This is a genomic window from uncultured Algibacter sp., assembly GCF_947495675.1.
Taxonomy (GTDB): Bacteria; Bacteroidota; Bacteroidia; order Flavobacteriales; family Flavobacteriaceae; genus Algibacter_B.
This window is the reverse complement of record NZ_CANLZX010000018.1, coordinates 1-57,671: the sequence shown is the minus strand read 5'-3', so window position 1 is coordinate 57,671 and position 57,671 is coordinate 1. Positions and strand designations below refer to the sequence as shown.

The 57,671-nt window shown below is 30.4% G+C and carries 59 protein-coding genes and 1 tRNA gene (1 of these 60 running past the window's edge); 20 read left to right on the top strand and 40 right to left on the bottom strand.

The window, feature by feature from the left end; genetic code table 11:
- Positions 1-46 carry the 5' portion of a hypothetical protein gene (locus tag Q0842_RS12860; protein ID WP_298498704.1) on the bottom strand. It extends 695 nt beyond the left edge of the window, so only the first 46 of its 741 coding nucleotides appear in the window; its start codon is at positions 44-46; its stop codon lies off the left edge, out of view.
- A gap of 981 nt (positions 47-1,027) precedes the next feature.
- Here Q0842_RS12860 and Q0842_RS12855 point away from each other — a divergent pair.
- Entirely contained in the window at positions 1,028-1,405 is a 378-nt protein-coding gene (locus Q0842_RS12855) for a Na(+)-translocating NADH-quinone reductase subunit F (RefSeq protein WP_298498702.1), read from the top strand.
- Positions 1,406-1,420: 15 nt separating this feature from the next.
- Positions 1,421-2,398: an FAD:protein FMN transferase gene (locus Q0842_RS12850; RefSeq protein WP_298498701.1), complete on the top strand. Its 978-nt coding sequence runs from the start codon at positions 1,421-1,423 to the stop codon at positions 2,396-2,398.
- 13 nt (positions 2,399-2,411) lie between these two features.
- Here Q0842_RS12850 and Q0842_RS12845 read toward each other — a convergent pair whose 3' ends face one another.
- From Q0842_RS12845 to map, 3 genes are read right to left on the bottom strand one after another with little or no spacing between them, the layout of a single operon-like run.
- On the bottom strand, positions 2,412-2,780 hold the full coding sequence (locus Q0842_RS12845) for a DUF423 domain-containing protein (RefSeq protein WP_298498699.1): 369 nt from the start codon (positions 2,778-2,780) through the stop codon (positions 2,412-2,414).
- A gap of 15 nt (positions 2,781-2,795) precedes the next feature.
- Positions 2,796-3,560 carry a class I SAM-dependent methyltransferase gene (locus tag Q0842_RS12840; protein WP_298498697.1) on the bottom strand — a complete coding sequence of 255 codons (765 nt, stop codon included), beginning with the start codon at positions 3,558-3,560 and terminating at the stop codon, positions 2,796-2,798.
- A gap of 1 nt (position 3,561) precedes the next feature.
- Complete coding sequence (gene map, locus Q0842_RS12835) at positions 3,562-4,380, bottom strand: type I methionyl aminopeptidase (protein ID WP_298498694.1); 819 nt, start codon at positions 4,378-4,380, stop codon at positions 3,562-3,564.
- 122 nt (positions 4,381-4,502) lie between these two features.
- On the opposite strand from map, the gene Q0842_RS12830 reads away from it, so the two are divergent.
- On the top strand, positions 4,503-5,768 hold the full coding sequence (locus Q0842_RS12830; RefSeq protein WP_298498691.1) for an acetyl-CoA hydrolase/transferase C-terminal domain-containing protein: 1,266 nt from the start codon (positions 4,503-4,505) through the stop codon (positions 5,766-5,768).
- Between the two features lie 7 nt (positions 5,769-5,775).
- Here the strand turns inward: Q0842_RS12830 and Q0842_RS12825 are convergent, their stop codons facing one another.
- Together Q0842_RS12825 and gpmI are read right to left on the bottom strand one after the other, a co-directional pair.
- Complete coding sequence (locus Q0842_RS12825) at positions 5,776-6,180, bottom strand: BT0820 family HAD-type phosphatase (RefSeq protein ID WP_298498688.1); 405 nt, start codon at positions 6,178-6,180, stop codon at positions 5,776-5,778.
- A gap of 53 nt (positions 6,181-6,233) precedes the next feature.
- Positions 6,234-7,748: a 2,3-bisphosphoglycerate-independent phosphoglycerate mutase gene (gene gpmI / locus Q0842_RS12820; RefSeq protein WP_298498685.1), complete on the bottom strand. Its 1,515-nt coding sequence runs from the start codon at positions 7,746-7,748 to the stop codon at positions 6,234-6,236.
- Positions 7,749-8,001: 253 nt separating this feature from the next.
- Between gpmI and Q0842_RS12815 the strand changes: the two genes are divergently transcribed.
- Entirely contained in the window at positions 8,002-8,400 is a 399-nt protein-coding gene (locus tag Q0842_RS12815; RefSeq protein WP_298498683.1) for an ankyrin repeat domain-containing protein, read from the top strand.
- A gap of 77 nt (positions 8,401-8,477) precedes the next feature.
- On the opposite strand, the gene Q0842_RS12810 is transcribed toward Q0842_RS12815, so the two are convergent.
- The gene (locus tag Q0842_RS12810; protein WP_298498681.1) at positions 8,478-9,245 is read right to left on the bottom strand and encodes a M48 family metalloprotease; all 768 of its coding nucleotides are present in this window, start codon (positions 9,243-9,245) and stop codon (positions 8,478-8,480) included.
- 93 nt (positions 9,246-9,338) lie between these two features.
- A complete protein-coding gene (locus Q0842_RS12805) occupies positions 9,339-9,689 on the bottom strand; it encodes a GNAT family N-acetyltransferase (protein WP_366941126.1) in 351 nt (116 codons plus the stop codon).
- A 173-nt stretch (positions 9,690-9,862) separates the two neighbouring features.
- Between Q0842_RS12805 and Q0842_RS12800 the strand changes: the two genes are divergently transcribed.
- On the top strand, positions 9,863-10,288 hold the full coding sequence (locus Q0842_RS12800; RefSeq protein ID WP_298498675.1) for a GNAT family N-acetyltransferase: 426 nt from the start codon (positions 9,863-9,865) through the stop codon (positions 10,286-10,288).
- A 47-nt stretch (positions 10,289-10,335) separates the two neighbouring features.
- Positions 10,336-10,408 (top strand) — tRNA-Gly (locus Q0842_RS12795).
- Positions 10,409-10,587: 179 nt separating this feature from the next.
- On the opposite strand, the gene pepE is transcribed toward Q0842_RS12795, so the two are convergent.
- Entirely contained in the window at positions 10,588-11,295 is a 708-nt protein-coding gene (pepE, locus tag Q0842_RS12790; protein ID WP_298498672.1) for a dipeptidase PepE, read from the bottom strand.
- A 109-nt stretch (positions 11,296-11,404) separates the two neighbouring features.
- Between pepE and Q0842_RS12785 the strand changes: the two genes are divergently transcribed.
- The 7 genes from Q0842_RS12785 (at position 11,405) to Q0842_RS12755 (ending at position 19,678) form a co-directional block, all read left to right on the top strand.
- The gene (locus tag Q0842_RS12785; RefSeq protein ID WP_298498669.1) at positions 11,405-12,199 is read left to right on the top strand and encodes a carboxypeptidase-like regulatory domain-containing protein; all 795 of its coding nucleotides are present in this window, start codon (positions 11,405-11,407) and stop codon (positions 12,197-12,199) included.
- A gap of 104 nt (positions 12,200-12,303) precedes the next feature.
- Entirely contained in the window at positions 12,304-13,101 is a 798-nt protein-coding gene (locus Q0842_RS12780; protein WP_298498666.1) for a carboxypeptidase-like regulatory domain-containing protein, read from the top strand.
- 2 nt (positions 13,102-13,103) lie between these two features.
- On the top strand, positions 13,104-13,904 hold the full coding sequence (locus Q0842_RS12775) for a hypothetical protein (protein ID WP_298498662.1): 801 nt from the start codon (positions 13,104-13,106) through the stop codon (positions 13,902-13,904).
- A 62-nt stretch (positions 13,905-13,966) separates the two neighbouring features.
- Positions 13,967-14,470 carry a DUF6702 family protein gene (locus Q0842_RS12770; protein ID WP_298498660.1) on the top strand — a complete coding sequence of 168 codons (504 nt, stop codon included), beginning with the start codon at positions 13,967-13,969 and terminating at the stop codon, positions 14,468-14,470.
- Positions 14,471-14,578: 108 nt separating this feature from the next.
- On the top strand, positions 14,579-16,837 hold the full coding sequence (locus tag Q0842_RS12765) for a M1 family metallopeptidase (protein ID WP_298498658.1): 2,259 nt from the start codon (positions 14,579-14,581) through the stop codon (positions 16,835-16,837).
- Positions 16,838-16,996: 159 nt separating this feature from the next.
- Positions 16,997-17,284, top strand: coding sequence for a twin-arginine translocase TatA/TatE family subunit (locus Q0842_RS12760; RefSeq protein WP_298498655.1), 288 nt, complete (start codon positions 16,997-16,999; stop codon positions 17,282-17,284).
- 126 nt (positions 17,285-17,410) lie between these two features.
- Positions 17,411-19,678: an ATP-binding protein gene (locus Q0842_RS12755; protein WP_298498653.1), complete on the top strand. Its 2,268-nt coding sequence runs from the start codon at positions 17,411-17,413 to the stop codon at positions 19,676-19,678.
- 15 nt (positions 19,679-19,693) lie between these two features.
- On the opposite strand, the gene Q0842_RS12750 is transcribed toward Q0842_RS12755, so the two are convergent.
- From Q0842_RS12750 to Q0842_RS12720, 7 genes are all read right to left on the bottom strand, one after another.
- Entirely contained in the window at positions 19,694-20,338 is a 645-nt protein-coding gene (locus Q0842_RS12750) for an O-methyltransferase (protein ID WP_298498651.1), read from the bottom strand.
- Positions 20,338-21,420, bottom strand: coding sequence for an amidohydrolase family protein (locus tag Q0842_RS12745; protein WP_298498649.1), 1,083 nt, complete (start codon positions 21,418-21,420; stop codon positions 20,338-20,340). Before Q0842_RS12745 ends, Q0842_RS12750 begins: the two co-directional genes overlap by 1 nt.
- A gap of 38 nt (positions 21,421-21,458) precedes the next feature.
- Positions 21,459-21,992 (bottom strand): 3-hydroxyanthranilate 3,4-dioxygenase, encoded by a 534-nt coding sequence (locus Q0842_RS12740; protein ID WP_298498647.1) that lies wholly within the window; start codon positions 21,990-21,992, stop codon positions 21,459-21,461.
- A gap of 221 nt (positions 21,993-22,213) precedes the next feature.
- The gene (locus tag Q0842_RS12735; RefSeq protein ID WP_298498645.1) at positions 22,214-22,996 is read right to left on the bottom strand and encodes an SDR family oxidoreductase; all 783 of its coding nucleotides are present in this window, start codon (positions 22,994-22,996) and stop codon (positions 22,214-22,216) included.
- A 113-nt stretch (positions 22,997-23,109) separates the two neighbouring features.
- The gene (locus Q0842_RS12730; protein ID WP_298498643.1) at positions 23,110-24,507 is read right to left on the bottom strand and encodes an NAD(P)/FAD-dependent oxidoreductase; all 1,398 of its coding nucleotides are present in this window, start codon (positions 24,505-24,507) and stop codon (positions 23,110-23,112) included.
- Positions 24,500-25,771 carry a kynureninase gene (gene kynU, locus Q0842_RS12725; RefSeq protein WP_298498641.1) on the bottom strand — a complete coding sequence of 424 codons (1,272 nt, stop codon included), beginning with the start codon at positions 25,769-25,771 and terminating at the stop codon, positions 24,500-24,502. Before kynU ends, Q0842_RS12730 begins: the two co-directional genes overlap by 8 nt.
- 215 nt (positions 25,772-25,986) lie before the next feature.
- Positions 25,987-26,634 carry a hypothetical protein gene (locus Q0842_RS12720; protein WP_298498638.1) on the bottom strand — a complete coding sequence of 216 codons (648 nt, stop codon included), beginning with the start codon at positions 26,632-26,634 and terminating at the stop codon, positions 25,987-25,989.
- Positions 26,635-26,667: 33 nt separating this feature from the next.
- Between Q0842_RS12720 and Q0842_RS12715 the strand changes: the two genes are divergently transcribed.
- On the top strand, positions 26,668-27,468 hold the full coding sequence (locus Q0842_RS12715) for a class I SAM-dependent methyltransferase (protein WP_298498636.1): 801 nt from the start codon (positions 26,668-26,670) through the stop codon (positions 27,466-27,468).
- Between the two features lie 156 nt (positions 27,469-27,624).
- On the opposite strand, the gene Q0842_RS12710 is transcribed toward Q0842_RS12715, so the two are convergent.
- The 4 genes from Q0842_RS12710 to Q0842_RS12695 all read right to left on the bottom strand — a co-directional run bounded on the left by Q0842_RS12710 (position 27,625) and on the right by Q0842_RS12695 (position 32,221).
- Positions 27,625-29,298, bottom strand: coding sequence for a hypothetical protein (locus tag Q0842_RS12710; RefSeq protein WP_298498630.1), 1,674 nt, complete (start codon positions 29,296-29,298; stop codon positions 27,625-27,627).
- Between the two features lie 172 nt (positions 29,299-29,470).
- A complete protein-coding gene (msrA, locus tag Q0842_RS12705) occupies positions 29,471-30,130 on the bottom strand; it encodes a peptide-methionine (S)-S-oxide reductase MsrA (RefSeq protein ID WP_298498628.1) in 660 nt (219 codons plus the stop codon).
- A 213-nt stretch (positions 30,131-30,343) separates the two neighbouring features.
- Complete coding sequence (locus tag Q0842_RS12700) at positions 30,344-31,123, bottom strand: C4-type zinc ribbon domain-containing protein (protein WP_298498626.1); 780 nt, start codon at positions 31,121-31,123, stop codon at positions 30,344-30,346.
- Between the two features lie 3 nt (positions 31,124-31,126).
- A complete protein-coding gene (locus Q0842_RS12695) occupies positions 31,127-32,221 on the bottom strand; it encodes a Nif3-like dinuclear metal center hexameric protein (RefSeq protein ID WP_298498624.1) in 1,095 nt (364 codons plus the stop codon).
- A 47-nt stretch (positions 32,222-32,268) separates the two neighbouring features.
- On the opposite strand from Q0842_RS12695, the gene lpxK reads away from it, so the two are divergent.
- Entirely contained in the window at positions 32,269-33,267 is a 999-nt protein-coding gene (gene lpxK / locus Q0842_RS12690) for a tetraacyldisaccharide 4'-kinase (protein ID WP_298498622.1), read from the top strand.
- Here lpxK and Q0842_RS12685 read toward each other — a convergent pair.
- From Q0842_RS12685 to Q0842_RS12660, 6 genes are all read right to left on the bottom strand, one after another.
- Positions 33,257-35,497, bottom strand: coding sequence for an ATP-binding protein (locus Q0842_RS12685; RefSeq protein ID WP_298498619.1), 2,241 nt, complete (start codon positions 35,495-35,497; stop codon positions 33,257-33,259). The two genes, lpxK and Q0842_RS12685, sit on opposite strands and share 11 nt — an antisense overlap.
- Positions 35,498-35,547: 50 nt before the next feature.
- Positions 35,548-36,543 (bottom strand): type I glyceraldehyde-3-phosphate dehydrogenase, encoded by a 996-nt coding sequence (gene gap / locus Q0842_RS12680; RefSeq protein ID WP_298498803.1) that lies wholly within the window; start codon positions 36,541-36,543, stop codon positions 35,548-35,550.
- A 2-nt stretch (positions 36,544-36,545) separates the two neighbouring features.
- Positions 36,546-37,424 (bottom strand): lipoyl synthase, encoded by an 879-nt coding sequence (gene lipA / locus Q0842_RS12675; RefSeq protein ID WP_298498616.1) that lies wholly within the window; start codon positions 37,422-37,424, stop codon positions 36,546-36,548.
- Positions 37,425-37,671: 247 nt separating this feature from the next.
- On the bottom strand, positions 37,672-38,217 hold the full coding sequence (locus Q0842_RS12670) for a sigma-70 family RNA polymerase sigma factor (RefSeq protein WP_298498614.1): 546 nt from the start codon (positions 38,215-38,217) through the stop codon (positions 37,672-37,674).
- Positions 38,208-39,320 (bottom strand): glycosyltransferase, encoded by a 1,113-nt coding sequence (locus tag Q0842_RS12665; RefSeq protein WP_298498612.1) that lies wholly within the window; start codon positions 39,318-39,320, stop codon positions 38,208-38,210. Before Q0842_RS12665 ends, Q0842_RS12670 begins: the two co-directional genes overlap by 10 nt.
- A 6-nt stretch (positions 39,321-39,326) precedes the next feature.
- Positions 39,327-39,530 carry a membrane or secreted protein gene (locus Q0842_RS12660; RefSeq protein WP_298498610.1) on the bottom strand — a complete coding sequence of 68 codons (204 nt, stop codon included), beginning with the start codon at positions 39,528-39,530 and terminating at the stop codon, positions 39,327-39,329.
- Positions 39,531-39,684: 154 nt separating this feature from the next.
- Here Q0842_RS12660 and aqpZ point away from each other — a divergent pair, with 154 nt between their 5' ends.
- Positions 39,685-40,371, top strand: coding sequence for an aquaporin Z (gene aqpZ, locus Q0842_RS12655; RefSeq protein WP_298498608.1), 687 nt, complete (start codon positions 39,685-39,687; stop codon positions 40,369-40,371).
- 88 nt (positions 40,372-40,459) lie between these two features.
- On the opposite strand, the gene Q0842_RS12650 is transcribed toward aqpZ, so the two are convergent.
- The 4 genes from Q0842_RS12650 to Q0842_RS12635 all read right to left on the bottom strand — a co-directional run bounded on the left by Q0842_RS12650 (position 40,460) and on the right by Q0842_RS12635 (position 44,061).
- A complete protein-coding gene (locus Q0842_RS12650; RefSeq protein WP_298498606.1) occupies positions 40,460-41,248 on the bottom strand; it encodes an anti-sigma factor in 789 nt (262 codons plus the stop codon).
- Positions 41,249-41,256: 8 nt separating this feature from the next.
- Positions 41,257-41,790 (bottom strand): RNA polymerase sigma factor, encoded by a 534-nt coding sequence (locus Q0842_RS12645; RefSeq protein WP_298498604.1) that lies wholly within the window; start codon positions 41,788-41,790, stop codon positions 41,257-41,259.
- 67 nt (positions 41,791-41,857) lie between these two features.
- Complete coding sequence (gene murB, locus Q0842_RS12640) at positions 41,858-42,871, bottom strand: UDP-N-acetylmuramate dehydrogenase (protein ID WP_298498602.1); 1,014 nt, start codon at positions 42,869-42,871, stop codon at positions 41,858-41,860.
- Entirely contained in the window at positions 42,871-44,061 is a 1,191-nt protein-coding gene (locus Q0842_RS12635; RefSeq protein WP_298498599.1) for a pyridoxal phosphate-dependent aminotransferase, read from the bottom strand. Before Q0842_RS12635 ends, murB begins: the two co-directional genes overlap by 1 nt.
- A 123-nt stretch (positions 44,062-44,184) precedes the next feature.
- Between Q0842_RS12635 and Q0842_RS12630 the strand changes: the two genes are divergently transcribed.
- Positions 44,185-45,510, top strand: a complete 1,326-nt coding sequence (locus Q0842_RS12630; RefSeq protein ID WP_298498595.1) for an aspartyl protease family protein — start codon at positions 44,185-44,187, stop codon at positions 45,508-45,510.
- Between the two features lie 50 nt (positions 45,511-45,560).
- Here the strand turns inward: Q0842_RS12630 and Q0842_RS12625 are convergent, their stop codons facing one another.
- A complete protein-coding gene (locus tag Q0842_RS12625) occupies positions 45,561-45,977 on the bottom strand; it encodes a DUF1573 domain-containing protein (protein ID WP_298498592.1) in 417 nt (138 codons plus the stop codon).
- 306 nt (positions 45,978-46,283) lie between these two features.
- On the opposite strand from Q0842_RS12625, the gene Q0842_RS12620 reads away from it, so the two are divergent.
- Positions 46,284-48,917 (top strand): valine--tRNA ligase, encoded by a 2,634-nt coding sequence (locus Q0842_RS12620; RefSeq protein WP_298498589.1) that lies wholly within the window; start codon positions 46,284-46,286, stop codon positions 48,915-48,917.
- 75 nt (positions 48,918-48,992) lie between these two features.
- On the opposite strand, the gene Q0842_RS12615 is transcribed toward Q0842_RS12620, so the two are convergent.
- The 7 genes from Q0842_RS12615 to rsfS form a co-directional block, all read right to left on the bottom strand.
- Positions 48,993-50,090 carry a hypothetical protein gene (locus Q0842_RS12615; RefSeq protein ID WP_298498586.1) on the bottom strand — a complete coding sequence of 366 codons (1,098 nt, stop codon included), beginning with the start codon at positions 50,088-50,090 and terminating at the stop codon, positions 48,993-48,995.
- A 66-nt stretch (positions 50,091-50,156) separates the two neighbouring features.
- Entirely contained in the window at positions 50,157-50,423 is a 267-nt protein-coding gene (locus Q0842_RS12610) for an acyl-CoA-binding protein (RefSeq protein ID WP_298498583.1), read from the bottom strand.
- Positions 50,416-51,072 carry a phosphatidylserine decarboxylase family protein gene (locus tag Q0842_RS12605; protein ID WP_298498580.1) on the bottom strand — a complete coding sequence of 219 codons (657 nt, stop codon included), beginning with the start codon at positions 51,070-51,072 and terminating at the stop codon, positions 50,416-50,418. The genes Q0842_RS12610 and Q0842_RS12605 overlap by 8 nt, the downstream gene beginning before the upstream one ends.
- The gene (locus Q0842_RS12600; RefSeq protein ID WP_298498577.1) at positions 51,062-51,883 is read right to left on the bottom strand and encodes a phosphatidate cytidylyltransferase; all 822 of its coding nucleotides are present in this window, start codon (positions 51,881-51,883) and stop codon (positions 51,062-51,064) included. Before Q0842_RS12600 ends, Q0842_RS12605 begins: the two co-directional genes overlap by 11 nt.
- Position 51,884: 1 nt before the next feature.
- Entirely contained in the window at positions 51,885-52,493 is a 609-nt protein-coding gene (locus Q0842_RS12595; protein WP_298498575.1) for an LUD domain-containing protein, read from the bottom strand.
- A gap of 119 nt (positions 52,494-52,612) precedes the next feature.
- The gene (gene ftsH, locus Q0842_RS12590; RefSeq protein ID WP_298498572.1) at positions 52,613-54,577 is read right to left on the bottom strand and encodes an ATP-dependent zinc metalloprotease FtsH; all 1,965 of its coding nucleotides are present in this window, start codon (positions 54,575-54,577) and stop codon (positions 52,613-52,615) included.
- Positions 54,578-54,586: 9 nt separating this feature from the next.
- Positions 54,587-54,958 (bottom strand): ribosome silencing factor, encoded by a 372-nt coding sequence (gene rsfS / locus Q0842_RS12585; protein ID WP_298498568.1) that lies wholly within the window; start codon positions 54,956-54,958, stop codon positions 54,587-54,589.
- A 93-nt stretch (positions 54,959-55,051) separates the two neighbouring features.
- Here rsfS and Q0842_RS12580 point away from each other — a divergent pair, with 93 nt between their 5' ends.
- Positions 55,052-55,783, top strand: coding sequence for a biotin--[acetyl-CoA-carboxylase] ligase (locus Q0842_RS12580; RefSeq protein ID WP_298498566.1), 732 nt, complete (start codon positions 55,052-55,054; stop codon positions 55,781-55,783).
- Here Q0842_RS12580 and Q0842_RS12575 read toward each other — a convergent pair.
- Entirely contained in the window at positions 55,780-56,175 is a 396-nt protein-coding gene (locus Q0842_RS12575) for an SRPBCC family protein (RefSeq protein WP_298498563.1), read from the bottom strand. The genes Q0842_RS12580 and Q0842_RS12575 overlap by 4 nt on opposite strands.
- An 82-nt stretch (positions 56,176-56,257) precedes the next feature.
- On the bottom strand, positions 56,258-56,902 hold the full coding sequence (gene pyrE / locus Q0842_RS12570) for an orotate phosphoribosyltransferase (RefSeq protein WP_298498560.1): 645 nt from the start codon (positions 56,900-56,902) through the stop codon (positions 56,258-56,260).
- 251 nt (positions 56,903-57,153) lie between these two features.
- Between pyrE and Q0842_RS12565 the strand changes: the two genes are divergently transcribed.
- Positions 57,154-57,671 (top strand): hypothetical protein (locus Q0842_RS12565; protein ID WP_298498557.1); only part of this gene is annotated, 518 nt, incomplete at its 3' end.

Below are 57,671 nucleotides of genomic sequence, written 5' to 3'. Positions count from 1 at the left end.
CTATAATTTCAAGTAACTCTTGTGATATTTTGTTATTATCTTTCAATCTTTGTATTATTTTAGGTCTAAATTAAAGCCCATAATTTTTCATAAACGATAATATTTAGTGAGAATTGTTAATTCTTCTAATTTCATCTTCAATAAAAGCTAATACCTTTAAATTAAAGATTCATAGTTTTTTAAAGACTTAGATGTTTAAACATATAGCTAACTGTTTATGTAATATTATTAAAATTCATGTCGTTCGTTTTATCATTTCTTTGATGTACTTTTTATTTATAACTGAACTTAAATAAAACATCTAGATAATTACATGTTTTATTAAACAACTATTTATAAGAACTAAGCGTTTCAACTTTTTTTAAAACCATCTATTTTAAAATATTGAGATTAATTGTTTTTTGTCAAAAAATAAGAGCTTTATTTGATTTTACAAGCCTAATGTATATTGAAAATTAATAGCTATAGGAAAGATACAATTATTTCATTATTAGCCAAATACTATACTGTTAAGTGGTTTATTTATCGTTAAACGCCTTTGTTTTATTTCTTCATTTTTGACTTTCATAAACATAACCTGAATTAGAATTAAAATATGTTTCTATAATTTCTTGTAGCCTTCGTTTAGATATTAATTTTAAACAGATGTATTTGGAGGTCTGTTTTTGCTTTGTACAGTTAAATTGAAATAATAGCAATTACCGGTTTGTATCCATTCTGGATTTATTTTATAGTTTATCAAATAGCGTAAAAATGCTTTATTAGTTTGTAAATATTTGTTTTTGGATTTTCAAAATATCGATTTTTATTTTGATTATTTTAAAAGTTAGTTTTATTCTTACTTATACTTTAATTTGTTTTTTTATTCTTTTATCTACAAGGAAAAATAGTGTTAAAATGAGTATTAAATAGGTGAAAAAGTCTTTATGATAAAAAGGATTTAACAGGTTATATGATTTATATATCATCTTATCGAAACAATTTTAAAATGTCATCATCTCATTAACTTTTATATTATTTTTATACTATGAGTAAGCCTTTAACAGATCAAGAATTACATAATCTAGCCATGAATCATGTTGGAAAAGATTTAGAGCAACGTGGTTTTGAATTTATTGCTATTAATAGTAAACTTAAAAAGCACCCGCAGTTTGTTTGTATGGATAAAAATAAGCAGTACTTTTTTGTTATAGTTCGAGCAGTAAAATTACCTGAAAACCCAAATAATTACGATGTTGTTTGGATGGAGTCTTTTAAAAGCCACGCAAGAGAAAATGATGCTAAAGTTTTATATGCAGGAGTTGGGATTGGTAGTGTTGATGGTGAAAGTAAGCCTATATATTTAAATCAAGATTATTTATTAGAGTATAATGGTATTCAAGTTTTAGAAACTAATTTAAATTGAAATTAAATATTTAAAATGAATAAATTTTTATTGGTATTAGTTTTAATATTAAATTTTTCTTGTAAGCAGAATACTGAAAACACTAAACTTAGTGGTGCTGTTTTTGGAACAAGTTATTCTATAATTTATGATTCAAACATAAATTATGAAAAACAAATAGATAGCTTGTTTTATATAATAAACAAATCTTTATCTACTTATCAAACAAATTCAGATATTTCAAAACTTAACAGAAATGAATCTTTTGAAGTTGATAACCACTTCATTAAGGTTTATGATACTTCAAAAGAAATTTTTGGACTTACAGAAGGTGCATTCGACCCAACTATTGGAAATGTAGTAAATGCCTGGAAATTTGGTGCAGAAAATACTATTGAAGTTGTTGATAGTTTAAAAATAGACAGTTTAATGCAATATGTTGGTAGTGATAAAACATATAGACATAATAACATTATAAGAAAATTAAACCCTAATGTGTATTTAGAATTTAATGCAATAGCTAAAGGGTATGCTGTAGATGTTGTTGGAGATTATTTAGAGTCTAATGGTGTAAATAATTATTTAGTAGAAATTGGAGGAGAAATACGAGTTAAAGGAATAAATTCTCATAAAATGAGTGACTGGAAAGTGGGAGTGGAAAAGCCAAATTTTGAAGGTGGTCAATCTATTTTAAAAGCTATATCTTTAAAAGATGAAGCCATGGCAACGTCAGGTACTTATAGAAAATTTAAGGTAGATGAAAACGGAAATCGTTACGCCCATATTATAGATACAGAGACAGGTTATCCAAGTAAAACAAATTTGTTAAGTGTATCTGTAATTGCAAAAGAATGTATGATTGCAGATGCTTATGCTACAGCTTTCAAAGCTATGGGTATTGAAAAAATTAAAAGTTTTTTAGAAATACATCCAGAGCTAAAAGCTTTTTTGATTTTTGAGAATGATAATAAAGCTTTAGAAACATTATCTCTTAATGGTTTTCCTGATGAGTAAATAGTTTATTATTTTAAAAAGAAGAGATAATTAATAATAGCCAGCCCATTACTAATAATAATCCTCCTATTGGTGTAATAGGTCCTAAAAAACGAAACTTTTTTCCTTTAGCATCAGACAGTACTAAACCATAAATACTAAAAGAAAACAATATAATACCCAAAGTAAAGCACCAATATATTGATTTTGTTGTGAAATCATTATTTATGCCTAAAACTAATAAAACTATGGCATGATACATTTGATATTTTACACCAGTTTCAAAACTTTTTAATTGATCATTGCTTAATATCTTCTTTAAAGCATGAGCACCAAATGCACCAAATATTACAGATAACATACCGAATAATGAAGCTGTTGCAATAATAGTTTGTTGTGTCATAAGAATAAATGTTTTTTATTTAAAAACTACTGGAATAATCTCGCCTTTAGCAAGGCAATATGCTTCTATTTCAGAGTTGGTAAGTTTTGTAGTATAATCCACTTCGCTAACTTTAAAACCAATTTTGCGTAATTTTTCAAAGTAGTCTAGACCGTAAATACGAACATGGTCATATTGTCCAAAAATTTTAGCTCGTTCTTTTTTATCAGTAATGCTATCGTCTTCAAATGTAACTGCTCTATTTAAATCTTGAGGGATTTGAAAAATTCCCATGCCACCAATCTTTAATACTCGATACAGTTCCTGCATTGCTTTTGTGTCATCTGGTATATGCTCTAATACATGATTACATAATATTATATCAAATTCATTTTCCTTAAATGGAAGGTTACATATATCTGCTTTTACATCTGCTAACGGCGAATTTAGATCTGTAGTAACATAATCTAAATTATCCATCTTTTTAAACCGTTTATAAAATGCTTGTTCAGGAGCAAAATGCAATACTTTTAATTTGGCAGAAAAGAAATTGGTTTCATTTTTTAGATACAACCAAAGTAACCTATGGCGCTCTAAACTAAGAGTTGATGGCGATAAAACATTGTTACGTTGTTTGCCATATCCGTAAGGTAAAAAGGTTTTAAAACCTTTTCCGTCAATAGGGTCAGTAAATTTATTTCCTTTTAGAAAAAAAGCCAAAACAGGACGAATAATATAGCTTAGCCTAATTAATAATGGTCTAGGGACTATATTGAGAATAGTTTTAAAAAGACGTTTCATTTTAAAGCACTAAAGCTTTTTGTCTGAATTCATCTTCCTCGTTACTCTCTATTCCTAATGCTTCATAAATATAAGCAAAGGTTGAAAGTAGTTCGGGTTTTCCATCAACCAAGGCTACATCATGTTCAAAATGTGCAGATGGTTTATTATCTTGAGTAGTTATTGTCCAACCATCTCTATGTTGTTTAATACGGTGTGTACCCATGTTAATCATAGGTTCAATGGCTACAACCATACCTTCTATAAATTTTTTACCTCTACCACGTTTACCGTAGTTTGGCATTTCTGGGTCTTCATGCATTTTACTACCTAATCCGTGGCCAACAAGTTCTCTTACAACACCATAGCCATGATCTTCACAGTATTTTTGTATTGCGTAACCAACATCTCCAACACGGTTATTTGCTTTAAACTCTCTAATGCCAACGTATAGAGACTCTTTAGTTACTTCTAGTAGTTTTTTAGTTTCAGGAGCAATTTCACCTACAGCAAAAGTATAAGCATGGTCTCCATAAAAACCGTTTTTAAGTGCACCACAATCAATTGAAATAATATCGCCTTCTACTAAAGGAATTTCATTAGGGATTCCGTGCACTACTTGAGAATTAGGACTCATACATAGGGTATTAGGAAAATCATAAAGGCCTAAAAACCCAGGAATTGCACCATGGTCTCTAACACATGTTTCGGCAATTTTATCTAATTCAAGTGTTGTAACACCAGGCTTTATTGCTTTAGCTAATTCACCTAAAGTTTTCGATACTATTAATGCACTTTCACGCATTAATTCAATTTCTTCTCTAGTTTTTACTTTAATCATGTTATAAAAAATATTGGCAAAGATACTCATTTTATAAATTAATTATTTATTGTCTTATATGACATTTGATAGTTTATTTATCCATTTAAATCTATAAATTTATTCGATAAAATAGTTTTAAAATGTATAAAAGTGTTAGTGCTCAAGAAGCTGTGAAAGTTATTAAAAATAACGATAGAGTTTATTTACAAGCAGCAGCAGCTGCACCCCAATTATTAATTAATGCTATGACCGAGAGGCATGAGGAGTTAAGAAATGTTGAGGTTTGTCATTTACATGTTGAAGGAGATGCGCCCTATGCTAATCCTAAATTTCGTGATAGTTTTCATGTAAATTCTTTCTTTATTGGAAATAACGTACGCCATACATTGGCCGCAGGCAATGGATCTTATACTCCAGTTTTTTTAAGTGAACTGCCACTACTTTTTAAAAGAAATATATTGCCTTTAGATGTTGCGTTAATTCATGTTTCTGTTCCAGATAGACATGGGTATTGTTCTTTAGGGGTTTCAGTTGAGGCAACTTTAGCTGCTATAGATAATGCAAAAATCGTAATTGCACAGGTAAATAAGCAAATGCCTAGAACTCATGGAGATGGTATTATTCATAATACTGAAATTGATTTGTTTGTTGAATGTAATGAAACAATACCAACACATATTTATGGCAAACCATCTGCGGTTGAAGACAAAATAGGAGGTTATATTGCAGATTTAATTGAAGATAGGAGTACATTGCAAATGGGGGTAGGTACTATTCCTAATGCCGTATTATCTCGACTTACAAATCATAAAAATTTAGGTTTACATACAGAAATGTTTTCTGATGGTGTTATTGATTTGATTCTTAGCGATGTTATTAATGGGAATTATAAAAATATAAATCCGGGTCGTGCTCTTACAACGTTTGTAATAGGTTCAAAACGTTTGTATGATTACATTGATGATAATCCATTTATTGAAATGCGTGCTTCAGATTATGTAAATGATGTATCAATTATTAAGCAGAATCCTAAAATGGTTGCAATTAATTCTGCAATTGAAGTTGATGTTACAGGCCAGGTTTGTGCAGATTCTTTAGGTTCAAAAATGTATTCGGGAGTTGGAGGTCAAATGGATTATATAAGAGGGGCATCATTAAGTGAAGGTGGTAAAGCTATAATTGCATTGCCTTCTATTACTAATAAAGGTGTGAGTAGAATTGTACCTTGCTTAAAACCTGGTGCAGGTGTAGTAACAACAAGATCTCATGTGCATTATGTAGTTACTGAATATGGTGTTGCTAATTTATACGGAAAAACAATTAAAGATAGGGTGAAAGCCTTAGTCAATATAGCACATCCTGATCATAGAGAATCTATTGATAAGGCTTATTTCGATTTAATTTAAAATTGTATTATCTAAAAAGTCCAAAAAATCCTTTTTTCTTTTCAGGAATTGGTGGTGTTGAATTTGTTAGCATTTGATAGACTTCTCCCCAACCTGGAAAACCACCTATATTTCTGTCGTCTATAAATAAATCGGCATTTATTTTTCTACTAATATCATTGGTGTATTCTTCTTCTGTAAAACTTTTATTTACTGCGTAAAAACGTATGCCATTGTCTTCACAAAACTTAACAGCCTCATCAAGTTTGGCTCCACATCTGTAAGTCCATAAAATTAAACGATGACCATCTTCTTGTAACTTTTTTAAAGTTTCAAAGGCAAACAAAATAGGTTTGCCTATTTTGGGGTAAGCATCTTCAACTATAGTACCATCAAAATCAACAGCAATAATGAGTGTATCGTTAAAATTCATTTAATTTTGGGCTTTTATACCGTATAAAGTTACACTTTTTATTCTAAAATTAATTAAACTAAAGGATGTTGAGTCATTGCTGCTGGTTGTTCAACATTCATAAGTTTTAATATAGTAGGTGCAACATCACCTAAAACACCATCTTTTATTTCCTTAAGTTCATTATCAATTAAAATAACAGGAACAGGGTTTGTTGTGTGTGCTGTATTTGGTGATCCGTCTGGATTTATCATCGTTTCACAGTTTCCGTGATCTGCTATTAGTAAAGTTGTATATCCATTATTTAGTCCTGTAGTTACAACATCTTTAACGCATGCATCAACTGCTTCACAAGCTTTTATTGCAGCCTCCATAACTCCAGTATGACCAACCATATCTCCGTTTGCGAAGTTTAAGCAAACAAAATCAACATCACCCTTTTCAAGTTCTGGTACTAGTGCGTCTTTTAATTCGAAGGCACTCATTTCTGGTTTTAGATCGTAGGTAGCTACTTTTGGTGAGTTTTTAAGAATACGAGATTCTCCTTTAAAAGGTTCTTCTTGCCCGCCAGAAAAGAAAAATGTAACATGTGGATATTTTTCAGTCTCAGCAATTCTAATTTGCTTTTTACCATGTTTAGCTAGTACTTCTCCAAGTGTTTCTGTAATATTGTCTTTATTAAAAATGACTTTAATGCCTTTAAAAGCATCACTATAATTTGTAATTGTTACATAGTATAAGTCAATTTTTTTGGTATTGTACTCCGGAAAGTCTTTTTGATTTAACATTTCGGTTAATTCGCGACCTCTATCTGTTCTAAAGTTAAAAAAGATAACAACATCATCCTTCTCTACTTTTGCTACTGGCTCATTATTACTATCTGTTACAATTAGTGGTTTAATAAACTCATCAGTTACATCATTATCATAATTAGCTTGGATATTTTGTGTTGGATTCGATGTTTTTGTACCAACGCCATTTGCAATAGCATCATAAGCTAGTTTTACACGCTCCCATCTATTATCTCTATCCATGGCATAGTAACGCCCTGTTATGGTTGCTATTTTTGTGTTTGTACCATCAATGTATTGTTCTAAATCTTCAACATAACTTTTTCCAGACTTAGGGTCTACGTCTCTACCATCTGTAAAAGCATGTACAAAAGAATTTACACCTGCTTTGTTTGCCGCATCAATAAATCCTTTTAAGTGATTTGTATGAGCATGCACACCACCATTACTTAATAATCCTAAAAAATGAACATTTTTATTGTTATCTGAAGCATATTTTAAAGCATCAACTAATACCTTTTCATCTTTTAAAGTATCTTTTTCAATAGCTAAATTAATTTTTGCTAAATCTTGATATACAATTCTTCCTGCACCTAAATTCATATGGCCAACTTCACTATTTCCCATTTGCCCTTCTGGTAAACCTACATGTAAACCATCGGTTCGTAATGTTGCAAAAGGATATTTTTTATACAAAGAATCTATGAATGGTGTATTGGCATGATCGATAGCAGAAACTTTAGGGTCTGGAGAGTTTCCCCAACCATCAAGAATCATTAAAATAACTTTTTTGTTCATTTTTTGTTAAAATTTTAAGACCAAACAAAGATAAGAAAGTAAGTTATAAAAGAGGTTAAAAAAACCTCTGAAAAGCCTTATTTTTTAAGGATTTGTGTAATGTTTGTTTAAGAAAACGATTTCGTTAATAATTTGTGAAATAAACGTTAAAAAAGCGTTATAACTAAATTTTTCTGTAACAAATTGAAATTTTTGTCGTCTCTTTAGTATATCAAAAAACATAAATCAATAAATCAAATTAAAATCTTTCATCATGAAAAAAACAATCATTATTTCCGCAATCGCATTATGCTTTTCAATTGTATCAGTAAATGCAACACCTGTAAACCAATCTGTTAACTACAAAGTAGAGGCTTTTTTTAAAGTAAATTCATTTTGTGTGTCAATCGCTAAAGGCGATATAGAAACAGTACAGAAACTAATTAGTAGAGGTGCCGATGTTAATGCCAAATCAAATGGAATGACTCCTGTAATGTATGCTGCAAAATTTAATAGAACAGATATTTTAAAACTTTTAATTGTACATGGTGCGAATTTAAAAGCTAAATCTGATAAAAAAATGACAGCTTTAAAATACGCAAAATTACATGGAGCTAAAGATGCCGAAGCTATAATAGTAAAAGCATTAGCTGATGCTAAAGCCAAAAAATAATAATTAAATAAAATAATAATTATTAGAGTTAGTCACTCAAAAATTAAGCCTCGTTATAAACGAGGCTTAATTATTTTTTATTGATTTTTATATTTATCAATGGCTTCTTCAATTTTTTCTATTCTATTATCTGGGTCTGGGTGGGTACTCTTGAATTCTGGAACCCTATTAGGTCCTGCAGCATTCTTTAATATTTCCATAACACCTATCATTTCTTCAGGGTTATAACCAGCTTTAATCATAAATTTAACACCAAGGTCGTCACTTTCTAATTCATCATCTCTTCCATTAGTTAATAAGGTGTTTTGGCCAATTCCACTTACTAATCCTCCCATGTCTGCACCAACAGAGCCTGCTGTTGCTAAGCCTTGCCAATATTCGCTTTCGGCAATTCGTTCTGCACTATGTCTTCCTAATACATGTCCTATTTCATGACCTAACACACCTGCTAGTTGGTCTTCATTTTCTAGCTTAGCGAAAAGAGCATGAGTAATAAATATTTGCCCTCCTGGTAAAGCAAAAGCATTAATGGTATTTGGGTCTGCTAATAAATGAAATTCGTATTGATATGGTGTTTGTCTAGCAATACTATTATTTACTAATTTATTTCCAACATTATCAACTAATGCCTGATATTGGTTGTTTGGGTGTAAGCCACCATGTTGTTGTGCCATTTGAGGTGCGCTTTGTAAACCTATTGCAATTTCTTTATCTGGTGTCATAGATATAGTTTGCATTCTGCCTGTATATGGGTTCTCTTCTCTTTGGCTGCATCTTTTAAATACAAAGAATAATGCAATGGCTGCACCAATAAGTAAACGGACTTTTAGATTTCTTCCTCTCATTTTAAAAAAGTTTGATTCTAAAATTACAAAAAATTTTAGTTTATGAAAGTTTGACACATAATTTTAAATTTAGTCACGCCTTTAATATGTAGTTTACAAGGTTTTGTACATGGAGTAATGTAAGCCAACATCCTTTATGTTAAAAGATTCTCCAATAATTTGATAACCACTTTTTTTGTAAAAATTAATGGCAACTTCTCTAGCATTGCACCAAACAATTTTCACACTTTTTTTAATTAACAAATTTTCGCCATATCTTAAAATAATTCCACCTAAACCCTTACCCTGAAATGGTTTAGTTACCGCCATTCCTCTTAATTGATATTGTTGAGTTTCTAAAATGTTAGGGTTGGCTTGTTTTATAAATGTACACACAGCAATTATTTTGTCTTTATGATACATGCCTAAGTGCATTGTTTCCTCCCAATTATCGCCATTTAAAATACAAGATTCAACAGGTTTTCCGGTTCTTAAAACAGGATGTCTTACAAAATATGTTTCTGCAGAGCTTATTTGTTTGATTATATAGTCTGAGTTGTGAATAGTTTTTGCTTTTTTTAATTATTTCAAACTTAAAAATTTTTTGTAGAATTATTACCTTCACTAAAATTTTTTTTATGCCTTTTGAATTTAAAATTTTAGAAAAAGAAAATATTAATACTATAATACCATTGGTTGAAAAGTTAAATGACTTTAAGGTGTCTAAAAAGCTTTTAGAGGAACGCTTTTCTGAAATGACAAACCAAAATTACGAGTGTGCCGTTATTTATGATGGTAATAAACTTATAGGTGTTTGTGGTTTGTGGTATTGTACTAGACATTATTCTGGAAGAAGTGTTGAGCCAGACCATGTAATTATAGACGATGCTTACAGAGGCCAAGGTTTAGGAACGCTTTTTTTTGAATGGATTTATAATTACGTTAATAAGAAAGGCTATGAAGCTATGGAGTTAAATACGTATGTTTCTAATTATCAATCACATAAATTTTATTTTAATGAGGGCTTTAAAATTTTAGGATATCATTTTATAAAAAACATTTAATTTTTCTTGTAGAAGAAGAAACAGTTTATATATTTGCAGCTGAAAAAGCGGGAGTAGCTCAGTTGGTAGAGCGTCAGCCTTCCAAGCTGAATGTCGCCAGTTCGAACCTGGTCTCCCGCTCAAAAAGCTTCATCATTACGATGAAGCTTTTTTTATACAAATAAGTTTCTTAATTCGAGATATATTGGTTTTTTGCTTGTGCTTGCGTGAGGGATAGTAGAGTAAAGCCCACAGCGAGGCACGAGCGAGGACTTGTAACGGATAGCCCGACCCTTTTTAGGGGCACGCCCATAATTTTTTTATTTTAATTGATTTAATTCTGTACCAGATGCTACCTCGAAAGGTGTTTTGTTGTATTCGAAAATACGTGCTGTTAATTGGCCTTTTAAAATTATTGAATTGTTTTTTACATGTAACCAACTACCTTCCCTTAAGCCAATAACGGGTTGTGTGTTATAATGATGAAATTCTTTAATGCGCGTTTCTCTGGTTTCGCCTTTGTGCTTACTATTTGGGTCTGGGTCTAGGTAATGTGGGTTTATGTTAAAAGGTACTAGTCCCAGAGCATTAAAATTTGGTGGGTAAACTATAGGCATATCGTTAGTGGTTTTTATAGTTAAACCACAAATATTACTGCCTGCGCTGGTTCCCAAATATGGTGTTCCGGTTTTTACAACTTGCTTTAAGGTATCAATTAAATTGTTTTTTTGTAATTGATTTGATAATACAAAAGTATTGCCACCACCTACAAAAATGCCTTTTGCTTTTTTTATGGCTTCTACAGGATTATCAAACTCATGTATGCCTTTTATTTTCTTATCGATTTTATTAAATGCTTTTTCTGCAATTTTAGTATACTCGTTATAAGAAATCCCACTAGGTCTTGCATAAGGGATAAAAACTATGGTGTCTATATTTTTAAAAAAAACTTTTAAGTCTTCTAGTATATACTCTAAATATCCGCTTCCATGAATGGTTGATGTGCTAGCAATAATAATGTTTTGCATAAAAAGTATTGGTTTGTTTGTAAAGTAAAATGATTTTTTTTGACAAATATTTCGTGTAATTTTCTTTAACATTTAAATTAAAAGTGGTAATTTAATAAATAAAAAAACTATGAAAAAATTCATGCTCTTTTTAGCTATTTTAATCACTATAAACGGTGTTGCTCAAAACATAAATAGAATAGAAGTTTCTGGTAAAATTATTGTAGAAGGTAGCGATATATCTGGTATTACAATTTTTAATACGTCATCAAATACTGGAACCATAACTGATGAAAAAGGTGAATTTGCACTAAAGGTTACTTTAAATGATAATATTGAAGTTAGTGCGCTACAATATCAGAATATAAGTTTTAAGGTTAATGAGGCTATAATTAAATCTAAAAAAATGAAACTCTTTTTAATTGAAGAGATTAATAAATTAGATGAGGTAATTGTTTTTACAAAAGGACTTTCTGGAAATTTAAATACAGATTTAGAAGCTACAAAACCATTTACACCACAATTAGATGCTTTGTATTTTGGAGTTAGGAATAGTAAAGAATATAATTTTGAACAAGATTATAAAACTGAAGTAAACAATTTAAATGTTGATAGGCAACACTTGCCAATGGTAAATGGATTAAATATTGTTAATGTTGTTGACCAATTATTATTGCCTTTATTTAGATCGAAGGTAAAAGATAATAAGAAAAATGGGGTGCCTAATGTGCCAATTGAAGCTGTTAAATATTATTTCGGATCTGAATTTTTGGTTGATAATTTTAAAATTCCCGAACATCGTGTGGAAGAATTTATCAGTTTTGTTGAGAGTGGCGATTTTGATTTTTCTTTACTTAATTATGGTAAGGAAATGGAATTTCTTGAACTACTAAACAAAAAAAGTAATGAATTCTTAAAAAACTAACTAATAATTACTCTACTAGAATTTGCCTTTTAACAAAACATTAGAGGCTATTTACATTTTCTTTAAGATTTCAAGTACGTTCTTTATAGTCTAATTTATTTAGTTTGATTAGAATATTACTTGTTATTCTTTTTGTTTCCTTAACGCTACCTATATACGGACAATCTGTTAATAGGATAGAGGTAAGTGGTATACTATTGTCAAGTAACAACGATGTTGAAGCAGTAACTATTTTTAATAAATCTACAAATAAAGGCACAATTACCAACCCAAATGGCGAGTTTAAATTAAAAGTAGGTTTAAATGATGTTATTGAAATTTCGGCACTACAATTTCAAGTAGTTACTGTTTTAATTGATTCGGATATTATCAAATCAAAACAATTAAAAATACAGTTGGTAGAGGAAGTAAATCAATTAGATGCTGTAACACTATCATCTGGTTTAACCGGTAATATAGAAACAGATGTTTCTAAGGTTAAAAATATAAAACCCATTATGCTTGAAATGGGAAATATGAATATTGATTTTGAATATCATGATGATAAGGCGTTCGATAAATCTGTTACACAAAACCATTTAAAGTCCATTATAAATCCTAATGCTCGTAATTATTTACCTAACATTGGTAAAATTTTAGGGCTCATATTTAATTCTAAAAAGGAGTTAAAACTAAAAAAGAAAATTTTTGTAGGTTTTGAATACGATAAGCCTAAAGACTTGCTAAGTATTTATAGTTTAAAATACATCCAAGAACAATTTGAAATTCCTGAAGAAAAAATTCAGCTTTTTATTGCCTTTATTGAAACTAAAGTTATAAAACCTGAGCTTTTAAAACCCGAAAACGAAATTTTACTCATTCAATATTTAGGTGAACAACGTAATCTATTTTTAAAAAAATGAATATGCTAAAAATAAAGGTAGTTTTAGTGTTGTTTATTTTGATTGGATTTCAAAATATTTTTTCTCAATCTATAGAAATTGTTGGTAGAGTAAAAAGTGAGTCGAATATTGAAAACATTCATGTTATTAATAAAACGGCCCAAGTTTTTACAATAACAGATGTTAAAGGACATTTTAATATAACAGTAAAATTAAATGACACTTTAACGTTTTCATCAATACAACATAAATTAAAAGAAGTAATAATCTCTAAAGAAATCCTTTTAAATGAGGCTTTGTTTGTAATACTTGACGAGCAAATTAATGAGCTAGATGAGGTTGTTGTTGGAAAAGTGTTGTCTGGAGATTTAATGGCCGATATTAAAAATATTGATGGTAATGCGCCTATTAATTTTTACGATGTTGGTATTCCAGGATATACCGGTAAACCAGCTACACAAAGTGAAAGGCGTTTAAGTGAAGCAGGTGTTTTTAAGCCAAAAATGTTATTAGGTTTATTAGGAGGAGGTGTGCCATTAAACCCCATAATTAATGGGCTAAGTGGAAGAACAAAAATGCTTAAAAAAAGAGTTGAAATTGAAGGAAAAGAATCATTAATACAAAGTATAAAAGGTCGATTAGCTAATGACTTTTTTGCGTCTAACCCTTTAGACGAAAAACTAAAATCAGATTTCTTTTATTTCTGTGCAGATGATACTAATTTTATTAAACATTGTAAAAATCAAACAGATTTTAAAATCTTGATTTTTTTAAGGATGAAGTATAAACAATATATAAGTAATTTAAATACAATTAAAAAATAACACTATTTGGAATGCTTTTTGAAATTCAAAAAAAGTAATTTTGTTAATTAGAAACCATATACATGAAGCATTTTAAATATTTAATAATAGCATTTGTAATTCCTCTTTTTGCATTTACATCAATACACAAATATTATATAAGTGTTACTCAGGTTAATTATGTAGAAGAAAAACAATCAATTCAAATCATTTCTAGAATTTTTATTGATGATTTTGAAAGTGCTTTAAAGTTAAATTACAGCGAAAGTATTGTGCTTGCAGAAAAAAATGAAGCTAATAAATTTGATGTATACATTAACCAATACCTTCAAGACAAATTAAAGTTAAAGGTTGATAATGAGAGTGTTATGTTTAATTTTATTGGAAAAGAGTATGAAGGCGATATAATAAAATGTTATTTAGAAGTAGAAGATGTTAAAACAATAGAAACTTTTTCCATTACAAATACCATTTTATTCGATTTACAGAAGGACCAGCAAAACATTATAAAAACTAAAATAAATTCAAAAAATAAAAGTGTCATTTTAACTTCCAAAAATCCTAATGCTTTGTTAAAATTTAATTAAAACAAAGTAAATTGAATGCATAATTTAGTACTTTCGATGACATTTTGTAATAATCTTTTAACGAAAATTGCAAAAAACACTTTTTTTTCTAATAAACTAAAAACAACTATGAAAAAACACGCTTATCTGTTCTTATCATTTTTATTTCTTTTTTCTGGCGTTTTTGCTCAAGAGCAAGCTAAAGAAAAACCACAAGGTCACACAGATCAGAACAAATTTAGACAAATGAAAGACGTTTTGGCTACACCAAACGAAACAAGAACGGCTTCAGGTGCTCCAGGTCATGCCTATACACAACAACAGGTCGATTATGTAATGAATCTTCGTTTAGATGAAAACAAAAGTCAAATATTTGGTGATGAAAAAATAACCTATCATAATAACTCTAAAGATTATTTAGAGTATTTATGGGTACAGCTAGATCAAAATATGCGTGCCCAAGACTCTAAAACTCCAGATATTAACTCTGAAAGTTTTAATGCCGCTTTTAATGGACCACAATCTTTTACAAAAGCGAACTTAAAAAAACGTTTTGATGGTGGATTTAATATAGAATATGTTAAAAATGATGATGGGTCTGATTTACCTTTTATGATAAATCAAACCATGATGCGAATTAATTTACCAAAACCATTAGCACCAGGAGAAGTTTTTGAGTTTAAAATAAAATGGTGGTATAATGTTAATAATCATATTGTAGATGGAGGAAGATCTGGTTATGAAGCTTTCCCTGATGGAAATAACACCTACGTAATAGCGCAGTTTTACCCAAGACTTTGTGTTTATGATAATGTTGAAGGATGGCAAAATATGCAATTCTGGGGAAGAAGTGAATTTGCATTAGAATTTGGAGATTTTGATGTTAAAATTACTGTGCCAGAAGATCACATGTTAGAGGCAACAGGTGTATTACAAAACAGAAAAGAGTGTTTTACTAAAGAGCAGTTAAAACGTTATGAGAAAGCCACAAAAACTTTTGATAATCCTGTTTTTATAATCACTCAAGAAGAAGCCGAAAAAGCCGAAACACAAAGAAGCACAAAAGAAAAAACATGGCATTTTAAAGCTAAAAATGTTAGAGATTATGCTTTTGCTACCTCAAGAAAATTTATTTATGATGCAATGGCGGTTAATATTAATGGAAGATCGGTTATGGCTATTTCAATGTATTCAAAAGAAGGTAACCCATTATGGGAAGAGCACTCTACAAGAGTTGTTGCTAATACGCTCGAAGAATACTCTAAATTAACTTTTGATTATCCTTATAGCAAAGCTATTTCGGTACATGCTCAAATGGGAATGGAATACCCAATGATATGTTTTAACTATGGCCGCCCTAAACCAGATGGTACATATTCAGAAAGATTAAAAAGAGGTATGATTGGTGTTATTACTCATGAAGTTGGACACAACTTTTTCCCTATGATTGTAAATAGTGATGAGCGCCAATGGACATGGATGGATGAAGGTTTAAACTCTTTTGTAGAAACTTTAGCAGAACTAGATTATGACCCTAATTTTATAACAGGAAATCTTCCAAAAGATATTGTTCCTTATATGGGTGGTGATCAAAATTTTATTTCACCTATTATGTCTCAAGGTGATTATGTTCATAAATTTGGTCCAAACGCATATACCAAGCCAGCTGCAGGGTTATATATGTTAAGACAAACTATTATGGGGCCAGAATTGTTTGACTATGCTTTTAGAACATACTCACAACGTTGGATGTTTAAACACCCAACACCAGCAGATTTCTTTAGAACAATGGAAGATGCTTCGGCGATGGATTTAGACTGGTTCTGGAGAGGTTGGTTTTATACAACAGATTATACAGATATTGGGGTTAAAGGTGTTAAACAATATTATTTAACAGACCAGCCAACTGAAGCAGCAAAAGAAACTGCTAAGAAGTATAATATGAATTTAGATGAGTACAAAGATGCTTTAGTGTATTATGCAGAATCTAAAGAAGGTGAAAAACCTTCTGAAGCAAAAAGTGTTTCAGATTTTAAATTTTTAACTGATTATATTGAAAGTTTACCTGAACAAGAAAAAGCAAGATTAAAAGATGCGCCTAAATATTTCTACGAAGTTACTTTTGAAAAACCAGGAGGTTTAGTAATGCCAATAATTTTAGAAATAGCTTATGAAGATGGTACTACCGAAAGAAAAATATTTCCGGCTCAAATATGGAGATATAATGAGAATGAAGTTAGTAAAGTGTTTAGAACAAATAAAGCCATTACTGGTTTAACTATTGATCCTGATTTAGAAACTGCCGATGTTGATACATCTAATAATTCTTGGCCTAAAAAAGTTGAAGCCAACAAGTTTGATAAATTCAAAGAAAAAGTAAAAGGTTAAAAAGAAACCAACATAATTTATTAAAAGCCGATTATTTATAATCGGCTTTTTTTATTTAATTGCAGTTTGGTACTTTAAAATATTATAAAAAGAAGTTAATTTATCACTATTGCTTAATTTGTTAAATGATATAATAAAACAACTTACTATATTTGTAACGTGATACAACAAACAACATTCTTATTTATTAGCGGTGGCGAAATAGCTTTTATACTATTTATAGCCATTATGGTATTTGGTGCCGATAAGTTGCCAGAAATTGCTCGTGGATTAGGTAAAGGTATGCGAACTCTTAAAGACGCTACTAACGATATTAAACACGAAATCACAAAAACTGCAGAAAAAAATGGTATTGATACCAGCATCACAAAGGACGTAAAAAAGGAACTTGATAAAGTAAAAGATAATTTAGAAGAATTTACGGGTTCTGTAAAACGTAAATTTTAGCCTTTTATCTGTTTGTCGATATGTAGTTCGTCTATTAGTCAATTTATTTTTACTCTTCAGCGAATTTGTATGACACTCTGTTTTCATTAAAATACCTTTAGAATCCCAAACCTAATTATTGAAAACATGAAAACAATCCTACTTGTTAGTTTTCTGTCATTTACCATTTTGTCTTTCGGTAAAAACGATAGAGATATTATCAAAGAAATTGATGATATCAACTCTTCTGCAATTGTATCACTAAATGATAAAGAAATAGTAAAATCTTTTAAAGAATTTATTATAGCTAAAACCTTATCAGATTCTATTCAAGATAATTATGGTAGTGCCGTTGCAAATTATAATTTAGGTAATATTTATAATTTGATGGAAAATTATGATTCAGCAAAAGAATACTACTTTTTGTCATTGACTAAAGCAAAAATAATTGATGATAATTATTTGATTGCTAGCATATATAAAAATCTTGCAGAGATAAATAAAGACGAAAATAATTTTGCTAAAGCCCATCAGTTTTTAATGAATGCTTTAAAGTTTACTGCTAAAAAAAATCTTCAAACTTTAGCAGAAGTTAAAAAACTAAATACTGTCGAATTTGAAATAAGACTCAACCTTAGCGAGTTGTATATTGCTATAGGAAAGTCTCAAGAAGCACTTATTAATCTCTTAAAAGTAGGTGATTATATTAAAAACAATTCGGTGATTTCTTCTGATATAAGCTACTATAACTATATATATGGTACTTTTTATACTCATAAAGAACTTTATAATAACGCTAATACTAAATTTAAAAAAGCTATTGCTTTAATTGAGAATGATAAAGAAAGTACAGATTATATGCTTTTAAGTAAAATATACAAGCAATTATCATTGTCTTTGGCTAAATCTGGAAATAATGCAGATGCTTTTCTAAATTTATTGAAACATAATAATTATAAAGAAAAATATTTAAACGAAGAAAAAGTAAAGCAAAATTTAATTATTAAATCTAAATTTCTAATTGAAGATTATAAGAATAACGCACAAAAGGCAAACTCAGAAAGGCTTCTACAGTTAGAAGTAGCTAATAAAATTAAAAAAGTAAATGTTATAGTAATTATTGCATTACTACTTTTAATTATCTCATTAATTATTATATGCTTTGGTTACATCTCAAAAAGAAAAATGAGTTCTAAATTAGAATTAAGAAATAAACAATTAATAATAGCAAAAAATGAAGCTTTAAAGTCTTCAGAATTAAAAACTAAATTTATTTCTAACGTTTCGCATGAATTACGAACACCACTTTACGGTGTTGTTGGTATTACTTCTCTATTACTAGAGAATAGTACCTTAGGTAATCGTGATAAAAAGTATATTAAATCTTTAAAACACTCTGGAGATTACCTTTTAAATTTAATAAATGATATTCTTCAATTTGGAAAAATGGAAGCTGGTAAAGTTGAACTTAAAAATACGTCTGTTAATTTAGAAAGTACCATTGAACATATTGTTAATTCTTTTGAATATAAATTACAAGAAACAAACAATCATTTAAAAGTTTCAATAGATAAAGGCGTTCCAGAAACAATTAAGTGTGATAAAATAAGATTGTCTCAAATACTTATAAATCTTATTGGTAATAGTGTCAAATTCACTAATAATGGAACTATTAATTTGAGAGTTAAGTTAATTAATACAAAAGATAATTTAGTTAATCTATGTTTTGAAGTTGAAGACAATGGCGTTGGTATTCCAGAAAATAAGTTTAATAGCATTTTCGATAATTTTTCTCAACTAAAAGATAGTAACATAAATTATCAAGGTACAGGGTTAGGGCTATCAATTACTAAAAAATTAATAGAGCTATTTAAAAGTACAATTAAATTAGAAAGTGAAGAAGGTGTTGGTACTAAGTTTAGTTTTAATATAGAATTTGAAATAGATAAACTTAAAACAGAAAACAGATTACATGAACAGGATTTAAATAAAATTAAAAGTTTAATAAATCCAAATGAAACATGTAATATATTATTAGCAGAGGATAATAAAATTAATCAAATTGTTACCAAAAAATTATTAGAAAAGCAGAATTATAAATGTACTATAGTTGAAAATGGTAGAGATGCTTTATTTGAAGCTAAAAACAATTCTTACGATTTAATATTAATGGATATTAACATGCCAATTATGAATGGTAATGAAGCTACAGAAACTATTAGAGAGTTTAATAAAAATATTCCAATTATAGCTCTTACTGCAGCAGATATAGAAGAGGTAAAGCAAAATTATAATGATATAGGTTATAATAAGGTTATTACAAAACCTTTTGATAATTATGAGTTTTACCAAACCATTAATGAAAACATACAGAAAAGCAAGAAAAAAGAGTTTGTAAACACACAAGCCTCTTAAATAAAATAATTTTGATTAGAGTTTTCTGCTAATTGTTAAGCCATCTCTAATTGGTAATAAAACAGTCTCAACACGTGGGTCGTTTTTTAAAAGTTTGTTGTAAGCAATTAAAGCAGGGGTAGAGGTATCATCTTTTTTAAATGTATTAACTAGAATTTTACCACTCCATAAAACGTTATCAGATAAAATAATACCACCAGGGTTTAACTTATTAATAATAACTTCAAAATAGTTGGAGTAGTTGTCTTTGTCTGCATCAATAAAAACCAAATCAAAAGTAACATCAAGTTTGGGTATAATCTCTAAGGCATTACCTAAATGCTGATGTATGCGTTTTCCAAAACCAGATTTATCAAAATACTTGCGCTGGAAGTCAACCAATTCTTCATTTATATCAATAGTGTGTAATTCGCCATCAGCTTGCATGCCTTCTACTAAACATAGCGCAGAATATCCCGTATAAGTGCCTATTTCTAAAATATTTTTAGGGTTTACTAATTTAGAGATAATACTTAAAAGCCTACCTTGATAATGCCCACTTAACATTCTAGGTTGTAAAATTTTCTGGTAGGTTTCTCTTGTAAGTTGTTGTAACAATTCTGGCTCATTTTCAGAATGTGCAACCACATAATCATCTAGTTCTTCTGGTATAAAATGCATTAACTTAAAATTCGTTTTATTAACTTTTGTTTTGCTGCCTCATCATCGCCACAAAGCCATTGTATTACATTATGTTCCCAAATATCATCATATTCATCTTTGGTAATAATGTCTCTCTCTACTGCTAAATCTAAAATTTTCCCAGGGTAAGACGATTGTTTATCGCTTTCCATTTCGCCTAACGGATAAGGGTCGTCTAGTCCCATTATAACCTGTTTAGAGCCATGGTTTCTTATTAATAATTCAAGTCCGCCGGTATCATGAACTAAGGTGTCAAAGAAAATGTTTTTATGCCCTACGGCTTTTCTTGGGTGGTGTTTGCCTTCAAACAAATCGGGTCTGCCATCAAACCCTTGTATACGTCTTCCTAAGTTAATTTGTGCTAATTGTCCGCCGTGTGCAAAACACGTTCGCATATTCGGGAATTTGTCTTGGTAACCATTTAATGTTAAAAAATGATAGGCATCACCACATTGTGCTAACATCCAAATTAAATGAAATCGCCACGAAGTATTTTCTAATTTTATAAACTTTTCACCATCATAAGGGTGAATTTCTACAGCTAAATTATACTTGTCTGCTAGCTCGAAAATTGGTTCGTTTTCCTCGTCAAAAATACATCGCCATGTGCCAATAGTATCCATGTAATGCGTTGGTAAACATAATAATTGCATGCCATGGTTTTCAACACAACGCTCAATTTCCCAACACGCACTTCTAATAAAAGCAGGGTGTACTACAAAACCACAAGTAAATTTACTAGGATTGTCGTTTTGTACTTTAGCATTAAAATCGTTTTGAAAACGCAAGGCTTTTTTCATTTCTTCAACACGTAAACCATTACCATAAAGTTGCGATAAATTTAAAACCACAGCATGGTCTAGTTTGTTTCGCTCCATCCATTCTAATTTTTCATCTAAGAAAAAACTAGAATCTGTAACAGGGCGCTTCCAATCTTTTTGAAGCATAAATTTTCGGTCCTTATCCACCCAAAAAATGCCCTTTTCACGCATAAATTCAGGGATTTGCTCCGGGTAAGGTAGTAAATGAGAATGACCGTTAATTCTAAGTTTACGTTTCATGTTAAAATCCTGAGAGGTCAGGAATCTTTAAATTAGATTTAATCTATTTGTACTTTTTTTGGTGGTTGCATAACTTCTCCACAATTTGGGCAGCTTCGTTTGTCTTTATCGCTGTAATATTTATCAAATATTTTTGGCATATCTGTTTCAATATTCTCTAGAGTAAAATCTTCTTCATAGAGTTTAGTTACACAATTTTCACAAAACCATAGCAAAGCATCTCGCGTACCTTCTGGGCGTTTGTATTCTATAACCAAGCCTACTGTATTTGCATCGCGCTGAGGTGAGTGAGGCACTTTTGGAGGCAATAAGTAAATATCACCTTCTTTAATATGCACATCTTTTGGCGTGCCTTTATCAATAATTTTTAAAACAATATCACCTTCAACTTGGTAGAAAAACTCTGGTGTTTCGTTGTAATGGTAATCTTTTCTATTGTTAGGGCCACCAACAACCATAACAATAAAATCGGCATCCTTCCAAACCACTTTATTTCCAACAGGTGGTTTTAAAAGATGTCTGTTTTCTTCAATCCAAGCTTTAAAATTTATAGGAGATGTTAAGTTGCTCATAATTTAATAATTAGTGCGTTACCACAAGGGTCAGGCTATACGCTTTATCTTTTTTATGTTTAACTTTTTAGTCTATTATCAAATACGCTAATTATACTTAACCTATGTTAATTAAAGACTTTACAGATAATAAAAAAGGATGCCGCTTCTATCCTTAACGCAAATTCGTTATAAAGATACAAATACCAAAAATTTAATAGTGTTTTAGTTTCGTTAAATAATTATAAAGACTTTGTTCTTCCGCCATCAACCGGCACGTTAATTCCCGTTATATAACTAGCCGCTTCACTTGCTAAAAACGTAACAGTATTTGCAGTTTCTTCGGGTTTTGCAAAGCGTTTAGCAGGGGCGTAGTTTTTCATTATTTCGGTCATGTCTTCAATAGAACATCCTTCAATATTGGCCTTAATTTTAATAATTTCGGTTAAACGTTCGGTATCAGTAAAACCAGGAAGTACGTTATTTACTGTAATTCCAAATTCAGCAACTTCAGTCGATAGTGTTTTACTCCAATTTCCAATAGCACCTCTTATGGTGTTGCTTACGCCAAGTCCAGGAATTGGTTCTTTTACAGAGGTAGAAATAATATTAATTATCCGTCCAAAACCTTCCGCTTTCATAAATGGTATTGTAGCTTGGGCTAATAAATGGTTGCATTTAAGGTGCATGGTAAAGGCATTGTCAAAAGCCTCTAAACTTGCCGATAATAAACTACCACTTCTTGGTCCGCCTGTATTATTTATAACAATATGAAAACCATGCTCTTTTTCTATAAATTTAATAACCTGTTCTTGCAATTCTCTAGGGTTTGAGAAATCTGCAACTATATAATTATGGTTTCTATGTTGTGGTAATTCTGCCAACACTTTTTTTAGTTTTTCTCTATTTCTAGCAACAAGAGTTACGTTAACACCCTCGGCAGCTAATGCCAAAGCTGTGGCTTTGCCAATACCTTGAGTGCTACCACAAACAAGTGCGTTTTTATTGTTTAAGTTAAGATTCATAATAAGTCCCTTTAAACCCCATTTGTTAGGGGAACTCAAAACGGGAATTTGAGTTCATATTAATTTATCACCTTTACGATGTCCCTTTTTTAGAAGAGGTTAGAAAAGGCTTCCTACATTAACCCAGCAATCCTATCATCTTCAAGAATAGCTTCGGTTTCTTGTTTTACTTTTTCTAATATATCTTTTAATTCTCCATTTGCATTAATAATACCATCGGTAAGCATATTTAGTATGGCTTTGTCTTGTGCACGACCTCTTAACATGGCTTCTCTGTAACCAATGTTTTCATTAAAAGTTACTAACGAATATTTTGATGAATAGTCATTTGGAAACGCTTTTTCTAAAGCCATTTCTAATTTACGCTTATCTTGAAAAACAGTTTTATTAACATGCCCTTTCATTTCATGAAAGTTATCAATGGCTAAATCTGCTATGGCATCAGTATCTTTTTTTCTTGAATTTTCGTAAGCTTTAAAAGTAGTTTCCCAGTTGTTTAAATTTTGTTCTAGTACTTTGTCAAATTCTACAACATCTTCAAATGATGCATTCATTCCTTGACCATAAAACGGCACAATAGCATGAGCTGCATCTCCCATTAAAAGTGTGTTGCCTTTATAATGCCAAGGCGAGCATTTTATGGTGCCTAAAGGTGCAGTAGGGTTTTTAAAAAAATCATCAACTAAATTTGGCATTAACGCTAAGGCATCAGGAAACTCTTCTTTAAAAAACTCAAGAACAATATCTTCGTTAATTAAGTTATTAAAATGGTATTTACCTTCATCATAACTCAAAAATAATGTAACGGTAAAACTACCATCTAAATTAGGTAAAGCTATAAGCATAAAGCTTCCTCTTGGCCATATATGAAGTGCATTTTTGTGCGTTTTATAATCGCCATTAGGTTTAGGTAAAATGCTTAATTCCTTATAGCCATGTGTTAGGTACGCTTGTGAAAAACTAAATAAAAACTTCTTACTTAAATAGTAGCTTTTGCGCATGGCAGAGCCTGCACCATCTGTAGCAATAATGATATCTGCATCTTCAATAAACTCATCTTTTGTATGGTAATCTTTAAAAAGTGCAGTTGTTTTTTCAAAATCTACCGATTTACATTTTTTATTAAAGTGTATATTAACATTTTCGTGTTTTTCAGCTTCATTTAGTAGTAAAGCGTTTAAATCGCCACGAGATATGGAATTTATATATTCATGCTCTCGGCCGCTGTAATTTGATTGAAAAGTGTTTCCGTGTTTATCATGAATCATGCGTCCGTTCATTGGGATGCATAGAGCTTTTACTTGGTCTTCTAAACCCACTAATTTCATGGCTTTATTGCCACGGTCTGAAAACGCTAAATTTATTGAACGGCCTGCACTAATATCTACTTTTCGTAAATCTGGACGCATTTCGTAAACAGATACATTATAACCTCTTTGTCCTAAACGTAAAGCTAAAAGCGAACCGCATAAACCTGCACCAATTATTAATATGTTTTGTTTTTTATTCATTCAAAATACTTTTCAATTTCTTAACTAATCTATACACATCCTCAAACGAATTATAAAGCGGTACTGGTGCACATCTAATTACATCAGGTTCACGCCAATCGCTAATTATTCCTGCTTTAGTTAATTTATTGTGTAATGTTTTATCTGCATTTTTAACTTGTATAGAGAGCTGGCATCCACGTTCTTCTGGATTGCTTGGTGTTATAATTTTAATAACATCTTCACCTAGTTGTTTTAATAAATACTCGAAATAGCCAGTTAGTTTTTTAGACTTATTAGTTAGTTTCTCCATGCCAACTTCATGAAACATATCTAAAGAAGCTTTTATGGCTGCCATAGATAAAATAGGCGGGTTGCTTAATTGCCAACCTTCGGCGCCTGGCAATTGGTCAAACTCATCGCGCATATTAAAACGGGTTTGTTTGTTGTGGCTCCACCAACCTGTAAAACGGTTTAAATCTTTTTTATGTGCATGGCGTTCATGTACAAAACAACCCGCTAAACTTCCGGGTCCAGAATTTAAATATTTATAGGTACACCAAACAGCAAAATCTGCTCCAGATTCATGCAGGTTTAAATTTACATTTCCTGCACCATGTGCACAATCAAAACCAACATTGCAACCGTATTTATGTCCTAATGTAGCAATGCGTTTTAAATCAAAATATTGTCCTGTGTAATAATTAACTCCACCAATCATGATTAATGCAATTTCATGGCCATGCTTTTTAAGAATGTTTTCTAAATCATTATAGTTTAATAGTTCTTCTCCTTTTCTGGGTTTCCAGAGTATTAATCCTGCTTTATCATCGTACCCATGATGGCGTAATTGCGATTCTACAGCATATTTATCAGAAGGAAAAGCATCACTCTCAATAAGTATTTTATAGCGTGTTTTGGTAGGTTTGTAAAACGATACCATCATAAAATGCAAATTGGCTGTTAGCGTATTCATAACAATCACTTCAATAGGTTTTGCACCTACTACTTTTGCCATGCTTTTGGTTAAAAACTCATGATAAGCTAGCCAAGGATTTTTTGCTTCAAAATGTCCTTCAACACCCAAATTTGCCCAATCTTCAAGTTCTTGGTTTACATAAGATTTTGTTTGCTTAGGTTGTAAGCCAAGAGAATTTCCAGTCATGTAAATCCACGGGTTTCCTTCCTTGTTTTTAGGAATGTGAAACTGATCTCGATAGGTTTTTAATTCATCATTTTGGTCTTGTTGTAAAGCGTATTCAAGACCTAATTTATAGTCAGACAAAGTGTTTTATTTTTCGGTTTCTAACAAAAATAAGAATTATAAACTTAGAAATGAATAGCAAGATTAATAAGGCTTAAAAAGAAAAAGCGCTTCAACCATTGATTGAAGCGCTTTAATATATATAGGCGCATTAAGCGGAAAAATAACTTTTTATAATTTATATATTCTATTAGTCGGAGTTTATAGGTTTTAATTACACTAATGCTTGTTTTTTTTTAATTATAATTAATTTTTATGTTTGAAAAATTCAAATTCCAGTCGTCATCGCCTTTTTTATGGTCTAAAGCTATTTTTATACCATTATAATCTTGATAGTTTTCAAAAGTATTTATTAGTCCTGCTTTAGGGCTATTACCTTTTCTAAAAGCCCATTCTTTAATTAAATAATGGTCGTCAAAATAAATATCATAAGCATCGCCAGGTGTGTAACCACCTTCGTTAGCGTATGTAATAGTAATTTTATTGAGTTGCTTTTTACTTATTGGAGCAGTTTCTTTTGCTGGTGTAGAAATAGTGGTTCCCTTATCCCAAACCAATTGAAATGGTATTAGCAACCAAAACTTATCGTTAATAAATGCTTTATCGGCTTTTATGGATACACTATCAATAGATGTTCTATTATAATTAATGGTGTCTTTTTCGGTAATAAGCGTAACATCGTGTGTTTTGGGTTTCCAGATCCAACTTCTTTTATTAAAAAATGTAAATTGAATTTCTGTAACATGTTTCCAATTTTGAAAACCATGAGCATTAGCTATTTTTTCTGTAATATTTATTTCGGTTTTACTTAGTGGTTTTTCTTCTTTTTGCTTGCACGAATAGCAAATACTAAGAAAGCCAATAACTAATAGTAAATTTTTCATAATTTAGATTTTTTACAAAGATATCACTTGAAGATGACTAGATATAATAAATTTTTTGATACCAATAAAGCTACTTGGAACAACAAGGTAAAAGTACATGCCAAAAGTAATATGTATAATTTAGAAGCCTTTAAAAAAGGAAAATCATCTTTAATGCCTTACGAGTTAGCTGCTTTGGGAGATGTGTCTGGGAAATCTTTATTGCATTTGCAATGTCATTTTGGGCAAGATACTTTAAGTTGGAGTAGGATGGGAGCCAAGTGTACTGGTATTGATTTGAGTGATGAAGGCATAAAACTAGCTAAGCATTTAAATGATGAATTAAAACTTGATGCTGAATTTGTATGTTGTAATGTTTTAGATACATCGGAATTTGTAAAAGATACTTTTGATATTGTTTTTGCTAGTTATGGCGTTATTGGTTGGTTGCCAGATTTAAAACCTTGGGGAAAAATGATTGCTGAACGTTTAAAAAAAGGCGGCACATTTTTTATAGCTGAATTTCATCCAATTGTATGGATGTTTGATTATTTAGATGGAAAACCCGTTATGAAATATGGTTACATGCAAGATGAGGTTATTTATGAAGAATATGAAGGTACGTACGCTAACCAAGACTCGAAAATAGTAAGTAAAGAGTATGGCTGGAACCACGGATTGAGTGAAGTTATTAATGCTTTAACCGAAGCTGGTTTACATATTGAATATTTAAAAGAACATGATGAAAGCCCCTATAACGTTTTGCCTAATTTGGTTAAAACAGACTCAGGTATGTTTGTTACAAAAGATAAGTTGTACCCTTTAATTTTTACTTTGAAGGCTACTAAAATTTAGAATTTTTTAGAGGTTCGTTTAACGTGTTTGTGTATGATTAGTTGCGTGTTTTAAGCACTAAAGTTAGCAAATAAATCACAGATAGAAAGTCCGCGAGGACTTTCGTAAATTGGCTAAAACCAGCAATTAATTATACACGGTGTTACCTGCTGGCTTTTACTCTTCATTATCAAACATATCAAAATCAATCATTTTGTAGGTTGGTTTTTTGAAATATGGATATGAGACACTCAAAAATTTCTGATGTTCTTCTTCATCTATAAATAAGTTATAGCTTTGGTCAATAAATTTATTTTGAATAATTTCTTCTAATGATTTCAAAGTGTGCAATCTAAATTGATTATTGTGCATTATGAATGTAGGTGTATTAATAATGAATATTGCTTCTAATGGATAAGATTGGATTTCCAAAGTTTTGTCGTTTAGAATTACTTGAAAGTGTTCTTCAACTTCATTAATTTTTGTTGTTAGAAAATTAAGTTTACGCTCAATGGCTTTGTTGTATGATTTATTTTTTAAATCAAAATAAGAATAATCATTTCTGAAATTATTCATATCATATCTTGCAAGTTGATGCTTACTATCGGCAATATAAATTTTATTATTATGAAGAAATAGAAAATCAATTTCACCACATTCTTCATTTTCAATGTCTGAATGTTGTCCATTCCATTTTTTTAAATGGGTTAAATTTCTATCATAAATTATTGAATTATTTTTGAAAATATCTTCAGCTTCATCTTCTAATATTTTATCATTAAGCATTACTTTTTGCTTAATAAATTCTTTAAAGCATTTATTGTTCCATTCAATTGGGTATTTATTCCAACCAAAAGCATTTGTGCAAAGAGACATTATACTTTCGATAAATGAACGGTCTCCAACAAATGTTAAATCCTTTCCATCTACATTCCAAACTAGAAAAGGTCTGTATAGATATTTATTAATATTATGAGGTTTGTAAACTGCATCTTGTAAAGACATTTTGTTGTCTCTTGATAAAGTCAAGCCTTTAAAAAAAACTTCAGCCTTTTCATATGGTACTCCGTAAAGGTTTTCTAAATTTTTAGGATAGATAAACCATTCATCTAAAGCAAATTTTCCAGCTTCAAAGTGATTATGAATAGCTTGTATTGTGCCTAAAGCTTGCCCATATTCAACACCTAGACAATCTTTCGATGCTTTTATGAAATGATTAAAATCATCTTGTCCAGTTACTGCTCTGTCAATATGACCTTTGTAAGATTTCATTAACTCTTCAATCAGAAATCCATAATGATGTTTTCTGTCAAAATAGTATTGATTTTTATCTGTAAATTTTAAGTCAACACAGTCTTCTACTAATTGTTGTTCAGCTAATAAGTTTGAGCAAGCAAAAATAAAATCACCGAGATAAAGTAAGTTGTCAATAATATTCTCTTTTGATTTTAAATATTCTGCTGATGCTACTTCTTTTGAAATAAGTTTTAAATCACAGGCTTGTTCCAAACAAAGTTTTAAAATTCTTCTATATACAGCAAATTCTTGAGCGTTTAGTTCTTTAACAGGTGATGTATTCGGTCTTTCTTGGTGGAAGACACAAGAAAATTCGTGTAATAGGAAGAGACCTTGATAAAATGTTAATTCATTTTCCTTTTGTAGTATTTTTAGAAATTCATCTTGATACCATTTTAATGTAAAAAATAAAATTTCAGTTATTTGGGTTTCAGAAAATGGACCTTTGGAAAATTTTTCAATCAATAATTTTGAAATTATTGGGCGATATTTTTTTATGGGTTTATTTCCATACCAAGCAATAAGTTTTCCATCTGGCGTAAAATAAATTGGCATATGTACTTGGGTTTTTTTAGCTTGCAGGTAATTCAAAGATAAAGTTCCGTTTCAATGAACTTTATCGATTGTTAAACGAAGTTAGCTAATTTTTCTCACAAAATCAAGTTCTTAAATAAGACTATTAGCTTAAAAGATACCATACATTTAAAAACATTAATTTTAGCGGTTTTTAGTGGCTTTCTTTTAATAATTCTGCGGGAAAATTTGCCTTAAATCTATTTAATCTAGGGATTGAAACATTTTGGATATACGGATGGTTTGGGTGCAATTTTTCGTAATCTTGATGATAGTCTTCGGCTACCCAAAATTTTTGAAACGGATACACTTCTGCTGCAATTTTAGCATTTATTTTTTTTGCTAGTGCTTGTTTCTTTTTTAAAATGATTTGTTTTTGAGCGTCGTTTTGGTAAAATATAATGGAACGGTATTGAGAGCCTTTATCATTTCCTTGCCCGTTTACTTGGGTTACGTTTTGCGATGCGAAATAAACATCAACCAATGTTTCAAAACTTACTATGTTTGGGTTGTAAATAATTTCTACAGCTTCGGCGTGTCCCGTTTTGCCTGTGTTGCTAGATGCGTATGTTGGGTTTTTTGTATGCCCACCAGAATAGCCTGAAATTGACTCCTCAACACCTTTTACGCTCTCGTAAATGGCTTCTACACACCAAAAACAACCACTTGCAAAGTACGCTCTTGCTTTTCCTTTTTTAATGGGGACTTCAATTGGGTTGGCGTTTATTACCGCTTCTTTTTGTTTTTTTGTTTGTGCAGAGTTTTGGCAACTAAAAAATAGAGTGATTACCAATACTGATAGTATACGTTTCATAACTTTAATTTTTCTTTTTCTTAGACGTATAAAGTTACAAAACCTTAAATGATTTTTTTAACTAATTTCTAGACAGTAACGCTGGCTAATTGTTTCCAGTTAATTAAGTTAGGTATTGATGTGTAAAGCCCACCCTTGTGGTTTACGCCCAAATTATTAAGCAAAAAAAAGCCTTCAAAATATTGAAGGCTTTTTTTTTATGTAATGAATGGATTATAGTTTAGAAAACATTTTTTCCATTTTTGCTTTTTGTTCTTCAGCTAGTGCTGCATCAACTAAAATACGCCCACTATGCTCATCGGTAATTACTTTTTTACGAGATGCAATTTCAACTTGTACTTGTGGTGGTATAGTGAAAAAAGATCCGCCAGCAGCTCCTCTTTCAATTGGTACAACTGCTAAACCATTTTTAACATTTGTTCTAATTCTGGTATATGCAGAAACCAAACGTTCTTCGATTTGCTTTTTGTAATCTTCAGATTTGCTTATTAATGCTTGCTCTTCTTTTTCAGTTTCAGATAAAATAGCATCAAGTTCGCCTTTTTTGTGCTTTAGGTGATTTTCACGTTCTTTTAAACGATCTTTCGTTTCAGAAATCACTTCTTTCTTTTGCTCTATTTGAACTTTAAATTCTTTTATGTGCTTTTCAGCCAATTCAATTTCAAGTTCTTGAAACTCAACTTCTTTTGTTAAAGAATTGAATTCTCTATTATTACGAACGTTTTTTTGTTGTTCGCTATATTTTTTAATTAAAGCCTTAGATTCTTCAATTGAATTTTTCTTGCTAGTAATATCGTTATCGATAACTTCTAAATTTGAAACAAGTTTTTCTAATCTAATGTTTAATCCAGCAACTTCATCTTCTAAATCACGAACTTCTAATGGAAGTTCTCCACGTACATTTCTAATTTCATCAATACGAGAATCGATGAGTTGTAAATCGTATAAAGCTCTTAAGCGCTCTTCAACAGTTAATTCTTTCTTTTTAGCCATACTTTATAAATACTTAACAGGATTGGTATTTGTCTGTGATAAAATGATTGCAAAATTAGTAATTTTTTTTGTAAGATATGCAACTAAAAGATTTTTTGTGTACTGCTCGCTTTCATAATGGCCAATATCTGCTAAAAGTATGCTGTTTTCGGCAGTAAAAAAGTCGTGGTATTTTAAATCGGCGGTTACAAAAGCATCGGCACCATTGGCTTTAGCAGCTTGTATTGCAAAACTACCCGAACCTCCTAATACAGCGACTTTTTTTATTTTTTTATTTAATAATGACGAATGCCTAATGCATTCTGTATTCATTTTAGATTTTAAGTGCTTTAAAAAACTAAACTCATCCATTGGTTTATCAAATTCACCTATCATGCCCATACCAATATTTTGGTTTTTGTTTTCAATAGTTGTTATCTCGTATGCCACTTCTTCATAACTATGTGTTTTAAAAAGCGTTTCGAGAACTTGATTTTCTATGTGTTTTGCGTAAGTAATTGTAATTTTAGTTTCTGCTTCGGTGTGTGTTTCTCCTTTTTGCCCTTTTGTAGGGTTTGATGCTTCATTGCCTTTATAGGTCCCTAAACCATCTACATTAAAACTACAATTTGAATAGTTGCCTATATTGCCTGCCCCTATATTAAATAATGCAGCTCGTAACTCTTCAGCTTCATTTTTTGGAACATATGTGGTTAGTTTCTTTATGGTTTCGCTTTGTGGGATTAAAATTTGCTTATTTATTAATTCCAATTGATTGCAAATCATATCGTTTACACCTAGCAATGCATTATCGAGTGCTGTGTGTATAGAGAAAATAGCAATGTCATGTTTTATGGCTTTTATAACCACGCGCTCTACATAATTTTTGCCTATTAGTTTTTTTAAACCTTTAAATATAATAGGGTGGAAACTTACAATAAGGTTACAGTTAGCTTCAATAGCCTCGTCAACAACAGCTTCAAGCGTATCTAAAGTCACTAAAATACCTGTTACTTTTTGGGTTTTATTACCTACTAATAAACCAACATTATCAAAATCTTCGGCATAGGCCATAGGGGCTAATGCTTCTAAATGATTTATAACATCTTGTACAATCATATTCATTTGTATTTAAATTCAAAGATAAAATAATTACTTTCGTTGTAATGAAATTTTTGCGTTACATATTATTTCCTATTGTTCCAATATATTATTTGGTAACATGGTTAAGAAATACATTATATGATTTAGGTATAAAAAAATCTGTTTCTTATGATTTTCCTGTGATTTGTGTTGGCAACTTAAGTGTTGGTGGTACAGGAAAAACACCCATGATAGAAAATTTAATTCATCTTTTAAAATCGGACTATAAAGTAGCTACTTTAAGTAGAGGTTACAAAAGAAAAACACAAGGTTTTCAATTAGCCAATACAAACTCTACCGCAGAAACTATTGGTGATGAGCCTTTTCAATTTTATTCTAAATTTAAAAAAGACATATTTGTTGCTGTTGATTCTGATAGGCAAAATGGTATTGAAAAATTAAAGGAAGCACATCCAGATGTTATTCTTTTAGATGATGCTTATCAGCATAGAAAAGTTAAAGCTGGGCTTAATGTTTTATTAACTACCTACGCAAATCCTTATTTTAAAGATATTGTTTTACCAACAGGTAATTTAAGAGAACCTGGTTTTGGTGCTAAGCGAGCCCATATTATTGTAGTTACTAAATGCCCAGAAGATTTAAGCGAAAACGAAAAAGATATTATTTTAAAACGTATTAAACCTAAAGCTTACCAACATGTATTTTTTAGTTCTATTGTGTATTCTGAAACTTTAATTTCGGCTAAAAACACTATGGTTATTAATGACTTAAAGCCGTTTACTTTAGTAACAGGAATAGCAAATGCTAAACCTTTAATTGATTTTTTAGATAGTAAAAATTTAAAATTTGAACATTTAAATTTTAAAGATCATCATGATTTTACTAAAGAAGATTTAATAGCTTTTGAAAAAAAAGAGATTATTGTAACAACTGAAAAAGATTTTATGAGATTGAAACAATTTGAATCATTAAAGGATAAACTTTATTATTTACCAATAACTGTCAAAATTAATGATGCATCAAAATTTAATAACAGGGTTTTAAGTTTTATTAAGAACTAGCTTTCGAAATTTTATTTTTACTTGCTAAAGCATTGTAAAGTTTTTTCTCAAACTCTTCTTGTTTAAATGGTTTAGGGATAATGTCTGTAAACCCTGCTTCTTCAAATTCATGCATTTTATCTTCAATGGTAACAGCCGTAAGTGCAAAAATGGTAAGCTCTTTATCAAATGCTCTTACACGTTTTGTGGCTTCCATACCACTAATACCTGGCATGTGAATATCCATTAAAATTATGTTGTAATCATTGTCTTTTATTCTTTGAACGGCATCTTCACCATTATCAACAATATCACATTTAAGATCCATTTTAGTTAAAATCTTTTTGGTAATCATTTGGTTAATCTTGTTATCCTCAACTACTAGTATTTTAACTTTTGATAAATCTAAATCACTCTTATTACCATCAAAATAATTTGATTTATTTTCTTCAGCTTCTTTTATGTTAGTATGTTCTAAAGGAATTTCAAAATAAAAAGTGGTTCCCTTTTCTAATTCACTTTTTACATAAATTTTTCCTTTTAAGATATCAATTAATCCTTTTACAATTGAAAGTCCTAAACCTGTACCACCATATTTTCGGTTAATTTGAATAGAGCCTTGTGAGAAGCTTTCAAACATGTGGTCTTGCTTTTCTTGGCTAATACCAATACCATTATCTTCAACCTCAAAACGTAATGTAAATATTTTACCTTGTTCTTCAATTTTATAAACACGAATCCAAATATCTCCATCTTTGGTAAATTTTATGGAGTTACCAATTAAGTTAATAAGGATTTGAGAAATTTTTAACTGATCTGCAATAAAGTTTTCAGGTAAATCTTTATCGTATTCAAAGTGAATTTTAATATTATTATCAATAGCTGAATTATTAAGCGCTAGGATAATGTTGTTTATTTTCTTTTTTAAACTGAAAGATTCAGGTTCAATATCTACTTTGTTGGCTTCAATTTTATTTATTTGGAGTATATCATTAATGAAAGTTAAAAGATAATCACCAGAAAATTTAAGAGATTTTAAATGTTGTACTTGTTCTGGTCTTGGGTTTTCATCTAAAAGCATATTACTTAAGCCAGTAACGGCATAAAGCGGTGTTCTTAGTTCGTGTGTTACGGTTGATAAGAAGTTGGCTTTAGTTTTTGAGGCTAACTCGGCTTTTTCTTTAGCAATAATAAGTTCTCCATTTTTTTTATGAAGCATATTATTGGTTTTTAGCCTAATATTATTATTCTTATATAGAGATAAAGTTAATAGCGATAAAATGGTAATTAAAGCAACACTTAATATAGAAATTAATGTTCCTAAATTTTTATCGTCTTCTGCTTTTTCTAATTTTTGAACAACTTCTTTGTTTTTTTCAATTTCTTCGTTTAATCTAAATTGAGTTTCTTCATTTCTACTAGAATTAATTCTAGTTAAACTTCTTATAGAATCTGATAATTGAAGGTGCGATTCTAAATAATCTCTAGATAATTTATGGTTTTCTAAATTTTTATATAACTCACTTATAATTAAATATCCTTCGTTGGAAATATTAGTAAATTTATTTTTTCTTGCAATTTGAATTCCTTCTAAAGCAACCTCTAACGCTTTTTCGTCGTTTCTTAACTTGTTATAAACTTTTGCGTGATTAATTAATGCTTCACTCTGTATTTTATAAAAATCGTATTTTTTAGCCATAGCTAAAGATTGCTCAATAATATCTCTAGCTTTTTTGTAGTTTTTTAATTCTATGTAAGTTTGACCTTCTCGTAATAAGGTTTCTGCTAATTCCTCATTTAAATCTTCTTCTTGAAATTTAGATTTTGCTGCAGTATAAGAATCTAAGGCAGAGTAATAATCTTTTTTAGCCAAATAGACATCGCCAAAAGATTTGTAAGAGCTACCTAAGTTTACATTATCATTAATTATTCTTTGAATTTCAATGGCTTTATTTAAAGATTTTATTGCTTTATCTTCTTCTTCAAGAATAAGTTCTAATCTTCCTTTAATAGCGTAAATAACTCCTATACTCTTTTTATTGCCAGCATTTTGAGCTAAGCTTAGAGCTTCATTAAGATTTTTTTTAGCTTTAAAATAATTGTAATTCTCTAACTCCGTTTGTGACTGTTCAATACGGTAGTTAATGTTATTTTGTAATAATTCAGGGTCTTCAGCAATAGCTTTTTGTGCAAAAGTATTGATGCTAAAAAGCATGTAAATTATGAGTATGTAGTTTTTTATTTGGGGCATTTTCAATAAATATTGCGGGACAAATATAATTATTTTATCGATAAAAGACATTATTTTGCCGATAAATTACATAATAAGTCAATTATTCTTTGTGAATAACCAGTTTCATTATCATACCATCCTATAATTTTTACCATTTTTCCTATAACCGATGTCATTTGTGAATCAAATATACATGAATGAGGATTTCCTACTATATCTATTGAAACGATTGGATCTTCAGTATATTCTAAGATACCTTTATAATTATTTTTAGAGGCAATTTTAAATGCATTATTAATGTCTTCAATAGTAACAGTTTTTTTTACATTAAAGGTAATATCTGTTAAAGATCCATTAATAACAGGTACTCTAATACCACAACCTCCTATAACATCAGAAAGCTCTGGGAATATTTTAGTAAGTGCTTTAGCTGCTCCAGTAGTTGTTGGTACAATAGATTGGCTGGCTGCTCTAGAGCGACGTAAATCTCTATGTGGTTGGTCGTGTAAACTTTGGTCTGTAGTGTAGGAGTGTACCGTAGTAATATAGGCTTGATTAATACCGCATAACTTATTTATAACATCAATCATTGGTGCAGCATTATTAGTTGTGCACGATGCGTTAGAAATTATAGTCTCAGAACCATCAATACTATTATCATTAACTCCTAAAACAATGGTTTTTATATCATCTTCTAAAGGAGGAACACTTAAAATAACTTGTTTTGCTCCATTTTTTACATGATGCATTAGTTCTGATGTTATTTTGAATTTCCCAGTAGATTCTATTACAAAATCAACACCAAAAGGTTTCCAATTAATATCTTTTGGATGTTTTTTGTTTAAAAGAGAAATGCTTTTATTGTTAACAATAATATGGTTTTCATTATGTGAAATGTTACCATTAAAAACACCGTGTACACTATCATACTTAAGTAAATGACTTAAAGTTTTAGCATCTGCTAAATCATTTATGGCCACAACTTGTATGTTATTATAGTTTTGAAGTAAATTAAAAACACGTCTACCTATTCTACCAAAACCATTGATAGCTACATTAATCATCATTAATTTATATGTTTTTGTGCTTTGTAAGATGATCTTACTAAGGCACTACTTTCAACATGTCTAAATCCTAACTCCAATCCAATGTTTTCGTATTCTTTAAACTGGTCTGGATTTATAAATTGTTTTACAGGTAAGTGTTTTTTACTTGGTTGCAGGTACTGTCCAATAGTAACCACATCCACATCATTATCTTTTAGGTCGTGAAGCGTAGCGATAACTTCCTCTCTAGTTTCACCTAAACCTAGCATAATACCAGATTTTGTTCGTCGTTGGCCTTGTTTTTTTAAATATTTTAAAACCCCCATACTTCGGTCGTATTGAGCTTGTATTCTAACCTCACGTGTTAAACGGCGAACTGTTTCAATATTATGAGATACCACTTCTGGAGCCACATCAACAATTCTATCAATGTGTTTTTCAATGCCTTGAAAATCTGGAATAAGCGTTTCTAGCGTTGTCTCAGGATTCATTCTTCTAACTGCCTTAACGGTTTCTGCCCACATAATGCTTCCCATATCTTTTAAATCATCTCTATCAACACTAGTTAAAACAGCATGTTTAATTTGCATAAGTTTTATAGAGCGTGCTACTTTTTCTGGTTCATCCCAGTCTACTGTTTCTGGGCGTCCTGTTTTAACACCACAAAATCCGCAAGAGCGCGTACAAACATTACCAAGAATCATAAAAGTTGCAGTTCCTTCACCCCAACATTCACCCATATTTGGACAACTACCAGAGGTACAAATGGTATTTAGTTTGTATTTATCAACTAAACCCCTTAGTTCGGTGTATTTTTTTCCTGTTGGAAGTTTAACCCTTAGCCATTTTGGTTTTGCTTGTCGTTCTGGTAATATATTCGATGTACTTTCGGTGTTCATGTCTCTAAAATATAGTTTACAAAGATACGAAGTATTCTTTTAAAATGTTACCTATTTAAGTTGATCAGAAAGGCAAATTGAGATTTAATAACTACAAAAAAATATAGATTCATTTTTTAATTTTTTGCGTTACCAAAAAGGGTTGTGCTTTATGTTTTGTATCCTAGCTTATACCAATAATTATTTGGAACTCGCTAATGGCTTTTACTGCAAATCCTAACGCAATTATATATTTGATTTAGAGTTTTTACTTTTCTCTAATAATTTCGGCCAAAAGTTTTTTTGCTCTAAGTAGTTTTACTTTTATATTACTCATTGGCTCGTTAAGTTTTTTAGAAATTTCTTTATAACTTAATTCTTGAAAATACCTAAGATTAATAACTTCCTGGTAATGAGGTTTTAGTTTTTTAATATCACGAAGTAGTTTTGCCAAATTCTGTTCGGTAATTAATTTATCTTCTGGTGAAGGAGATTCATCTAAAACTTGAAAAAAATCTCGATCATCTTTTGAAATTACTTGAACAATAGAGTTTTTTTCTTTTCTCAATAAATCAATATGAATGTTCTTTGATATTGTTATTAACCAAGTTTTAAAAGTATATTTTTCATCAAAAGAATTAATCTTATCAAATGCCTTTGAGAATGTTTGAATGGTTATGTCTTCTGCATCATTTTCATTATGAGTGCGTTTTAATTGAAAACCATAAACACTATCCCAAAAAGTATCTAATAAAAAATTAAATGCTTTTTGGTCGTTCTTTTTAGCACGAGAAATGGCTTCGTCTATTTCCAATGGTTGGGTTTTGAGATAAGATTATTTATAAAGATAGTTAATTGAGTAATAATTAAAAAGATTTCTAGAAAAGGGAGTAAAATTAATAAATCTGTTTCGCCAAGTTTTTTTGAGGAAAATCCAATTATGATATATTGTATTATTATTCTAAATAAGAATATACCTAAAACAATATGCCAATTATATAATATTGTAAAAAGTATTAAAGCTAATAACCAAAACATAAAATTTGAGATATATAAAAGCCCTAGAATAATTTTATGTTTTGTTTTGTAATGTTTAGCTGTTGAAACATGCCTTCTCTTTTGTTTAAACCAATCTTTATAAGTTGTCTTAGGTACAGATTCTGTAAAGCTATCTTTTGTAAAGCAAATTGCTGTGTTTTTTGATGTCGCTATTTGATTTATAAATAAATCATCATCTCCAGACCTAACTTTTATATGGTTTATAAAGCCATTGGCATCAAAAAACTCTTTTTTGGTATATGCTAAATTTCTTCCAACGCCCATATAAGGCAAGCCTAATTTGGCAAAGGAAAAATAATTTATTGCTGTTAATAGCGTTTCAAAACGTATTAATTTATTTAAGAACGATGATTTTATTTTTGAGTAGGCACCATAACCTAAAACTATAGATTTTTCGTTACTAAAATAGCTACTCATGTTTTTTATCCAATCTTTTGAAACAGGCTTACAGTCGGCATCAGTAAATAAAAGATAGTCGTTTTTTGATGCTTTTATTCCGAGGGTTAGGGCATATTTTTTGTTACCCCAAAAAGCTTCAATATTTTTAACATCAACTACTTTTATATGACTATATAGTTTTGAAAAATCTTGGATAACTTCTAAAGTATTATCGCTTGATGAGTCATTAATTAATACAACTTCAAAATCAGGATAATCTTGTTCTAGTATTGAAGGTAAAAAGGCTTTTAAGTTTTCGGCTTCGTTTTTAGCACATATTATAACGGAAAGCGCTATGTTTTTTTGAGTTTCTTTTTTTGATTTTAAGAATGCAAACCTTCCAAATAAAAACAAATAAATTAAAGCTTGAATAATAACTATAGCTATAAAACTATAGAAAACAAAATCAAGAACCCCCATGTATTACTATGAATGTTGAGTTTCGTTACAATCACTAAATTGATCTGGAGTTTTTCCACAAAAACCGCAAGACTCACCTTCTTTATTTAGCATAGGGTTTTGGCTGGCGCAAGTTCCAGCAAATTTACCGTCTTTTTTTGCCCATATTTTAATGGCAATTCCAGCTATTCCTAATCCTAAAAGTACAATGGTTATTAAAAGAAGTTTCATTGAGAGTTGTAATTATTTCTGCAAAGATAAGATTTTAGTTCGTTAATTTTAAAAGAATCAAGAAGTAAACTTTGGTGACTATTTTAGCTTTTAGTGTCTCAATATTAAATGCTTATACATTTTGTATTATTAACTAATTTAAAAAAATATAATCATGAAGAAATTATTTGCAGAGTTTTTTGGAACTTTTTGGCTTGTTTTTGGAGGTTGTGGTAGTGCTGTTTTTGCAGCAGGTTACCCAGATTTAGGAATTGGCTTTGTAGGTGTATCATTAGCCTTTGGTCTTACTGTTTTAACCATGGCTTATGCTGTTGGTCATATTTCGGGTGGTCATTTTAATCCAGCAGTTTCATTAGGCTTATGGGCAGGAGGCAAGTTTGAAGCTAAAGATTTGGTAGGTTACATTGTTGCGCAATTAATAGGCGCAATTGCAGCAGCAGGAGCGTTGTATTTAATTCTAACTAATAAAGCCGATTTTGTTACTATAGGAGGGTTTGCTGCAAATGGGTATGGTGATTTATCTCCAGATGGCTATTCAATGACAGCTGCTTTAATTGCAGAGTTTTTACTAACCATGTTTTTTTTGTTAATTATACTTGGAAGCACAAATGATAGAGCACCTAAAGGATTTGCTCCTATAGCTATAGGTTTAGGATTAACTTTAATACATTTAATAAGTATTCCTATAACTAACACATCTGTTAATCCTGCTAGATCTACAAGTCAAGCATTATTTGCTGGAGGTGAATTTACAGGACAACTTTGGTTGTTTTGGGTAGCTCCAATAGCCGGAGCAATTGTTGCTGGTTTTATTCACAAATCATTATTTGATAAAGCATAGTTAAGAATAGATTATTAATTATTCTTAAAAAGAGAAACCTCATTTTATATCGCAAAATGAGGCTTCATTATTCACAGTAAATTGTAATTTAATGTAAACTAATTTGTGCTACAGAGTTTTTAGTAGAAGCTATTGTATTTCCGCCTTTAGGCTCAATTGTTATACTTAATGCAAGTGCATCTTCCATGTATGGAATGCTTCTAAGTTTTCTATCTGCTTTGTCTAAAATACCTAAATTAACCATTTTACCTTGTAACTCTGCCCAAATCTGGTAACATTGTTCTTCTGGTAATTCTGGTAAAGAAACCACATCAATCATAGATGTTTTTTCTTTCGGGTTTATATATGCCACCGTTTTTAAGTCTTTAGCTCGCTCATTTCCTTTAATAATATACTTTTCAGTTTCAGGATTATTAAGCTTTAAAAGTTGTCTCATAACATTATCAAGCATTTTGTTGTTTTGCTCGATGTCACTTCGTAAATCAAATAATTCTTCAACTACAACCTGATTTTCATTTGAAAGTTTCTGGTTATGATTATAAAATAAATATGAAGTACCGGCAAAAATCAATGCAGCAATACTAGCGGCAATACTAAATTTATACCATTTTTGATATTTTTTAACTTTATGTAATTTAACAACTGGAGCATCATCTAATTCTTCTAAAATATTGCTCAATATGTTTTTTGGCGCTTCTACAGCATTAGCTTTGGCAACCACTTCTAGGTTGTGTTGCATCATGTTGTAAGTGTTCTCTATTTCTGGGTATCTTAATATAAAAGATTCCACCTTTTCTGCTTCTGCAGAAGAAGTTTCACCTAAAAGATATTTGTCTAATAGGCCAGAATTTAAAAAAGTAGTTATTTTCTCATTCATGACTTTGGTTATTGAGGGTTGTAAATTTTTTTCAATTCACGTAATCCTATTTTCAATCTTGATTTTATTGTTCCTAATGGAATATCTAATTCGTCGCTTGCTTCTTGCTGCGTCATGCCCTCAAAAAAGAGTGCATTAATCACTATTTGATATTTTTCATCTAAGCTGCTTAAATGTTTTTTTATATCTAAAACATCCTGATTTAGTTCGTTGGATGTTACTTTATATACGGTTGAAGTTTCCATTTGGACTTCATTCTTTATTTTATTTTTTTGTGATCGTATTTTGTCTATCGCAGTATTGTAAGCAATTCGATATAGCCAAGTAAATAATTTTGCTTTACTTGAGTCGTATTTTTTCGCATAACGCCAAATCTTCACAAATGTTTCTTGAAGTACATCTTGTGCAGTATCATCATCACTAATTACTTTTTTAATAACACCTAATAATGAATCAGCATAATTTTCATACAATAAACTAATAGCTTTTTTATCGCTATTTTGTAATAATGAAATTATTTGCTTTTCTATCGGTGAAATCAAATCAAGTATGTTTTATATAGTTGTTTTGTTGGTAATTGTTTTACCAAAGTTAGAAATTTCTTTTGTATTATAAGATATTTACTTCAGCTTCAATGGAAATACCAAAAATGCGCTTAATTGTTTTTTGTATTAATTTGGAAAGTTTAAGTATGTCTGCTCCTTGAGCATTACCATAATTAACTAGAACTAAAGCTTGGTTTTTATGGATACCATAATCACCAAATCTTTTTCCTTTAAAACCAGCTTTTTCTATAAGCCAACCGGCTGGCACTTTAACCTCATTCTCTGAAACTGGATAACTAGGTGCATCATTAAAATTTAAAAGAATCGAATTAAAGTGAGTTTTAGAAATAACGGGGTTTTTAAAAAAACTTCCACTATTACCAATCTCTTTTGGATTTGGTAATTTACTTTCTCTAATGCTAATGATTGCTTTAGAAATATCTTGAATGGTTGGGTTGCTAACATTCATAATTTTTAATTGAGAAGCAATAGCACCATAATTAATATTAAGTTTATGGTGTTTTTTTGATAGTTTAAAATTAACACTTGTAATGATAAACTTGCCTCTTGCTTCTTGTTTAAAAACAGAATTTCTATAACCAAAATTGCAATCTGTTTTAGAAAAAGATTTAATGTTTTTGGTACTAAGTTCCATGGCTTCGCAAGACTCAAAAACATCTTTAAGTTCTACACCATAAGCACCAATATTTTGAATAGGCGCGGTACCTACATTGCCAGGGATTAAAGACAAATTTTCAATACCTCCAAAATCATTATTAATACACCAAAGTACAAATTCATGCCAATTTTCACCAGCATTGGCTTGTACAATTACTGTATCTTCATTTTCAGAAATAATTTTTATGCCTTTTAAATTTATACGGATAACAAGACCATCAAAATCTTGGGTTAACAACATGTTGCTACCTCCGCCTAAAATAAGTTTGTTAGGCTGGTTTTCTAAAGATAGAATGTGTTTTAAATCATCTAAATTATTAACCGAAACAAAGTGTTTTGCTTTAGCATCAATACCAAAGGTATTAAAAGGTTTTAATGATATGTTATTTTGTATTTGCACTAGTCTTTATAAACTTTTAAAGCTTCTTTTAAAATATAAACAGCTTTAATTAAGCTCTCCTTATTAAGTACGTAAGCAATCCTAATTTGGTTTAACCCAATGCCTGGTGTAGAATAAAATCCATCAGCTGGTGCTACCATGATTGTTTCATTATCTATGTGGAATTCTTCTAATAACCATTTTGCAAAATGATCAGAATTTTTTACAGGTAACTCAACAATACAGTAAAAAGCGCCTTTAGGTTTGGCAACTTTAATACCCTCAATTTTATTTAGTTCGCTAATTAGTATATCTCTTCTACCTACATATTCTTTAATAACATCATCAAAATAACTCTGTGGTGTATCTAAAGCAGCTTCACTAGCTATTTGTGCATAGGTTGGAGGGCTTAATCTTGCTTGTGCAAATTTGAGAAACGTTTCTCTAACAAGTTTGTTTTTAGTGACTAAACAGCCAACACGTGCGCCACACATGCTATAACGTTTTGATACAGAATCAATGACTACTGCATGTTCATCGATATTAGTTTCTTCCATGATAGAATGATGTTTATGGCCATCATAAACAAACTCTCTATAAACTTCATCTGCAACTAAAAATAAATCATGTTTAATAGCAAGTGCCGCAAGTTGTTCTATTTCTTCTTTTGAATACAGATAACCTGTTGGGTTTCCTGGATTGCAAATTAATATTGCTTTTGTTTTAGGTGTAATTAGTTTTTCAAATGCTTTAACGGATGGAAGTGCAAAATTATCATCTATATCACAAATAGCTGGAACTACTTTAACGCCAGTTGCTGTAGAAAATGCAATGTAATTGGCATAAAAAGGTTCAGAAATAATAACCTCATCTCCTGGGTCCATTGTACTACTAAATAAAAAAAGTAGCGCTTCACTTGCACCTGTTGTAACTATAATGTCTTCATAGGTAACATTAATATTGTGGCTGTTGTAATATTTGGCTAATTTTTTTCTGTAAGTATCAGAGCCCTCAGACCTCGAATAAGATAAAATTTCAACATCGTTTTGTTTAACAGCATTTAATGCAACTTCGGGTGTTTTTATATCAGGCTGTCCAATATTTAAATGATAGATGCTTTTTCCATTTTTAATAGCCTGTTCAGCATAAGGAACAAGTTTTCTAATAGGTGAAGCAGGCATGTCGTGGCCTTTTTTAGATATTGTTGGCATTTGTTAGTGTTTAGTTGCAAAGTTGAGAAATTTATCTTAAAGTTTTTTTAAAAAATGGTAGTAAATAATATTACTACTTATAAGATTTGTAAATTGGTAGTACTCTCAATTAGTATTTGTTAAATGAAAAAACGAATTGTTTTAATGTTGATTTCTATGTGTTTAGGCTATGTAAGCTTTTCACAGGAGAAATTTATGATTCAAAATAAAAAACAATCTGATAAAATAAGATTTAAATTAATTAATAATTTAATTGTTATACCTGTAGAAATTAATGGAGTTTCGCTTTCCTTTTTGTTAGATACTGGTGTAAGTAAGCCAATAATTTTTAATTTTTTGAATGTTTCTGATACTCTAAAAATTAAAGATACTGAGACTATCGTTTTAAGAGGTTTAGGCGGAGGGGAGTCTGTGGAGGCTTTAAAATCATCAAATAATATTTTGAAAATAGGGGAAGCTGTTAAGTTAAATCAAGACTTGTATGCTATTTATAATAGTAAATTAAATTTTGCTCCTAGATTAGGTATTCCTGTTCATGGTATTATTGGGCTGGATGTATTTAAGGATTTAATAGTTGAAGTCAATTACTCAAAGGGTTTTATTAAAATGACAGCCCCAGAAAAATATAAATATAAAGACTGTAAAAAGTGTGAAAAATTAAATCTGGAATTTTATAACGGAAAACCTTATGTAAATGTTAAAGTTAAAATTAAAGAAAAAGAAATACCTGTAAAATTATTAATAGATTCTGGTGGTAGTGATGCTTTATGGCTATTTGAAGACGATTCATTAGGTATTAACTGTAGTGAAAAATTTTTTAACGATTTTCTTGGTCATGGACTTAATGGAAGTGTTTATGGAAAACGATCAAAAGTTGAAGAGTTAACTTTAAAGAGTTTTGTGCTTAAAAAACCAAATGTTTCTTATCCTAACACAGAAAATGTATTTCATGCTAAACAAATTAAAGATAGAAATGGTAGTATTTCCGGAAATATTTTAAAGCGGTTTAATCTTATTTTCGATTATCAAAAAGCATTATTAACTATCTCTAAGAATAATAAGTTTAAAGATAAATTTAGTTATAACAAAAGTGGGATTGAATTAGCACACGATGGATTTAGAGTTTTAAAAGAAATACAAAATAACATTTTTAAAGTAAATGCAACTACAGAGAATAGCAACAATAACAAGATAGATGTAAATGAATATAAAATATCTTTAAAACCAGCTTATATTATAGTAGAACTAAGGAAAGAGTCGCCAGCTGAAAAGGCAGGTTTACAAATAAGAGATGTGATTTTAAGTATTAATGGTAAACAAAGTCATGAATTTACACTTCATCAAATTATGGAAATGTTTTATGATGATGCTGGTAAAAAAATTAAATTACAAGTTGAGCGATACGGAGAGGTGTTAAATATAAGTTTTAAACTAGAAAAGTTGTTTTAAAAAAAAAGCTTGAACATATTGTTCAAGCTTTTTTTTAAACAAGTGTTGATTTATTGTTCCATAACACTTTTTTCTTTTTTATCAAGTACACTAACTTTGCTTGGGTCTACAACCAAACCTTTAATTTTTAAAGCAACAGTAGGTGTTTCTGCATTAGACATTACAGTAATCGTTTTTCTAATAGGATTTACTCTATTAGTGTCATATTTTACTTTTATTTCTCCAGTATCACCAGGCATAATAGGATCTTTAGGTTTTGATGGTACTGTACAACCACAAGATGATTTTACGTTTGAAATAATAAGTGGCTCATCACCAGTATTAGTAAATTCAAACACTCTTACTCCATCAGCACCTTTTTCAATGGTTCCATAATCAATAGTTTCTGCTTTAAACTCAATTTTTGCTTGTGCGTTTAAGCTTAAACTTATTAACCCGATAAATAAAATAGTAATTAATTGTTTCATGATTTTATCTTTTTTATGTATTCTTAATTTTAAAAGCCTCATATTTAATTGGGCGTATTATTTTTAATAGTTCTAAAACCTAGTCAAACATACTTACTTTTCCTATAATCTACAAAATTAATAGACGTAATACAGACATATTAACATATTCAACTCGGTTAAAAGTACATACAACATTTCTATGATTTAGTTTAAATAATGTTAAATTTCACATATTTATTCACTTATCAATAACTGTTTATATCTTTCATAGAAAAAGAAATATAAGTACTTTTGCACATCAATATTCAAAAACTATTCCAAAGCATGCAAATTCCATCAAAATATGATGCAAATCAGGTAGAAAGTAAGTGGTACGACTACTGGATGAAACACAATTATTTTCATTCAACACCAGATGAAAGAGAGCCTTACACCATAGTAATACCGCCACCAAATGTTACCGGTGTGCTGCACATGGGGCACATGCTTAACAATACCATACAGGATGTACTTATACGTCGTGCACGATTATTAGGTAAAAATGCATGTTGGGTTCCGGGTACAGATCATGCATCTATAGCCACAGAAGCCAAAGTAGTTGCTAAGTTAAAAGAGCAAGGTATTGATAAAAATGATTTGTCTCGCGATGAGTTTTTAAAACACGCCTGGGATTGGACCCACGAGTATGGCGGTGTTATTCTAGAACAGCTTAAAAAATTAGGATGTTCTTGCGATTGGGACAGAACAAAATTCACCATGGACGACGACATGAGTGAAGCTGTAATAAAGGTTTTTGTCGATTTATACGAAAAAGGCATGATTTATCGTGGTTACCGTATGGTTAACTGGGATCCTGAGGCTAAAACAACCTTGTCTGACGAAGAAGTAATACATGAAGAGCGTCAAGGTAATCTTTACTATTTAGAGTATAAAATTGAGGGAAGTTCTGATACGCTAACCATTGCAACTACACGTCCTGAAACTATTTTTGGAGATACAGCAATATGTATTAATCCAGAAGACGAGCGTTTTTCTCACTTACGTGGAAAGAAAGCCATTGTACCTATTTGTAATCGTGTTATTCCTATTATTGAAGACGAATATGTAGATGTGGAGTTTGGTACAGGATGCTTAAAAGTAACACCTGCACACGATGAAAACGATAAGAACCTTGGCGATAAGCATAAGTTAGAAGTTATAGATATTTTTAATGAAGATGCCTCTTTAAATAGCTTTGGGTTGCATTATGAAGGTAAAGATCGTTTTGTAGTAAGAAAGGAAATAGCTAAAGAATTAGAAGACAGCGGTGTTTTAGTTAAAACGGAAACACATATAAATAAAGTAGGAACATCCGAAAGAACTAAGGCTGTTATTGAGCCACGCTTGAGCGACCAATGGTTTTTAAAAATGGAAGAGTTAGTAAAACCTGCCATTAAGTCGGTTTTAGAAGATCATGATATTAATTTGTTCCCAAAAAAGTTCGAGAATACGTACCGCCATTGGATGGAAAATATTCGCGACTGGAACATTTCGCGTCAGTTAATGTGGGGGCAACAAATTCCTGCATATTTCTACGGCGACGGAAAAGAAGATTTTGTAGTAGCCGAAACCATTGAGCAAGCCCTTGAGAAAGCTAAAGTTGCAACGGCAAACCCACAACTTAAAGCATCCGACTTAACTCAAGATAAAGATGCCTTAGATACTTGGTTCTCATCTTGGTTATGGCCAATGAGCGTTTTTGATGGTATTCGTAATCCTGAAAACGAAGAAATTAAATATTATTACCCAACCAACGATTTGGTAACAGGTCCAGATATTTTGTTTTTCTGGGTGGCACGTATGATTATTGCTGGATATGAATATAAAGATGAAAAGCCTTTTCAAAATGTTTACTTAACAGGTTTAGTTCGCGATAAGCAACGCCGTAAAATGAGTAAATCTTTAGGGAATTCTCCTGATGCTTTAAAACTTATAGAAGAATATGGTGCCGATGGTGTTCGTGTTGGATTATTATTAAGTTCTGCAGCAGGAAACGATTTAATGTTCGATGAGGCACTTTGCCAACAAGGAAAAGGTTTTGGGAATAAAATTTGGAATGCCTTCCGTTTAATTCAAGGTTGGGAAATTGATGAAACTATACCGCAACCAGAAACAGCAAAAGTAGGATTGGAGTGGTATGAAGCTAAGTTTCAAAAGGCTTTAGTTGATATTGAAGATCATTTTAGTAAATACAGACTTAGCGATGCTTTAATGTCTATTTATAAATTAATCATGGACGATTTTTCTTCGTGGTTATTAGAAATTATTAAGCCAGCTTATCAAAAACCAATTGATGCAAAAACGTATGCATCGGTTATTGAAGCTTTCGAAAATAATTTGAAAGTATTGCATCCGTTTATGCCATTCCTTTCGGAAGAAATTTGGCAGTATATTTCAGAACGCACACCAGAAGAAGCTTTAATTGTTTCTAGATGGCCAGAAGCTAAACCAATTAACGAGGTCTTAATTACCGAGTTTGAATTTGCAACTGAGGTTATTTCGGGCATCAGAAACATTCGTAAACAAAAAAACATAGCCTTTAAAGATGCTATTTCTTTTTCAGTAATAAATAATGAAAAATCGAATACAACATTTGATGGTGTTATAGCTAAACTAGGAAATCTAGAAGGTATCGAAACTGTTTCTGAAGCTATTGAAGGTGCATTAACCTTTAGGGTAAAATCCAACGAATACTTTATTCCAATGGTTGGTGCTATTGATGTTGAGGCAGAAATCAAGAAGTTAACCGAAGAGCTTAATTATACTGAAGGATTCTTAAAATCGGTACAAAAGAAACTTTCTAACGAGCGTTTTGTAGCCGGAGCACCAGAGCAAGTCGTAGCAAGCGAAAAGAAGAAAGAAGCCGACGCTTTAGCTAAAATAGAAACTTTAAAAACGAGTTTAGCTAGCTTAGGTTAGTAATAAGCTTATACGTAAAAACGTAATTTTATATACATTGCAAACAGCCATGGTGTTTTAAACACCATGGCTGTTTTAATTTAAAAGACTTAGTTTTAAATCTTCCCTTAAATTATAAGGTTGCTTATTAAATACATTTTTAAAATAAGTTTCAAATAGTCCGCTGTATTTTAAATTAGATATGTTGGCATCAAAAGTATTTGGGTAGTAATAATCCTTAATTTTATTAGTAAAACCTCCTTTTCTGTAGAGGTAAGAAAGCGAAGTGTTTAATACCATAATCTCTTCAAAATTATTAAAACTGGTTTTACCACGCATTTTATATAGCGCATTGTATTCTGGTAGGGCAGAGTGAGCATAATCAATATAGTTATGCAGCATTTCATGCAAAATACTTTCAACTAAACCTTCTTTTAAATAGTCTATTCTGTTTTTATTGGCAGTACTATTGCCATAAATTGGTTTGCTCCCTAAGTTTAAATGTCCTAAAATGTTTTCGCTATCAATATTTACAATAGCAATATTTCTGTATAAATCTATAGTATTATTGGTATCTGCATAGCCATCTAAAATCAAATACAATCTGTTTGATGCAATGGCCGAAGGATTTTTGTTAAAACCTATCCAAATAGCTTGGTTGGTATTTAAGTAATTAAAACCAGCACTTGGCATTGGCTTTGGGCCAAACATAGTATTTTTAATTAATCGGATATAGGCTTGGGGATATCTGTATTTTAGAATGTTAATGGCCCGCAAAGCGTAGTATACATTTTGTTGACTAACTGTATCATTTGTTTCAGTTGAAATATAAAAGTAATCGTACTTATACACGTGAAGCTTTTTGTTTAATTCCGGAGCTTTTTGGTTAGTAATTTGGTTTTTAGAAAAAAGCTTTAAGGTGTTAGGGTGTATGTGCCCTAGATAATGTAATGTCTTTTCATTAAAAGGAACCTTCATATTAGATACTAAGGCGCCGTTGTTTATTTGGTTTTGGATACTTGTGTTTATTTTGGTTTCAATTTCTATTTCCGAAAAGTTTTGTTGTTCAATTACTTCTGGATTCAGCCCATGTAAGTTGTGTTTTCGCCATTGCTTTTCGGGTAGGCTTATTTTGTTTTTACATGATATTTGAAGTAATAATAGAGGGAAGAGTATGAATAGAATATTTTTCATAATCAAGTCATTTTGTAAAGTGTATTTTTCAAAACGTAATCGTTTACCATGATACTATGGACAAGATTATTCTCTGTATAAAAAGTAATTTGTTACCAGATCAATATAGGCTTGTTTTGCTTCGTCTTCAGAAAGCCCTTTTGCTTGAAATAAAGCGTTTGTTTTAAACGCATTAATTATTTCTTTTTTACTTTTTGGACGTCCGTAGTCGTTGGTAGCTTTTTTGTAATACGCATATAATTTTAAAAGCGTATCCGCAGGAAAAGGCTCTTTATGCGCATTTACTCGAGCTACGGCATCTTGAAATTCTATGTCTAATGCCTTATTACTCATTAATCTCTGCAATAATACTTTCGCCACCACGAACTTTTTGATTTAACTCAACTTTAATTTTGGTGTCTAAAGGTAAATACAAATCTACTCGCGACCCAAATTTTATAAATCCAGATTCACCACCTTGAATGGCTTTGTCGTCAACTTTAGCATAATTTACAATTCGTTTTGCTAATGCCCCAGCAATTTGTCTATGTAAAACTTTACCGTAAGTAGCATTTTCTACCACAACTGTTGTACGTTCGTTTTCTTCACTTGCTTTTGGATGCCATGCCACCAAATATTTTCCAGGATGGTATTTACTAAATATAACCTTTCCACCAATTGGATAACGTGTAACATGCACATTTATTGGAGACATAAACACACTTACTTGTAAACGTTTATCTTTAAAATATTCCTTTTCAAAAACTTCTTCAATAACAACTACCTTACCATCTACAGGCGAAATAACTTGTCCATCGTTAAGATGTGTGAGCCTTTTTGGGTTTCTAAAAAATTGTAATATTAGAATTAAGAATATTAATAACACTATCATGATTGAAGTTCTCAACCAAATAATATCAATAAAACTATCTATTAATAAAAAACCAGCTACAACTATTATAAGTGTAATGATTATAATTTTATGACCTTCTTTATGAAACATAATTCAAAATTCTTAAAAATAAATATATAAATGGTGCAGCAAAAATAATACTATCTAATCTATCTAATAATCCGCCATGCCCTGGCATAATTACACCACTATCTTTTACGTTGGCCTGTCTTTTAAATTTGGATTCTATTAAATCACCCAAAGTTCCAAACACACTAATAATAATACTCAAAATTAGCCAATTTGTAAAACCTAAAGTTTCTGTAAAGGTAGCGATAAAATAACTTGCTATACATGAAAAGAACAAACCGCCAAGAAATCCTTCTACCGTTTTTTTAGGTGAAATAATTTCAAAAAGTTTTTGTTTGCCAAAGTTTTTTCCAACTAAGTAAGCAAATGAATCGTTTACCCAAACTAAAATAAAAGAACCTAGTAAAATGTTTGGATTGTAAACTGAATAATAATTAGCAATTAAAATTAAAAATACAAATGCACTTGATAAATAGAATGTTGTAAGTAAAAAACGTTTTGTAGCAAATAGAGGAATGCTTCTTCTTGAAAATAAATCCTTAATTAAAAATAATTCTACAAATATTGATAATACCATTAATATTTGGGTAGCTTCTTTTAATCCAGTATTGGTGTTTAAAACAGCTTGCCAATAGCCAAAAATGGCATAAATTAAAATAAAGATAATGTATGGGATATTGCTTTTTAACTGAATTAGTTTTTTAAATTCTCCAATACAAATTAATCCAAAAACAAAAAAAAGAATAATTAATACTTGTTCAAAACAAATAGAGACAAGTAATAATATAACATAGATTAAACCTGAAAGTGAACGAGTAAGTGTTTCTTTCATTTTATAAATCTTCTAAGAGTAGGAGGTATAGGTTTTTTGCGCTACTACCATAACTTAAAAAATCTTTTTCATCTCCAGATTTGAAATGCTTTATAGTTGTAATGTTCGTTGGTATTTTTTGTCTGTTTTTAGATTTAATACCACGTAAGCCTTCACCTATATTTTCTACTATTTGACTAGTTGTGGCAAATACTATAAAATTGAAAGGTAACTCTGGAAGTTTTTTTTCAAAAATTTGTTTTGATGAAATTAATAATGAACCATCATTGGCAATTAAATTTTCACAAGTTGTTAAAAAGTAAGTTGCTTCACTTACTTTTCTGGTAGGAAGTAAATTTGAATTTTTGAATTTATTTTTTAATTCAGAATCAAGTAACAAAACTTGTTCTTCTTCCCAGTCATTTTCTTCAATAATATGACCAAGATTATTATAAATTTCATTTAAGTTTTCACAATACAAGAACTTACCGCCATTAGCTTTAAAGTTTATAGTAAACCTTTCATCTATTGGTAGTTTAATCTCTGGCATATATTTGCCACGGTCATCAGATTTTAATTCTTCATCCGATCGATCAGATTTAGAACCAAAAATTTTTCTAAAAAGACTCATTTAATGTGTTGCTATTAACTGAAATTTTAATGAGGTTTTCCAAATATAAAAAATCTTAAATTAACCTTGCGATTAATTTAAGATTTTTACCATATGCTTAACAAATTTAGTTATTAAGATTATTCTTCTTCGTCTTTTTTATCTTCTTTAGAACTTAAAGGTAGCTCTTTTTCAAAAGGACGTTTTCCAAATATCTTTTCAAGATTATCTTTAAAAATAACCTCTTTTTCTAATAATACCTCTGCAAGTTCAGTAAGTTTGTCTTTATTTTCTTCTAATAATTTAATAGCACGTTGGTATTGCTTTTCAATAATATTTGAAATTTCTTTATCTATAAGTTCGGCAGTTTGTTCACTATAAGGTTTTGTAAAACCGTATTCGCTTTGTCCTGAAGAATCGTAATAGGTAAGGTTACCTATTTTATCACTCAAACCATATACAGTAACCATAGCTCGAGCTTGTTTAGTTACTTTTTCTAAATCGCTTAATGCGCCTGTTGAAATTTTATTGAAGATTACTTTTTCTGCAGCACGACCACCTAGTGCAGCACACATTTCATCTAACATTTGTTCTGGACGAACTATTAGGCGTTCTTCGGGTAAATACCAAGCAGCACCAAGTGATCTTCCACGTGGTACAATAGTTACTTTTACTAGAGGTGCAGCATGTTCTAACATCCAACTTGTAACGGCGTGTCCTGCTTCATGAAATGCAACAGCACGTTTTTCACTTGGTGTTATAATTTTATTTTTCTTTTCAAGGCCACCTATAATTCTGTCAACAGCATCAAGAAAATCTTGTTTATCAACAGCTTTTTTGCCATTTCTGGCAGCAATTAAAGCAGCTTCATTACAAACATTTGCAATATCTGCACCTGAAAAGCCAGGTGTTTGTTTAGATAAGAAATCTAAATCCAGATCTTTAGCCTTTTTAAGAGGTCTTAAATGGACTTCAAAAATCTCTTCACGTTCGCGTACGTCTGGTAAATCAACAAAAATCTGTCTATCAAATCGTCCAGCACGCATTAATGCTTTATCTAAAATATCTGCTCTGTTTGTAGCAGCTATTACTATAACATTTGTGTTTGTTCCAAAACCATCCATTTCAGTTAATAACTGATTTAGAGTATTTTCTCGTTCATCATTACTTCCAGACATGGCGTTTTTACCTCTTGCACGTCCAATAGCATCAATTTCATCAATAAATATTATTGATGGTGATTTCTCTTTAGCTTGTTTAAACAAATCTCTAACACGAGAGGCACCAACACCAACAAACATTTCTACAAAATCTGAACCAGATAATGAGAAGAAAGGCACTTTTGCCTCGCCTGCAACAGCTTTTGCTAATAAAGTTTTACCTGTTCCTGGAGGTCCTACTAGTAATGCACCCTTCGGAATTTTACCTCCAAGAGTTGTATATTTTTCTGGGTATTTAAGGAAGTCTACAATTTCTTGTACTTCTTCTTTAGCACCTTCTAGACCAGCAACATCTTTAAAACTAGTTTTTACTTCAGTATTTTGGTCAAAAAGTTTCGCTTTAGATTTTCCTATGTTGAAAATCTGTCCACCAGCACCACCGCCAGCACCACCAGACATGCGTCGCATAATAAAAATCCAAACTCCAATTAATAAAATGAAAGGTAAAATACCCATTAATAAATTGCCCCAATCATTGGTTTCTGTATCAAAGGTTATTACCGGTTTAGTTGCCAGATCTTCTGTCATTTCATTTAACTGATTTTCAAAATTTTGAAGATCACCAAATTCAAATCTATAATTAGGTAATTTAGTCGCTGATGGTATGAATGTTTGAGGTTTCGAGTTTTTGTGAATCTCTTTAGCCTCTGCATCTTTAGTTAAATATACCTTCGCAACTCTAGTGTTTTTAACTATATCAACACGATCAATATCACCGTCTTCTAGATATTTAAAAAAGTCTGAAGGAGTTGTTTTATTAGCATTTTGATAATTACCTCCACTAAATAATTGATATCCTAGAAAAAGAGCTATTAAAATACCGTAAATCCAATACGGGCTAAATTTTGGTTTCTTGTCTTTTATGTTTTTTTTGTCGTTTGCCATTTTGTTTTTTTAGTAACTCGTTTCTATAACTGTAGTTTTTGCATCGCCCCAAAGACTTTCAATATCATAATATTCTCTAATATGTTTTTGAAATACATGTACTACAACATTTACATAATCCATTAATACCCATTCAGCATTATCTGCTCCTTCAATATGCCAAGGATTATCTTTAAGAGTTTTGCTTACTTTCTTTTGTATAGAATTGACTATAGCGTTTACTTGCGTATTTGAAGTTCCTTCGCAAATAATAAAGTAATCACAAACCGTGTTATCAATCTCTCTTAAATCTAAAATATTTATTTCTTTACCTTTAACATCTTCAATACCACTAATTATGACTGATATTAATTGATCTGTGCTTATTTTTTCTTTCGTCATTAAATATATTTAATTTGTGCAAAGTTATTATTTTTTTAGTTCTTTATACTTTAAAATAATCATAAGATTTCAGAGTATTTTAATAACTTGTATATGCGTATAATCAAACTTAATGCCATCGATTCAACAAATAGCTACTTAAAACAGCTTTATTCTAATGAAATTATTGAAGATTATTGCGCTGTAATTGCAGAAAATCAGACACATGGAAGAGGTCAAATGGGGGCCGATTGGACTTCTGAAGCCAATAAAAACCTTACTTTTAGTGTTTTTAAGGACCTTAATGGGTCTAAGATAAATGAATTATTTTATGTAAGTATTGTGACGGCATTATCGGTTTTAAAAGCTTTAGAGTTTTTTGGAATTCCTCGATTATCAATAAAATGGCCTAACGACATTTTGTCAGCAAATAAAAAAATCTGTGGTATTTTAATAGAAAATGTCATAAAACAAAATAATTTTAACGCTTCAATAATTGGTATTGGCTTAAATGTAAATCAAACAAATTTTGAAAATTTGCCAAAAGCAACCTCTTTAAAATTAATTTCAGGGAAAGAATTTAATTTGGAGGAATTAACAATAGAGATTATTAATAATTTGAAAGATTACTTTAGGCTATTGAAAGATGAAAAATATGATGTTTTAAAGGCAGAATACGAATTTTACTTATTTAGAAAAAATAAACCTTCGACATTTAAAGATGCTGAAGGCTTGATGTTTTCTGGAATTATAAAAAGTGTTTCTAAAACTGGACATCTTCAAGTATTGTTAGAAAATAATAGCTTGAAAGAATTTGATTTAAAAGAAATCACGCTTTTATACTAAATTGACTTAGGAATACTAGTAGCTAGAGTTTCTATAAATTTACTAATAGGACTTTTTATCATCATAGCCATCATAGGGTTGAAATCTCCTGTGAAATCAAGTTTAACTTCGCTTGAGCTTGCATCAATTTGCGTTATGTTTGCAATTAATGAAAAATCTATTTTTCCTCCAGCAGCTCCTAGTACTATTTTATTTGGTGGAATTACTTCTTTCTTTTTAAGAATAATCTCAGGCATTCCTTTTAATGCAAAAAGAAATTTATCCTCATCTATAACTTCAAATTTACTGATGTTTTCAGGCATTAAAGATTCAAAGTTTTTTATATCTGATAAAAAATTAAATACATCTTCTGGAGATTTGCTAACGCTTATTTTGGGAGATTCTAAATTCATAATGTTGTTAAGTTTTATTTATTAAGTTGAAAAGTTGTAAGTCTTTATTATTTTACAACTTAAACAAGAAAGTATAAATATATCAATTAGCGTTCCATTCACTTGGATTGGTATTCCATTCAGATAAAGTTTTTAATTCTTTTTCAGAAATATAATTTGTTTCTAAGGCTTCTTCAAGTAAACTTTCATAATTACTCAACGTATTTAAGCGTATGTTTTCTTTTTGAAAATTTTCTTTGGCAACATCAAAGCCATAAGTAAAAATAGCTACCATACCTTTAATATTTAGGCCAGCTCCTTTTAAGGCTTTTACTGCGTTTAAACTACTTTTTCCAGTACTAATTAAATCCTCAATTACAACAACATTTTGACCACTTTCAACAAAGCCTTCAATTTGATTTTTACGTCCATGTCCTTTTGCATCTGGTCTAACATATATAAAGGGTAGACCTAAATATTCTGCAACTAACATACCTATACCTATAGCGCCTGTTGCTACTCCAGCTATAACATCAGGTTTGCCGTAATCTTTTTCAATATGTTTACCCATGGTTTCACGAATGTAATTACGAATAGGAGGAAAGGATAATATAATTCGATTATCACAGTATATTGGTGATTTCCATCCAGAAGCCCAATTAAAAGGGTCATTTGGACTTAATTTTATTGCATTTATTTGTAATAAAACTTCTGCGGTTTTTTTAGCGGTGTCTTTGTCAAAAATCATGATGCAAAATTAAACATTAATTTAATTCCATAGAGCTCTATAAAGACATAAAATCATATTTTTTTTAACATAGATAAATTTTTTAATTATTTTATTATTAGTGACATAATAACTTTATTGTGTGTAAGGAGCTACAAATAATATATTTTTTTCGATAAACAGCACATCTTTTTGTTTAAATAAAATAACATAAAGTTAAACAAGTAATATTATTGTTTAAATTTGTATTAAATAATTTAAACAAAAGTATCATGAAAACAAAATTACCCAGCCTAATAACCAAATCTAGATACCTATTTTTTTTCATATCCTTTTTATTTTCATTCCCAACTTTTGCAGATGTTGGTTGTGGGAGCATAGAAGGATTTGAGTTTACCAACGGACACGAGTCTGTAGCTATAGCAGATGGTGATACATATGTATTTAATGATTTACCTGGACATTTTTTTGTAAATGTTCTTTCGCATGGTGATTCACAAAGTGTTAAATATATTGTTGAAAATTTAGATACAGGGCATAAATATGTAATTATTGAAAATACTCGACCTTACACTTTTCCTGCAGGTAATGGAGACTGGTATTTAGGAAACGGTAAATTTAAAGTAACTGCAAACTTATATAGATACAATTTTGGTTTTGGAATATGTGATACTAAGACAATAATATTCACAATAGGAGATGAAGCATGTACTGCCGATGCAGGTACCTTACAAGCTACAGAGCGCAATGTAACGCTAACAGGTGATTCCGCAATGCTTCGTGCTACAGC

Excerpts from the sequence above, each read along its gene's own strand:
- Q0842_RS12855 (WP_298498702.1), top strand. The coding sequence starts at position 1,028 with ATGAGTAAGCCTTTAACAGATCAAGAATTACATAATCTAGCCATGAAT.
- Q0842_RS12850 (WP_298498701.1), top strand. The coding sequence starts at position 1,421 with ATGAATAAATTTTTATTGGTATTAGTTTTAATATTAAATTTTTCTTGT.
- Q0842_RS12845 (WP_298498699.1), bottom strand. The coding sequence starts at position 2,780 with ATGACACAACAAACTATTATTGCAACAGCTTCATTATTCGGTATGTTA.
- Q0842_RS12840 (WP_298498697.1), bottom strand. The coding sequence starts at position 3,560 with ATGAAACGTCTTTTTAAAACTATTCTCAATATAGTCCCTAGACCATTA.
- map (WP_298498694.1), bottom strand. The coding sequence starts at position 4,380 with ATGATTAAAGTAAAAACTAGAGAAGAAATTGAATTAATGCGTGAAAGT.
- Q0842_RS12830 (WP_298498691.1), top strand. The coding sequence starts at position 4,503 with ATGTATAAAAGTGTTAGTGCTCAAGAAGCTGTGAAAGTTATTAAAAAT.
- Q0842_RS12825 (WP_298498688.1), bottom strand. The coding sequence starts at position 6,180 with ATGAATTTTAACGATACACTCATTATTGCTGTTGATTTTGATGGTACT.
- gpmI (WP_298498685.1), bottom strand. The coding sequence starts at position 7,748 with ATGAACAAAAAAGTTATTTTAATGATTCTTGATGGTTGGGGAAACTCT.
- Q0842_RS12815 (WP_298498683.1), top strand. The coding sequence starts at position 8,002 with ATGAAAAAAACAATCATTATTTCCGCAATCGCATTATGCTTTTCAATT.
- Q0842_RS12810 (WP_298498681.1), bottom strand. The coding sequence starts at position 9,245 with ATGAGAGGAAGAAATCTAAAAGTCCGTTTACTTATTGGTGCAGCCATT.
- Q0842_RS12800 (WP_298498675.1), top strand. The coding sequence starts at position 9,863 with ATGCCTTTTGAATTTAAAATTTTAGAAAAAGAAAATATTAATACTATA.
- pepE (WP_298498672.1), bottom strand. The coding sequence starts at position 11,295 with ATGCAAAACATTATTATTGCTAGCACATCAACCATTCATGGAAGCGGA.
- Q0842_RS12785 (WP_298498669.1), top strand. The coding sequence starts at position 11,405 with ATGAAAAAATTCATGCTCTTTTTAGCTATTTTAATCACTATAAACGGT.
- Q0842_RS12775 (WP_298498662.1), top strand. The coding sequence starts at position 13,104 with ATGCTAAAAATAAAGGTAGTTTTAGTGTTGTTTATTTTGATTGGATTT.
- Q0842_RS12770 (WP_298498660.1), top strand. The coding sequence starts at position 13,967 with ATGAAGCATTTTAAATATTTAATAATAGCATTTGTAATTCCTCTTTTT.
- Q0842_RS12765 (WP_298498658.1), top strand. The coding sequence starts at position 14,579 with ATGAAAAAACACGCTTATCTGTTCTTATCATTTTTATTTCTTTTTTCT.
- Q0842_RS12755 (WP_298498653.1), top strand. The coding sequence starts at position 17,411 with ATGAAAACAATCCTACTTGTTAGTTTTCTGTCATTTACCATTTTGTCT.
- Q0842_RS12750 (WP_298498651.1), bottom strand. The coding sequence starts at position 20,338 with ATGCATTTTATACCAGAAGAACTAGATGATTATGTGGTTGCACATTCT.
- Q0842_RS12745 (WP_298498649.1), bottom strand. The coding sequence starts at position 21,420 with ATGAAACGTAAACTTAGAATTAACGGTCATTCTCATTTACTACCTTAC.
- Q0842_RS12740 (WP_298498647.1), bottom strand. The coding sequence starts at position 21,992 with ATGAGCAACTTAACATCTCCTATAAATTTTAAAGCTTGGATTGAAGAA.
- Q0842_RS12735 (WP_298498645.1), bottom strand. The coding sequence starts at position 22,996 with ATGAATCTTAACTTAAACAATAAAAACGCACTTGTTTGTGGTAGCACT.
- Q0842_RS12730 (WP_298498643.1), bottom strand. The coding sequence starts at position 24,507 with ATGAATAAAAAACAAAACATATTAATAATTGGTGCAGGTTTATGCGGT.
- Q0842_RS12720 (WP_298498638.1), bottom strand. The coding sequence starts at position 26,634 with ATGAAAAATTTACTATTAGTTATTGGCTTTCTTAGTATTTGCTATTCG.
- Q0842_RS12715 (WP_298498636.1), top strand. The coding sequence starts at position 26,668 with ATGACTAGATATAATAAATTTTTTGATACCAATAAAGCTACTTGGAAC.
- Q0842_RS12710 (WP_298498630.1), bottom strand. The coding sequence starts at position 29,298 with ATGCCAATTTATTTTACGCCAGATGGAAAACTTATTGCTTGGTATGGA.
- msrA (WP_298498628.1), bottom strand. The coding sequence starts at position 30,130 with ATGAAACGTATACTATCAGTATTGGTAATCACTCTATTTTTTAGTTGC.
- Q0842_RS12700 (WP_298498626.1), bottom strand. The coding sequence starts at position 31,123 with ATGGCTAAAAAGAAAGAATTAACTGTTGAAGAGCGCTTAAGAGCTTTA.
- Q0842_RS12695 (WP_298498624.1), bottom strand. The coding sequence starts at position 32,221 with ATGATTGTACAAGATGTTATAAATCATTTAGAAGCATTAGCCCCTATG.
- lpxK (WP_298498622.1), top strand. The coding sequence starts at position 32,269 with ATGAAATTTTTGCGTTACATATTATTTCCTATTGTTCCAATATATTAT.
- Q0842_RS12685 (WP_298498619.1), bottom strand. The coding sequence starts at position 35,497 with ATGCCCCAAATAAAAAACTACATACTCATAATTTACATGCTTTTTAGC.
- gap (WP_298498803.1), bottom strand. The coding sequence starts at position 36,543 with ATGATTAATGTAGCTATCAATGGTTTTGGTAGAATAGGTAGACGTGTT.
- lipA (WP_298498616.1), bottom strand. The coding sequence starts at position 37,424 with ATGAACACCGAAAGTACATCGAATATATTACCAGAACGACAAGCAAAA.
- Q0842_RS12665 (WP_298498612.1), bottom strand. The coding sequence starts at position 39,320 with ATGGGGGTTCTTGATTTTGTTTTCTATAGTTTTATAGCTATAGTTATT.
- Q0842_RS12660 (WP_298498610.1), bottom strand. The coding sequence starts at position 39,530 with ATGAAACTTCTTTTAATAACCATTGTACTTTTAGGATTAGGAATAGCT.
- aqpZ (WP_298498608.1), top strand. The coding sequence starts at position 39,685 with ATGAAGAAATTATTTGCAGAGTTTTTTGGAACTTTTTGGCTTGTTTTT.
- Q0842_RS12650 (WP_298498606.1), bottom strand. The coding sequence starts at position 41,248 with ATGAATGAGAAAATAACTACTTTTTTAAATTCTGGCCTATTAGACAAA.
- Q0842_RS12635 (WP_298498599.1), bottom strand. The coding sequence starts at position 44,061 with ATGCCAACAATATCTAAAAAAGGCCACGACATGCCTGCTTCACCTATT.
- Q0842_RS12630 (WP_298498595.1), top strand. The coding sequence starts at position 44,185 with ATGAAAAAACGAATTGTTTTAATGTTGATTTCTATGTGTTTAGGCTAT.
- Q0842_RS12625 (WP_298498592.1), bottom strand. The coding sequence starts at position 45,977 with ATGAAACAATTAATTACTATTTTATTTATCGGGTTAATAAGTTTAAGC.
- Q0842_RS12620 (WP_298498589.1), top strand. The coding sequence starts at position 46,284 with ATGCAAATTCCATCAAAATATGATGCAAATCAGGTAGAAAGTAAGTGG.
- Q0842_RS12615 (WP_298498586.1), bottom strand. The coding sequence starts at position 50,090 with ATGAAAAATATTCTATTCATACTCTTCCCTCTATTATTACTTCAAATA.
- Q0842_RS12610 (WP_298498583.1), bottom strand. The coding sequence starts at position 50,423 with ATGAGTAATAAGGCATTAGACATAGAATTTCAAGATGCCGTAGCTCGA.
- Q0842_RS12605 (WP_298498580.1), bottom strand. The coding sequence starts at position 51,072 with ATGTTTCATAAAGAAGGTCATAAAATTATAATCATTACACTTATAATA.
- Q0842_RS12600 (WP_298498577.1), bottom strand. The coding sequence starts at position 51,883 with ATGAAAGAAACACTTACTCGTTCACTTTCAGGTTTAATCTATGTTATA.
- Q0842_RS12595 (WP_298498575.1), bottom strand. The coding sequence starts at position 52,493 with ATGAGTCTTTTTAGAAAAATTTTTGGTTCTAAATCTGATCGATCGGAT.
- ftsH (WP_298498572.1), bottom strand. The coding sequence starts at position 54,577 with ATGGCAAACGACAAAAAAAACATAAAAGACAAGAAACCAAAATTTAGC.
- rsfS (WP_298498568.1), bottom strand. The coding sequence starts at position 54,958 with ATGACGAAAGAAAAAATAAGCACAGATCAATTAATATCAGTCATAATT.
- Q0842_RS12580 (WP_298498566.1), top strand. The coding sequence starts at position 55,052 with ATGCGTATAATCAAACTTAATGCCATCGATTCAACAAATAGCTACTTA.
- Q0842_RS12575 (WP_298498563.1), bottom strand. The coding sequence starts at position 56,175 with ATGAATTTAGAATCTCCCAAAATAAGCGTTAGCAAATCTCCAGAAGAT.
- pyrE (WP_298498560.1), bottom strand. The coding sequence starts at position 56,902 with ATGATTTTTGACAAAGACACCGCTAAAAAAACCGCAGAAGTTTTATTA.